This window comes from Aurantibacter sp., assembly GCF_039941195.1.
Lineage (GTDB): Bacteria > Bacteroidota > Bacteroidia > Flavobacteriales > Flavobacteriaceae > Aurantibacter_A.
Genome location: NZ_JBDVFA010000086.1, coordinates 57,672 through 114,486 on the forward strand (window position 1 = coordinate 57,672; position 56,815 = coordinate 114,486).

The 56,815-nt window shown below is 34.6% G+C and carries 34 protein-coding genes, 2 tRNA genes and 1 other RNA gene (1 of these 37 running past the window's edge); 19 read left to right on the top strand and 18 right to left on the bottom strand.

Annotated elements, in window-relative coordinates; translation table 11 throughout:
- Window positions 1-788 carry the final stretch of a polyphosphate kinase 1 gene (gene ppk1 / locus ABJF52_RS14730; protein ID WP_348151836.1) on the top strand. 1,288 nt of this gene lie to the left of the window's left edge, so the window shows 788 of its 2,076 coding nt (coding positions 1,289-2,076); its start codon lies beyond the left edge, outside the window; the stop codon is at window positions 786-788.
- Between the two features lie 23 nt (window positions 789-811).
- Here the strand turns inward: ppk1 and ABJF52_RS14735 are convergent, their stop codons facing one another.
- A complete protein-coding gene (locus tag ABJF52_RS14735; protein ID WP_348151838.1) occupies window positions 812-1,393 on the bottom strand; it encodes a tRNA-(ms[2]io[6]A)-hydroxylase in 582 nt (193 codons plus the stop codon).
- Between the two features lie 63 nt (window positions 1,394-1,456).
- Between ABJF52_RS14735 and ABJF52_RS14740 the strand changes: the two genes are divergently transcribed.
- Window positions 1,457-1,804 (top strand): transmembrane 220 family protein, encoded by a 348-nt coding sequence (locus ABJF52_RS14740; protein ID WP_348151841.1) that lies wholly within the window; start codon window positions 1,457-1,459, stop codon window positions 1,802-1,804.
- On the opposite strand, the gene ABJF52_RS14745 is transcribed toward ABJF52_RS14740, so the two are convergent.
- Window positions 1,799-3,607, bottom strand: coding sequence for a DNA polymerase III subunit gamma/tau (locus ABJF52_RS14745; RefSeq protein WP_348151844.1), 1,809 nt, complete (start codon window positions 3,605-3,607; stop codon window positions 1,799-1,801). The two genes, ABJF52_RS14740 and ABJF52_RS14745, sit on opposite strands and share 6 nt — an antisense overlap.
- 109 nt (window positions 3,608-3,716) lie before the next feature.
- On the opposite strand from ABJF52_RS14745, the gene rnpB reads away from it, so the two are divergent.
- Window positions 3,717-4,033: RNase P RNA component class A (gene rnpB / locus ABJF52_RS14750), an RNA gene on the top strand.
- 9 nt (window positions 4,034-4,042) lie between these two features.
- Here the strand turns inward: rnpB and ABJF52_RS14755 are convergent.
- From ABJF52_RS14755 to ABJF52_RS14770, 4 genes are read right to left on the bottom strand one after another with little or no spacing between them, the layout of a single operon-like run.
- Window positions 4,043-4,918 carry an RluA family pseudouridine synthase gene (locus tag ABJF52_RS14755; protein ID WP_348151845.1) on the bottom strand — a complete coding sequence of 292 codons (876 nt, stop codon included), beginning with the start codon at window positions 4,916-4,918 and terminating at the stop codon, window positions 4,043-4,045.
- Window positions 4,919-4,924: 6 nt separating this feature from the next.
- Entirely contained in the window at window positions 4,925-5,473 is a 549-nt protein-coding gene (rsmD, locus tag ABJF52_RS14760; RefSeq protein WP_348151848.1) for a 16S rRNA (guanine(966)-N(2))-methyltransferase RsmD, read from the bottom strand.
- Window positions 5,473-6,300 (bottom strand): DUF3822 family protein, encoded by an 828-nt coding sequence (locus tag ABJF52_RS14765; protein ID WP_348151851.1) that lies wholly within the window; start codon window positions 6,298-6,300, stop codon window positions 5,473-5,475. Before ABJF52_RS14765 ends, rsmD begins: the two co-directional genes overlap by 1 nt.
- A complete protein-coding gene (locus tag ABJF52_RS14770; protein ID WP_348151853.1) occupies window positions 6,278-6,928 on the bottom strand; it encodes a hypothetical protein in 651 nt (216 codons plus the stop codon). Before ABJF52_RS14770 ends, ABJF52_RS14765 begins: the two co-directional genes overlap by 23 nt.
- Before the next feature lie 192 nt (window positions 6,929-7,120).
- Here ABJF52_RS14770 and ABJF52_RS14775 point away from each other — a divergent pair, with 192 nt between their 5' ends.
- The 9 genes from ABJF52_RS14775 to ABJF52_RS14815 all read left to right on the top strand — a co-directional run bounded on the left by ABJF52_RS14775 (window position 7,121) and on the right by ABJF52_RS14815 (window position 32,220).
- On the top strand, window positions 7,121-8,560 hold the full coding sequence (locus ABJF52_RS14775) for an AAA family ATPase (RefSeq protein ID WP_348151855.1): 1,440 nt from the start codon (window positions 7,121-7,123) through the stop codon (window positions 8,558-8,560).
- Window positions 8,561-8,645: 85 nt separating this feature from the next.
- Window positions 8,646-9,212: a DUF4126 domain-containing protein gene (locus ABJF52_RS14780; protein WP_348151858.1), complete on the top strand. Its 567-nt coding sequence runs from the start codon at window positions 8,646-8,648 to the stop codon at window positions 9,210-9,212.
- A 40-nt stretch (window positions 9,213-9,252) separates the two neighbouring features.
- Window positions 9,253-9,966 (top strand): 3-deoxy-manno-octulosonate cytidylyltransferase, encoded by a 714-nt coding sequence (gene kdsB / locus ABJF52_RS14785; protein ID WP_348151926.1) that lies wholly within the window; start codon window positions 9,253-9,255, stop codon window positions 9,964-9,966.
- Entirely contained in the window at window positions 9,957-10,658 is a 702-nt protein-coding gene (locus tag ABJF52_RS14790; RefSeq protein ID WP_348151861.1) for an HAD family hydrolase, read from the top strand. The genes kdsB and ABJF52_RS14790 overlap by 10 nt, the downstream gene beginning before the upstream one ends.
- Window positions 10,659-10,662: 4 nt before the next feature.
- On the top strand, window positions 10,663-11,790 hold the full coding sequence (locus tag ABJF52_RS14795) for an iron-containing alcohol dehydrogenase family protein (protein ID WP_348151864.1): 1,128 nt from the start codon (window positions 10,663-10,665) through the stop codon (window positions 11,788-11,790).
- 57 nt (window positions 11,791-11,847) lie between these two features.
- The gene (locus tag ABJF52_RS14800) at window positions 11,848-12,399 is read left to right on the top strand and encodes a 1-acyl-sn-glycerol-3-phosphate acyltransferase (RefSeq protein ID WP_348151866.1); all 552 of its coding nucleotides are present in this window, start codon (window positions 11,848-11,850) and stop codon (window positions 12,397-12,399) included.
- A gap of 351 nt (window positions 12,400-12,750) precedes the next feature.
- Window positions 12,751-17,106 (top strand): HYR domain-containing protein, encoded by a 4,356-nt coding sequence (locus ABJF52_RS14805; protein ID WP_348151869.1) that lies wholly within the window; start codon window positions 12,751-12,753, stop codon window positions 17,104-17,106.
- A 243-nt stretch (window positions 17,107-17,349) separates the two neighbouring features.
- Window positions 17,350-22,587, top strand: coding sequence for a BspA family leucine-rich repeat surface protein (locus ABJF52_RS14810; protein ID WP_348151872.1), 5,238 nt, complete (start codon window positions 17,350-17,352; stop codon window positions 22,585-22,587).
- Between the two features lie 351 nt (window positions 22,588-22,938).
- Window positions 22,939-32,220: a BspA family leucine-rich repeat surface protein gene (locus ABJF52_RS14815; protein WP_348151875.1), complete on the top strand. Its 9,282-nt coding sequence runs from the start codon at window positions 22,939-22,941 to the stop codon at window positions 32,218-32,220.
- Between the two features lie 70 nt (window positions 32,221-32,290).
- Here ABJF52_RS14815 and ABJF52_RS14820 read toward each other — a convergent pair whose 3' ends face one another.
- The 5 genes from ABJF52_RS14820 to gcvT are packed head-to-tail and all read right to left on the bottom strand — an operon-like array spanning window position 32,291 to window position 36,177.
- Entirely contained in the window at window positions 32,291-33,001 is a 711-nt protein-coding gene (locus ABJF52_RS14820; RefSeq protein WP_348151878.1) for a YebC/PmpR family DNA-binding transcriptional regulator, read from the bottom strand.
- A gap of 36 nt (window positions 33,002-33,037) precedes the next feature.
- Entirely contained in the window at window positions 33,038-33,328 is a 291-nt protein-coding gene (locus ABJF52_RS14825) for a 4a-hydroxytetrahydrobiopterin dehydratase (protein WP_348151881.1), read from the bottom strand.
- A 24-nt stretch (window positions 33,329-33,352) separates the two neighbouring features.
- Entirely contained in the window at window positions 33,353-34,177 is an 825-nt protein-coding gene (locus ABJF52_RS14830; RefSeq protein ID WP_348151884.1) for a sugar nucleotide-binding protein, read from the bottom strand.
- Window positions 34,178-35,092, bottom strand: a complete 915-nt coding sequence (locus ABJF52_RS14835) for a glutaminase (protein ID WP_348151886.1) — start codon at window positions 35,090-35,092, stop codon at window positions 34,178-34,180. It abuts the gene before it with no gap.
- Window positions 35,092-36,177 carry a glycine cleavage system aminomethyltransferase GcvT gene (gene gcvT, locus ABJF52_RS14840; RefSeq protein ID WP_348151889.1) on the bottom strand — a complete coding sequence of 362 codons (1,086 nt, stop codon included), beginning with the start codon at window positions 36,175-36,177 and terminating at the stop codon, window positions 35,092-35,094. Before gcvT ends, ABJF52_RS14835 begins: the two co-directional genes overlap by 1 nt.
- A gap of 141 nt (window positions 36,178-36,318) precedes the next feature.
- Between gcvT and ABJF52_RS14845 the strand changes: the two genes are divergently transcribed.
- Window positions 36,319-37,932 (top strand): aminopeptidase P N-terminal domain-containing protein, encoded by a 1,614-nt coding sequence (locus ABJF52_RS14845; protein ID WP_348151892.1) that lies wholly within the window; start codon window positions 36,319-36,321, stop codon window positions 37,930-37,932.
- A 15-nt stretch (window positions 37,933-37,947) separates the two neighbouring features.
- Here the strand turns inward: ABJF52_RS14845 and thrC are convergent, their stop codons facing one another.
- From thrC to thrA, 3 genes are all read right to left on the bottom strand, one after another.
- Window positions 37,948-39,243, bottom strand: coding sequence for a threonine synthase (thrC, locus tag ABJF52_RS14850; RefSeq protein WP_348151895.1), 1,296 nt, complete (start codon window positions 39,241-39,243; stop codon window positions 37,948-37,950).
- A 71-nt stretch (window positions 39,244-39,314) separates the two neighbouring features.
- Window positions 39,315-40,238 carry a homoserine kinase gene (locus ABJF52_RS14855; protein WP_348151898.1) on the bottom strand — a complete coding sequence of 308 codons (924 nt, stop codon included), beginning with the start codon at window positions 40,236-40,238 and terminating at the stop codon, window positions 39,315-39,317.
- A 1-nt stretch (window position 40,239) separates the two neighbouring features.
- A complete protein-coding gene (gene thrA, locus ABJF52_RS14860) occupies window positions 40,240-42,684 on the bottom strand; it encodes a bifunctional aspartate kinase/homoserine dehydrogenase I (RefSeq protein WP_348151900.1) in 2,445 nt (814 codons plus the stop codon).
- 254 nt (window positions 42,685-42,938) lie between these two features.
- On the opposite strand from thrA, the gene ABJF52_RS14865 reads away from it, so the two are divergent.
- Window positions 42,939-44,498 carry an NAD(P)H-hydrate dehydratase gene (locus tag ABJF52_RS14865; protein WP_348151903.1) on the top strand — a complete coding sequence of 520 codons (1,560 nt, stop codon included), beginning with the start codon at window positions 42,939-42,941 and terminating at the stop codon, window positions 44,496-44,498.
- Between the two features lie 87 nt (window positions 44,499-44,585).
- Here the strand turns inward: ABJF52_RS14865 and ABJF52_RS14870 are convergent, their stop codons facing one another.
- Both ABJF52_RS14870 and ABJF52_RS14875 read right to left on the bottom strand, forming a co-directional pair.
- Window positions 44,586-44,987, bottom strand: coding sequence for an STAS/SEC14 domain-containing protein (locus ABJF52_RS14870; protein WP_348151906.1), 402 nt, complete (start codon window positions 44,985-44,987; stop codon window positions 44,586-44,588).
- Window positions 44,988-45,189: 202 nt separating this feature from the next.
- Window positions 45,190-47,748 carry an ATP-dependent Clp protease ATP-binding subunit gene (locus tag ABJF52_RS14875; RefSeq protein WP_348151907.1) on the bottom strand — a complete coding sequence of 853 codons (2,559 nt, stop codon included), beginning with the start codon at window positions 47,746-47,748 and terminating at the stop codon, window positions 45,190-45,192.
- A 261-nt stretch (window positions 47,749-48,009) separates the two neighbouring features.
- Between ABJF52_RS14875 and gyrA the strand changes: the two genes are divergently transcribed.
- Both gyrA and ABJF52_RS14885 read left to right on the top strand, forming a co-directional pair.
- Window positions 48,010-50,547 carry a DNA gyrase subunit A gene (gene gyrA, locus ABJF52_RS14880; protein WP_348151910.1) on the top strand — a complete coding sequence of 846 codons (2,538 nt, stop codon included), beginning with the start codon at window positions 48,010-48,012 and terminating at the stop codon, window positions 50,545-50,547.
- Window positions 50,548-50,582: 35 nt separating this feature from the next.
- The gene (locus ABJF52_RS14885) at window positions 50,583-51,836 is read left to right on the top strand and encodes a tetratricopeptide repeat protein (protein ID WP_348151913.1); all 1,254 of its coding nucleotides are present in this window, start codon (window positions 50,583-50,585) and stop codon (window positions 51,834-51,836) included.
- A 70-nt stretch (window positions 51,837-51,906) separates the two neighbouring features.
- On the opposite strand, the gene ABJF52_RS14890 is transcribed toward ABJF52_RS14885, so the two are convergent.
- Entirely contained in the window at window positions 51,907-52,665 is a 759-nt protein-coding gene (locus tag ABJF52_RS14890; protein WP_348151916.1) for an NlpC/P60 family protein, read from the bottom strand.
- A 17-nt stretch (window positions 52,666-52,682) separates the two neighbouring features.
- Complete coding sequence (locus tag ABJF52_RS14895; RefSeq protein ID WP_348151919.1) at window positions 52,683-53,858, bottom strand: acetyl-CoA C-acyltransferase; 1,176 nt, start codon at window positions 53,856-53,858, stop codon at window positions 52,683-52,685.
- 144 nt (window positions 53,859-54,002) lie between these two features.
- Here ABJF52_RS14895 and ABJF52_RS14900 point away from each other — a divergent pair, with 144 nt between their 5' ends.
- The 3 genes from ABJF52_RS14900 (at window position 54,003) to ABJF52_RS14910 (ending at window position 56,483) form a co-directional block, all read left to right on the top strand.
- Window positions 54,003-56,051, top strand: a complete 2,049-nt coding sequence (locus tag ABJF52_RS14900; RefSeq protein WP_348151921.1) for an HDIG domain-containing metalloprotein — start codon at window positions 54,003-54,005, stop codon at window positions 56,049-56,051.
- Between the two features lie 174 nt (window positions 56,052-56,225).
- Window positions 56,226-56,313, top strand: a tRNA-Ser gene (locus ABJF52_RS14905).
- A 95-nt stretch (window positions 56,314-56,408) separates the two neighbouring features.
- Window positions 56,409-56,483: transfer RNA gene (locus ABJF52_RS14910), tRNA-Pro, on the top strand.
- The last annotated feature ends 332 nt before the right edge of the window (window positions 56,484-56,815 follow it).

The following is a 56,815-nucleotide window of genomic DNA, read 5'->3' on the forward strand; positions in this document are numbered from 1 at the left end:
TAATCTTTGGTGTACCGGGCTTAAAAGTACACAGTAAAATATGTATTATAGAACGCGAGGAACCTGAAGGTTTAAAGCGATACGGATTTATAAGTACTGGTAACTTTAATGAATCTACTGCGAAAATTTATACGGATTATACTTTGTTTACAGCAAGTGCGCCAATATTAAAAGAACTGAATAAGGTATTTGACTTTTTTGAAACTACCTATAAAATTAAAAAATTTAAGCATTTAATTGTTTCTCCACATTATACCGAACGTAAGTTCAAAAAATTAATTAATCAAGAAATTGAAAATGCTAAGGCCGGAAAAGAGGCTTTCATTAAAATTAAGATGAATAGTTTTACGTCCTATAAAATGATTGATAAGCTTTACGAAGCTAGTCAGGCTGGGGTTAAAATCCAATTAATTATTAGAGGAATATGTTGTTTAATACCTGGTATAGAAGGTTTAAGTGAAAATATTGAAGCAATTAGTATTGTGGATAAATTTTTAGAACACCCAAGGTTATTTATTTTCTGTAATGGAGGCGATACGAAAATGTATATTTCATCGGCTGATTTTATGACTCGAAATATAGAAAATAGGGTAGAAGTCGGTTGTCCGATTTATGATGAAGATATTAAAAAGGAGCTTTTGGACACCTTTGAAATAGCATGGAGTGATAATTTGAAAGCTCGAGTTTTTAATGAAGCACAAGATAATGTATACCGTGAAATTAATGGGCCAGAGGTACGTTCTCAATTTGCAACCTATGATTATTATCTAGCTAAAACCAATAAATAAGTACTTTAGTTATAGCGTTAAGGTTAACCATGAATAGTTTCTGAAGTACCTAAGTTTTTCATGATTTCTGCTTCGTAATTTAATAGATCTTGCCACTTTTTATTAACCTCTTCGAGGTTGCCATACTGTCTGGCAAATTTCAAAAACATAGTATAGTGACTAGCTTCACTTACCATTAGTTTGTGATAAAAATCTGCCAGTTCTTTATCATCGAGTTGTTCGGATAATAAGCGGAATCTTTCACAACTTCGCGCTTCTATTAATCCCGCATATAATAGACGATGAACTAGTTGTGTAGTTCTACTGCCTCCTTTAGGGAAAAATTTAATCAATTGTATAACGTATTCATCCTTTCTATCTCTTCCTAGTTTTTCACCACGTGCTAATATGCGATCATGTACCATTTTAAAATGACCCATTTCCTCTCTCGAAAGGGCTATCATTTCTTCAATTAATTCGGAATATTCAGGGAAACTAACGATAAGCGAAATTGCAGTACTCGCAGCCTTTTGTTCGCAATAAGCATGGTCTGTAAGAATCTCATCTATATTTTTTTCTACAATATTTACCCATCTCGGGTCGGTAGGAAGTTTTAAACCAAGCATTGATTACAAATTTTATCAAAAGTACTAGTATTGAAAAATGTTTCAAAACTTTATATTTGTAACATGAAGTCATTTGCAAAAATTTTCGCATGGATATATGGAATTCTAAGTATTACCTCCGCTGTTTTGCAATACAATGATCCAGATCCACTTTTATGGATAGTTATTTATGCAATTGCTGCATTAGTTTCTTTTGGTGTGGCCCTGAATAGAGTGTCTTATTTGCTGCCACTAATTTTTGGTGTACTTGGTGTTTTAGGAGCTATTTATGTGTATCCTGAAACATTTGAAGGATTTGAAATTGGTAAGGGTGATATTAAAAATATTGAAGAGGGTAGGGAGGCGTTCGGATTAATAATTATGTCTGTTGCAATGTTCTTTTTTGCTTGGTACCGAAAAAGAAATTTATAAATCTAAATCAAACGTTTTACGAAGAAGGTCAATAGCTGGATTTTTTTCTCGTAGCTTTTCATATTTCTCCTCGGGTGTAAAAGCAAATTTTTTGGCAACAGCTTCATTAACTGTTATATTGAGTGAAATTTCGTAATTATTTAGCTTCTGTTTTAAATATTCCATTAACTCAAACTGCTCTCGTTCAATTTCAGTTTTCATAGTAGAATTAGGTAATTCTATCCATAGTTTATTGTTTTCTCTAAGCGACGGAATATCAGAATTAAGGTTTGAGGCTAATATTTTTTGACCTTTAGCTTCAATTTTATTTACAAAATCTGCCCAATGTTGGCGCATTTCTTCTTCTGTAAAAGGGTCTTTAGGAAGGTCAGCAGGGTTTATACGAACATCTTTTTTATTGAGCGCATGTTCTTTTTTCGCCTTTAAACTAGATATTGAAAGTCCTGAAACTTTCTTTGAGGGCATATTAATATTGATTTTTTTAACACTTGGTTTGGTTAAAATATCAGTAGTAATAATGGTTGTTGTTGGTTCAGTTTTATCTGAAATTAATTCTTCTTTCTCTGGTAAGTTTGTTGTGTTTTCTTTTGCTGGAGAAGTACTTGAATTAACAGCGTTAACTTTGGCTGTTGATTGCTCTTTTGGCGTATTTGCTACGAGATTTTTATTTTGATGAAAAAAGGAGGCTGGTACTAATTCAATAGTTTTACCTGCTAATGCGATTGATTCAGGATTTTTTTTTTCATCCATATATTTTATGGATGCTAATTTCATTAATGCTAGTTCAACTAACAGTCGTTGATTTTTGCTACTACGATATTTAAGGTCGCAATCGTTCGCAATATCAATTGCCTTAAGTAGAAATTGACTCGATGTTTTTTTCGATTGCTCTTTATATTGTGCTTTAGCAGTTTCACCTACTTCTAAAAGTTCGATAGTTTGTTGATGTTGACAAACCATTAGATCTCTAAAATGTGAGGCAAGACCAGAAATAAAATGATGACCATCAAAACCCAATGCTAGTGTTTTATTAAATAGAACCAATAAATCAGGAATTTTGGAGGCTAATATTAAATCTGTTGCTTCAAAATAGGTGTCGTAATCAAGAACATTTAAATTTTCTGTAACTGCTTTTCTCGTCAATTGTTTGCCAGAAAAACTAACTACACGATCAAATATTGAAAGTGCATCACGCATGGCGCCATCTGCTTTTTGAGCAATTATATGCAATGCGTCATCTTCTGCCTCAATACCTTGATTCTCTGCAATATATTTTAAGTATTCTGTAGCGTCTTTTACTGTAATTCGCTTAAAATCAAATATCTGACACCTAGATAATATTGTCGGTATGATCTTATGTTTTTCAGTAGTTGCTAAAATAAAAATAGCATGTTTAGGCGGTTCTTCTAATGTTTTTAAAAAAGCATTAAAAGCAGCTTGCGAAAGCATATGAACCTCATCAATTATATATACCTTGTATTTGCCAACTTGAGGTGGTATACGTACCTGATCGGTTAAATTACGTATATCGTCCACGGAGTTGTTCGATGCGGCATCTAATTCAAAAATGTTAAAAGCAAAATCTTCTTCTTCACTTACCTGACCATCTTGATTAATATTTTTCGCTAAAATTCTAGCACAAGAAGTTTTACCAACGCCTCTTGGCCCGGTAAATAGTAAAGCCTGTGCTAAATGGTTATTTTCAATGGCATTGGTAAGCGTATTGGTAATAGCCTTTTGACCCACAACATCTTTAAATGTTTGGGGACGGTATTTTCGAGCCGATACTACAAAAGGTTCCAAATCGTGACTTTAATTGATAAGTATACAAATATAAAAATCACATGGTTTTTAGCGTTTCTATTTACCGATATTCCATGTTTACTTATCAACAATTGCGCTACCTTTGCTCACAGCAGGCCACCTTATCGCTATTCGCCTTGAGCGAATAGAGGAAAGTCCGGACACCATAGTGCAGTATAGCGGGTAACTCCCGTCATTGCGTCTCTGACGCAAGAGGACTAGTGCAACAGAAAGCAAGTACAGTTAGGCTGTAGTGAAACCAGGTAAACTCTATACGGTGCAACGCCATGTAAATCAGTGTTTGAGGGCTGCACGCCCAAACTGAAGGGTAGGCGGATTGAATCTTAGAGTAATTTAAGACCGAGATAAATGATAAGGACAACACCTCGGTGTTGGACAGAATCCGGCTTATGGCCTGCTTTTTTTATAAATAATTTAAAACAACTTCATAAATTTATTGGGAAGTTCTTTTTCAAAGTACATTTTTTTATTGATTTTAGGATGTGTAAACTCTAATGAAAAGGCATGGAGGTACAATCCTTTTCCTTTCAAAATTTTACCTTCAAAACCATAGTCAGCATCCCCTAAAATTGGATTTCCAATGGATGCCAAGTGTTTTCGTAGTTGATGACGCCTTCCAGTTAGTGGTACAAGTTTTACTAAGTTTAAATACTCAAAATTTTCTGATGGAAGAGAGTCTAGTACCTCATAAGTAGAAATCGCATGTTTACCGTTTATGGCTGAAGTAATGGTATCTTTCTTAATATTCATTACGCCAATCGTAATCGCATAGTACGATTTGCTTATTTCCTTATGTTCAAAAAGTCTATTTAAAGCTAAGATTGAACTAGCTGTTTTGCCAACCAGTAAAAGTCCTGAAGTAGGAAAGTCTAAACGATGTGCTGGTTTTGGGGCAACAGCATCTTTTTGGGAGCTTTTAATTAAATTCTGTGGTAAGGCATTTGAAATTGTTTTAAAAGCATTACCACTGACTAAAACCCCCGGAGGCTTATTAATTAATGCAAGAAAATCATCCTCATAAATTACTTCTAATGGTAGTGAAAAAAACCTTCTATTTTGTTTTTCTGAAGGCTGGTGTAGGGTAATCGTTTCACCACCATTTAGTAATGTACCCGTAGTGGCTAAACTAGTATTTATGTAGATATATTTTTTTTTGATTGCTTTTTTTAAAGAAGATTTGGTGGGGAGTGCTTCAAAAATACCAACACCATATTCTTGTAAACGAATTGGTTGTGCTTGTTCCTTGACAATATGTGTTTCTCTAATAGTATCTTTATTAAATGAACACATGATTAATTATTCCTCACGCTTGTTTTCAAAAAAGCTAAAAACACTACCACCATATTTACGCGAATTACTAAATTGTTCTAATTCCGAAAGTTTGGTATGTGTAGAATGCTCAATAATTAGTAGCCCATTTTCATGTAATAATTCATTTTCAAAGACTAGTTTAACTAGTTGTTCAAATTCTTCTTGGATTATTGCGTATGGTGGGTCGGCAAATATTATATCAGCCTTAATCTTAACTCTTAATAAATATTTAAAAACATCACTTTTTATAGCATCAATTGAAAAATCTAGCTCCTGTGAGGTTTTCTCAATAAATTTCACACAACGAGCATTGGCCTCAACAGCTGTAATTTGTGTTGTACCACGCGATGCAAATTCGTAGCTAATATTTCCAGTGCCTGCAAATAAATCTAATACAGAACATTCATCAAAATAATAATGATTGTTTAGTATGTTAAATAGACCTTCTTTTGCCATATCAGTTGTAGGGCGTGTGGGTATTTTTTTTGGAGCAATTAAGCGTTTACCTTTAAATTTGCCTGAGATTATTCGCATTATAGGGAGCTTAGAACTGTAAAATCAATAGTTTCAATTTCTGAATCGTCCAATTCAAAGTTAAAAGTTGATTCTGATGGATTAAAGAGTGAAACGTCCTTTACATATTGAGTACATAAATTAAATAGGTCGTCATGTTTTTCAATGGCACCAAATAATTTGAGCACTATTTTTTCGGTATCCATTTTCAATTGTTCCAGGGTAAACAGCAAATAGTACATGAAATCTTCCTTGGTTACATAATCAAAACTATTATATAGAAGTAATTTTTTGTTCTCCATTATAGTTAGTTCCATCTGTGTTTCAGTAATATGGGCAAAACAAGTGGCATTTTTGTTTCCGGAATAATTATTCATTAGTGATTCGACCATTACGGTCGCACTATGCTTATAAATGAATGAGCCAAAAAGTTCAAAAATGTAATTGTTGATATTTACAAAAGGCACGTAAACATTGCACATTTCATAGTTTTCAAGCTCGTCATATGCAACATGATCGTTGGCTAATATTTTTGAATTAAATTTTAAATAGTTAGCAAGTTCATTTTCATCAAAAAGTGATTTTGGCACAAAACTAAAGAGGTTATTTCTGTGAATTACGATTATATCTGCAAATTTCTTATTTGCAATATCATATTTCTCACAAATTGCTTTTAGTTCTTTTTGAACAGCATAGGGGGTAAGTTCTTTTTGAAAAACAATATTTTCTGAGGAAATTATGCTGTTAGCAATACTGTCCCATATGCAAAAAGAAAGTCCATTCAAGCTAACTTGAATGGACAGTTTATTAAAATCTTCTATGGTATTATTGTTTTTTCTTGGTGTCATAAATTTGAGGCCAGTTACCACTGTTACTAACTTCATTTAATGATCCAACTTTTATTTCGCTACCATTTACTTCCTCAACACTCATTTCAGAATTTTCCTTAGCAATAAGTTCGCTAGGTTGGTCGGATAGTACTACACTTTTAGCAACTTTAGCTTCAAAAACGGGAGCTTTATACCCTCCTTTGTCAATAATTGCAGCTTTCATTTCAAATTTCTCTCCATTTGCAGCTCCTGGTACATTCATCATATTTTTGTAACGGTTGTCCGCTTTAAACAATGAATCTTTAACCGCTACTGTGCCTAAAGTGTCTATAATAATAGTATCAACAGGCATATCAATTTGAAATGCTTTGTTGTATCTTAAAAAAGATGAATCTCTTTGTTGTGTTATTGTATAGTTACCAGTGTCTACGAAGCTAATTAATGCTTTGAAATCTTTAGCATATTTCTTATTCACTGTTTTATAAGCCTCTTGTGCATCGCGAATATCTTTTAAACTCGATACTACCTTAGCAAAACGTTCTTGCTTTACTTTTTTAAACTGAATAGGTCCAGTAACTGAATTGTAAATCATGTAACCGAAAAAGATACAAGCAATCCAAAGTACAATCTGTATTATAGTCTTCATTTTCTATAAGTATTATTTCATTTAGTGGTTAACACAAATCTACAATTTTTTTGCAAACCGCCTAATTTTTTAGCATCGATTTTAAACTTGTTTTATAAGTCCAAAACCTATAGTTAGTAATGCTTTGGGATATAGGGCATTGAATATCATTAGATATTGAAATACGATTGAAATCAACTTATCTTTGACTTTATGCAACCTTTAACTGAGAGCTCTTTACAAAATTTAATGATTAAAAGTTTTCCGCATGAGCCAACACCTATGCAATTGTTGGCCTTGAAAGAACTTGCTTCATTCCTAATTTTAAAGGAGCGACGATGTGTTTTTTTATTAAAAGGCTTTGCTGGGACTGGGAAAACGACCATAATTAGCACTTTAGTAAAAAGTTTGTGGGCATGTAATTTGAAATCGGTTTTAATGGCGCCAACAGGCCGAGCTGCCAAAGTAATGTCTAATTATTCTAAAACACGAGCTTTTACCATACATAGAAAGATATATGTTCCTAAAAAAGACAAAGGGGGAAGTGTAAAGTTTGTTCTTGCCCCAAATAAACATAGGAATACGGTTTTTTTAGTAGACGAAGCCTCAATGATACCGGATAGGTCTACGGATACCAAATTTGGAGATAGTGCATCTTTATTAGATGATTTAATCCGATTTGTGCATGCTGGAGTTAATTGTAAATTAATATTAATTGGGGATACAGCACAATTACCACCTGTAAAATTGGAGCTGAGTCCGGCATTGGATGCCGATTTAATTTATAGAGAATATGATTTACAAGTGCTGGGGCTTGAATTGAATGAAGTGGTTCGACAGGCTGAAAATTCGGGTATTTTAGCTAATGCAACTCAAATTAGACAACAATTACAGGATGAATTTTACGTTTCTTTCCAGTTTAATTTGGCTGGTTTTAAAGATATAACTCGTTTGGTTGATGGTTATGATATTCAAGATGCTATAGAGCAGTCTTATCATCAGAATGGGAAAGAGGAAACCGCATTTATTGTTCGTTCTAACAAAAGAGCAAACTTATATAATGGCAATATTCGGAACCAAATTTTATTTTTAGATAGTGAATTAGCTACTGGTGATTATATCATGGTAGTTAAAAATAACTATTATTGGTTGGAGCCGAATACCGAAGCTGGCTTTATTGCTAATGGCGATATTCTTGAAATACTTGAGATTTTTGCAATCAAAGAATTATATGGATTTAAATTTGCTGAAGTAAAAGTACAATTGGTTGATTACCCAAACCAAGGTGCGTTTGAAACTGTTTTAATGCTAGATACCATACACTCAATAACGCCTTCATTATCTTATGAAGATGCAAATTTATTGTATCAAGAAGTTATGAAAGACTATGCAGATGAAACTTCGAATTACAAAAAATTTTTAAAGGTAAAAAACAACAAATACTTTAATGCTTTGCAGGTAAAGTTCTCATATGCAATTACTTGTCATAAATCTCAGGGTGGCCAATGGAATACGGTATTCGTTGAACAACCCTATTTGCCTGAAGGTGTTGGTAAAGAATATTTGCGTTGGTTGTATACTGCAGTAACACGGGCTAAAAAACAGTTATATCTTATTGGTTTTCAGAACGATTTTTTTGTTGAGAATGAATAGATTAAATTCGTAGAGGTTCTATTGTTACCATTTTTTGGAATGAAGTTTGCAATCTTATAGATAGAATTTGAACACTTAATTATTTATGACACCAGAAACTATAATAAGTATTTTCCTCGGAATTGGTTTAGCTGCTTCAGTAGGTTTTAGAGTATTTTTACCATTATTCGCTTTAAGTTTAGCCGCTTATTTTAACGTTTGGGAATTGAATGATAATTGGCAGTGGGTTGGTAGTTTGGCGGCAGTTATAACTTTAGGTGTCGCTACAATGTTTGAAATATTTGCTTATTTTATTCCTTGGGTTGATAATTTATTAGACAGTTTTTCGGTTCCATTGGCGGCAATTGCTGGCACTGCTGTTATGGTTTCAACAGTTGCAAATTTAGACCCTGTGGTAACTTGGGCATTAGCAATAATTGCCGGTGGAGGTACGGCAACCGCAATAAAAGGGGCTGGTGCAGCAACAAGGCTGACTTCTAGTGCTACAACAGGCGGACTTGGTAATCCTATTGTATCTACCGTAGAAACTGGCGCAGCGGCCGCTGTGACAGTTGCCTCAATCTTTGCACCTGTGGTGGCTATTGTATTGGTAATCATTATATTGTTTATTATTTTCAGTATATACCGTAAATTGCGCCCGAAAAAGGGTTAAACTCATCCAATCTAAATATAAAGTATTGAAAATTATTGCAATGATACCTGCCCGCTATGCGGCATCGAGATTTCCTGCTAAGTTAATGCAGGATCTTTCAGGAAAACCTGTTATCCAAAGAACTTACGAAGCAGCTGTACGTACAAATTTATTTGATGATGTATTTGTAGTTACCGATAGTGAAGCTATTTTTAAGGTTATTACTGATATTGGTGGTAAAGCACTAATGAGTATAAAAGAACACGAATGTGGAAGTGATAGAATTGCCGAAGCAGTTGAGCATATGGATGTTGATATTATTGTTAATGTTCAGGGTGATGAACCTTTTACAGATCGTAAAAGTCTAGAAAGCGTACTAGAGGTTTTTAAAGATGATCCAGAACTAGAAATTGATCTTGCCTCGTTAATGGTGAAAATTACAGACGAAGAAGAAATTAATAACCCAAATACGGTAAAAGTAATCGTAGATAATAGAAATTTTGCCCTATACTTTTCACGCTCTGTTATTCCTCATCCAAGAGCAGTTTCTGACAAAACAGTTTATTATAAGCATAAAGGAATTTATGCCTTTAGAAAGAATGCATTAATGGATTTTCAGCGCTTACCAATGTTATCATTAGAGGCAACGGAAAAAATTGAGGCAATTCGTTATCTGGAATATGGTAAAAAAATTAAAATGGTTAAAACCACAGCTAGTGGAATAGAAATTGATACTCCTGAAGATTTAAAAAAGGCAAAGGCAGCATGGAAGTAGATTATAGTAAAATCAAAACCATTGGTTTTGATGCTGATGATACCTTATGGGTAAATGAAACTTACTTTCGAGAAGCAGAAGAAAAGTTTGCAGATTTACTTTCTGGTTATGAAACCAAGAATAAAGTGGATCAAGAGCTTTTTAAAATGGAGATTCAAAATTTGAATCTCTACGGTTATGGTATAAAGGGATTTATGCTATCGATGGTAGAATCGGCACTCGATTTATCAAATAATCAAATTTCGCAAGCAACGATTCACGAAATTTTGAATCTTGGTAAAAAAATGATAAATCAGGAAGTTGAACTTTTAGATGGAGTAGAAAATGTATTATCACAACTGAAAGATAAATATCGACTTATTGTATTAACAAAAGGAGATTTACTAGATCAAGAACGTAAATTAGAACGATCAAACTTGTTACATTACTTTCATCATGTAGAGGTGCTAAGTGATAAAAAAGAAACTAATTATTCAAATCTTTTAGAACATTTAGAAATAGATGTAAATGAATTTTTAATGATTGGTAATTCATTAAAATCAGATGTTTTACCACTTATTAATATTGGCGCTCAAGCCGTACATGTACCTTTTCATACTACGTGGCAACATGAAGAAGTAAATGTAAATGAAAACGATTTTAAGTATCTGAAAATAAATAATTTAACAGATATTTTGAAATATTTGAACTAAATCTATGAAGGTCAAAAATGAGATTGATGAAAACGAAAGTGTTATTGTAAATACGGTAAAGCACAGAAATTTTCCCCAAGTACCTAAAGTGATATTCGGTAAGGGTAGTTTTAATCAGTTAGATGAGATTTTACTTCCAGAAAGAAAGCATATAGATGCTCCTTTTATTTTTTTAGTTGATGATGTATTTAAAAATACCTCATTAGCTCATAAGGTGCCTTTGCGTTTCAACGATGAATTAATATTTGTTTCATCTGAAGAAGAACCGAAAACTAAGCAAGTTGATAAATTGGTAAAATCAATTCTTGACAAGTATGATAGTTTACCTTCAGGAATTGTTGGAATTGGCGGCGGCACATTGCTAGATTTAGCTAAGGCGGTTTCATTATTACTCACGAATAAAGGAAGTGCTGCAGATTACCAAGGTTGGGATTTAATTCAGAAATCATCTATTTATCATGTCGGCGTACCTACCATAAGCGGTACAGGAGCCGAAGTCTCTAGAACAACAGTTTTATTAGGGCCAGATAAAAAACTGGGAATTAATTCAGATTACACTGTTTTCAATCAAGTTATCCTCGATCCAGATTTAAGTATTGGTGTACCAAAAAATCAATGGTTCTACACTGGAATGGATTGTTATATTCATTGTATAGAATCTTTAAATGGAACCTATTTAAATGCCTTTAGTAAAAGTTATGGCGAAATGGCTCTAGAACTTTGTAAAGAAGTTTATTTAGAAGAATTGGATGCGCAAGATTCACGAGAAAAGTTGATGATGGCCTCATGGCATGGTGGTATGAGTATTGCCTATTCTCAAGTAGGGGTGGCCCATGCAATGAGCTATGGATTGTCTTATTTATTAGGAATAAAACACGGTATCGGAAATTGTTTGGTATTTCAACATTTGGAAGAATTTTACGGTGAAGGTGTAATACTCTTCAATAAAATGAAAGAAAAACATCAAATAGATTTACCAAAAGGTATTTGTAAAGATCTTACGGAAGACGATTTTGATACACTCTGTAATGTTGCTTTAAAAATGGAACCTTTATGGGAAAATGCCCTAGGAAAAAACTGGAAAGATTTAATTACCCGTGAAAAGTTGAAATCAATCTATCGAAAAATTTAGTGTCTAATTTCTTGTAGCAATACTTTAAATTAGACAGTTCTTCTTCAATTAGTACCTATGCATCAATTGGCAAAGTTTATATATTACAAGCTTATGGGGTGGAACTTGGTAGGTACTTTCCCGAAAATTGATAAATGTATCGTAATTGTTGCGCCACATACCAGTAATCTGGATTTCTTCTTGGGCTTACTAATTCGTAGGGTTTTAAACGAAGAGTTTAATTTTGTGGGTAAAAGCAGCCTTTTTAAATGGCCCTATGGATGGTACTTTAGATGGATGGGAGGCATGCCAGTAGATAGAACTAAGAATAACAATTTTGTTTTAGCTTGCGCCGATTTAATTAAAAAAGTTGATAGAATACATTTAACCTTAGCTCCGGAAGGCACTAGAAAAAAAGTAAAGCAATGGAAAACTGGGTTCTATTACATTGCTAAAGAAGCTCAAGTCCCAATTGTTTTAGTGGCTTTTGACTATGGTAAAAAACAAATAAAAATATCAGATGCTTATTATACTTCCGAAAGTATAAATAGTGATTTTGAAACTTATAAAGCTTTTTATAAAAATACTATAGGCTTGCGAAAAGATAATTTTACGATTCCTTCACTGTAATTTTTTCAAATTTTAGTTCTTAACAATGAAAAATATTTATACAAACTTGATAATTAAGTGTTTGTGAAGTAAAATTTATTATTGTGTCATAAAATTCTTTCACAACACGTGGTTCTATTTCTCACAACAATATTAACCAGATTCACAACAATAATTTAGAATTCTCTTCAGTTGGCGTTAGATTGATTTAGCATTTTTTACGCTTGCTTTTCCAATCAGGAAAAAATATATCTTTCAAATATTCTGAATGTAAATCGCTTATTTTTAACTTTTTATACTTTTTTTATACCTAGAGGGCACTATTTAATTTTTTAAAATGGATTGACAGCGTTTAACTAAAACCTAACCATAATGAAGAATTTTACTTTATCAACAGTATTCTTTTTTTTATTTACTTTTTTGATCTCAGCTCAAGAGTCTTATTTAATAATCACTGAGGTAATGAATAATCCTCTCACAGAATCTAAAGGAGAATGGGTTGAAATTTATAATAAGGGTCTTCTTCCCATTGATTTAATGGGCTATGTAATCGATGATAATTCTGGTTCGGATATTAACTCTGCAAATATTCCTGGGTTTATTTTATTACCCAATACATCGGTTGTTTTATATGATATTGATATACTTGAAGGCCAATTTGAATTGGATTGGGGAACAGTTGATGCCATTGCAGTTGACAATTGGCCAAGTTTAAATAATTCAGGAGATTCAATTGGTATATGGAGCAGTTATGCGGACTATGTTGGTGATAATGAAAATCAGCTTAACGTAATTTCTCAACTCATTTATGAATCTGGTAGTGGTTGGCCAAGTACATCTAACGGTAAATCTATTTATTTAAATGACCTTCTGGCAGATAGTACAATGGGCGTAAATTGGTCTTTGAGTAGTACCAATGTAGGTGAAGATGAAACACCTTTATTTAATAGTTATGAGAGTCTACAAGGAGATATTGGTTCACCAGGTAGTCCTAATTCGGATGATGATTCTGAGGCACCAGAAATTGTTTGCCCTGATGATGTAACAGTAACTACAGAAGAAAATAGCTGCAGTGCACTTTTTCCGATTGTTAATCCTACTGCCACTGATTTAATTACAGCTAATGAAGATATCGTTTATCATGCAGTCCGAAGTGACGGATTAGATATGCTAGATTCTTTTAATTCGGGAGTAACTACAATTACTTGGACAGCAGAAGATTTAGCAGGAAATATTTCTGAGCCTTGTGAACAAATAATTACGGTAAATGATGAAGAAGCACCAGAAATTAATTGTGCTGCAGATGTGGTAGTAACAGCTACAGAATCTATTACTATCACAATAACACTGCCTGATGTAACGGATAATTGTTCTGCTCCAGTAACTTTAACTTCAGAACGCTCAGATGATAATTCCTTAATACTAGAAGACGAATTTCCAGTGGGTAGTACAACAATTACATGGACAGCCTTAGATGCCAGTAATAATAGTAGTACTTGTACTCAAATAGTAACAATTAGTACGCCCACTTCTGATGCTAATGATATAACTGCTGTATCCCTTCTTAACCAAATAGGTGATGCAGAAATATATGCGGAAGAGAAATCAATTGAAATAACAATGCCTTATGGAACCGATTTAACCTTGTTGTCACCGGAGTTTACAATTTCAGATGGAGCATCGGTATCTCCAGAAAGTGGTAGTGTACAAGATTTCTCGGATGCGGTAACTTATAAAGTTATCGCAGCAAATGAATCTGAACAAGAATGGATAATATCCGTAATAGTTTTAGATGATATAGAATTGCCAACAATTGAATGCCCAGAAAATATTATAGTTGCTAATGATGTGGGAGAATGTGGTGCTGTAGTAGAATTTGAAGTTTCCGCGACGGATAATAGTGGGGCCGTCACGGTAACTTCAGATTATGATTCTGAATCTGTTTTTCCAATAGGTGAAACCATAGTTACTGCCACCGCAACTGATGAAGCAGGTAATGAAGCTACATGTAGTTTTACCGTAACCGTAGAAGATAATGAAGAACCAATACTGGTTTGTGCTGCTAATATTGAAGAAACTGCTAATGAGGGTGAATCTATTTCACTTATAATTGAAGCTCCAGAGTATACAGATAATTGTGGTTTACAACCTAATTTAATGGGTGTTCGAGATGATAATCTCGAAATGAGTGACCCATTCAGCATCGGTACAACAATTATAACATGGTCTATTAGTGATTTGACAGGGAATGTTGGTACTTGCTCACAGACAGTCACAGTTAATTCTGAAGTTTTAACAGATTTGTCTATTACTAGTTTCACACTAGTTAATGCAGATACGAACGAGGACCTTTATGAATTAGCCGATGGTATGCAAATCGATTATTCTAAACTACCAACGCTAAACCTAGATATTAGGGCGAATACTTCGGAGGCCGTTGAAAGTGTATTTTTAGAAATTAACTCTTCGGGTAACGTTCAAGAATTGGAGAATAGTCGCACAGAAAGTTTAATGCCTTTTGCTTTTTTTCAAGATCTTCCGATTGGGGATTACAAAGGCGCAACTTTTTTCGATGGATTTTTCACCATCTCAGCAATACCGTATAGTTTAGATAATAGAAAAGGAGAGGAAGGAATCAGTTCATCCTTAACATTCGACATTGCTGGTTATTGCCAAGAAGCAACGGATAGGTCTTATGTTGATACTTTTCCTGCCGATTGTGATGGAATAGGAGGTAGAGCAGTACTTGGTACAACACTTAAGATTAGTGATGCAGATGCACCTTTTTGGGAAATTGACCCTGAACATGGCGATTATGTTAGAAGTCATGAGCCAGGAAGCTATACGGTAACTGTAGGAGAAGAACCTGGTTGTACAACAACTATAGCCTATACGATTGAGGGTTGTCCAGCAGAAGCATTATCGGTAACAAGTTTCACACTTATTGATGCTGATAATGATGTTCCGATTTTTGATTTAACTGAAGGTCAACAAATAAATATCAATTCCCTGCCCACCACACATTTAGATATTCGTGCAAATACTACTGATGATGTTGAAAGTGTTCGTTTTTCTATTACAGGAGCTTTGGAGAATGAACGTACCGAGAGTTTATTGCCATATGCTTTATTTCAAGATTTACCAATCGGAGATTATATTGGCGCAGATTTTGTCGTTGGAATGTATACTCTGCAAGCTAAGCCTTATTCGGGTAATTCTTTAAAAGGAAATTTAGGCCAGGAATTGACACTAAATTTTGAATTGGTTGATGGAGACCCTGCATGTAGTAGTCTCATGGCTGATGTTGTAGTTGAGAATCCGACTATTTGTGGAGCTGGTGGTAATATCACTATTACTCCTTCGGGAGGAACTGCACCTTATGAAGTTGGCTGGAATTCCGTTTCTTATGTTGGTGAAACTATTACGGGACTTTCTGCAGGAACTTATTCAGCAAGTGTAACTGATGCTAATGGTTGTTCTATTCGGGTTGTAGCTGAAATTGAGGATCCTGCACTACCTGAAGTCACTTTGGATCCATTTTCAAATGTTTTTGTTTCTGATGTAGCATTTGCACTTTCCGGTGCAATGCCGACAGGTGGAATTTATAGTGGGGATGGGGTTACTGGCGGAATGTTTGATCCAGCAATAGGTGAAGGTACTTATGAGATTACATACACCTATGTTGATGAGGTAACCGAATGTAGTAATTCAGCAGTTCAAGAAATTACTGTTATGATGGAAACTGCCAATAACATTATTCAATATTGGTTGGTAAATGCAGATAACGAAATGGATTTATTTCCAATTACGGAGGGTATGCAAATTGATATTTCAACTTTACCAACTCAAAATCTTGATATAAAAGCTGAAACCGGAACAGCTACCGAAAGTGTTGGTTTTGAATTATCAGGAACGCAAAGTATTATGAGAGGCGAAAGTGTTCCTCCTTATGCCTTGTTTCAAGATTTACCCATAGGTGATTATATTGGACACAACTTTGAATTGGGAGCATATACTTTAGATGGAATCCCATATGCACAAAATAATTTAACAGGTGATGCTGGCGAAAATTTAACTATCAATTTCGAATTTATTGATACAACACCAATGTTAGCCGTAACTGGATTTACTTTAATTGATGCTGCAGATGAAAGTGAACATTTCGAGTTAATTGATGGTATGGAAATCACACTGAGTCAGATTGAATCTCTATTTCTAGATATACGTGCAAATACAACTGATGATGTAGAAAGTGTACGTTTGGAATTATCAGGGGAGCAGCGTACAGCTCGAACAGAAAGCCTTGAGCCTTATGCTTTATTTCAAGATTTACCGATAGGAGATTATAAAGGGAATAATTTTGAATTTGGTGAATACACGGTAACAGCAACACCTTATTCAGGCAATAATTTATCAGGTGAAATGGGAACACCATTAGCAATATCCTTTAGTATTGTTGAAGATATAGTAGCTGCCAGTTTAAAAATAAACCCTAATAATGTTGCAACCTTGGCGACAGCTAGTTTTAGCACACCAATAGAGATCGAGCAAATTCTAATTTTCGATATGTCTGGTAGACTTATAGAATCTTATAATCCGGATTATATTAAAAGTGGTGATGATTATATTTTGGATGTTAATTACTATCAACAAGGAACTTACATTGTAAAGGCAGTAGATAAAAGGGGCGTGCCCTATCAAAAGCAAATGGTGGTAAAACGCGAATAATTACAAATACATAATCAACCAAAAAGTGAGAGGCCCGATTTATCGGGTCTCTTTTTTTATTCCTACTGCTAAGTTTATCATTATTAAATAAATACTGATTATGACACTCGTTATTAATCGACTGAAATAGCTTTTAATCCAATTTATAAATGAAATATGAGGACTACTATAAGGATTTCGTAAATTAGAATAACAATCAACTTTTTAGCGATTTATTCACCCCATCAACTAAACTAGATCATAATGAAAAGAAAACTACTTTTTTTAGCGGCCTGCTTTTGCGGTGTTACTTTTAATCCAATTTTTGCTCAATCCGATTTTGCACTACGAATCAACACTGGTGGTTCGTCAATCACGTATGATGGTGAAACTTTTGATGCTGATGCCTATGCCAATACGGGTAACCAATTAGATCGACCGCAAACTGGTTTGCCAGAACCATATCAAACATTTAGGTATAGTCCTTCACAACAAATGAGTTACGCAATACCTGTTGTAGATGGTACGTATACCGTTAATTTATATTTTGCTGAGTTATGGTTTGGAGCTACCGGTGGTGGTTCTGGTGGTGTCGGTAGTCGTGTTTTTGATGTCACTATGGAAGGGCAACTTGCTGAAGATAATTTAGATGTTTTTGCCGTAGTTGGTGCTGATGCTATGCTGATGAAATCGCATATGGTTACCGTATCAGGTGGTGTTCTAAATATCGATTTTGATTCTCGAGATGCAGTTGGTGGTGAACGTCACCCAATAATTAATGCTATTGAAATTTTGGGTGAACCAAAACCTCAAAATGTAACTATTGAAGGTATTGAATTATATACAGCATATGTTAGTGGTGATTCAGGAGTTGTGCCAACAGGTCGATTTATAAATGACGGTGATCAAATTAGAAACTGGGAAAACAATAATTCTTTCGAAGGGGTCGGAGTTGAATTTGCAAGTGGAGTTAAAAGTGTACTCTATCAATTTACAAGTCCGGAAGGTAGCGGTTCAGCAGTGCATGATATCAGTAATAGTGGATATATTTCACCCATTTATTTCTATCAATCTAAAGTTGGTCAATACGATATTACCGCCACTCCATATTCGGAAGCTAATCAAGGTGGTGTAGTGGGTACGCCCTTTTCTATTTCTTTTGAAATAATTGATAGTTGTGAAGAGGTATCCTTTGAAGTTGTAAATGCAACAACCTGCAATACAAATGGAGGTTACGCTATTTTAAAGGATGAAGCGAATAACTACGAAACTTGGAATGATTACACAGGTTTAAGGGGAATTTGGGAGCTGGATGAAGACTTAGGTGCCTATGTGGCAAGAAACCTATCTGCGGGTACATATACGATGGATTATTATACAGACTACGGATGTACAACGAAAACTTTTATAATTGGGACAGACAATTGTGAGGAAACAAAGGACTTCTCTCTACGTATAAATGCTGGTGGTACAGAAACAACATACAACGACGAAATCTTTATAGCCGATGCTTATTCCAATATTGGCAATCAATTAGATCGTCCACAAACTGGTTTAATAGAACCTTATCAAAGTTTTCGATATAGTCCGTCGCAACAAATGAGTTATGATATTCCGTTAGTAGATGGGGAGTATACGGTTAATCTATACTTCGCTGAGTTATGGTTTGGAGCCACCGGTGGGGGTTCTGGTGGTGTCGGTAGTCGTGTTTTTGATGTGACCATGGAAGGGCAACTTGCCGAAGATAATTTAGATGTTTTTGCCGTAGTTGGTGCTGATGCTATGCTGATGAAATCGCATACGGTTAACGTATTGGGTGGAATTTTAAATATTGATTTTGATTCGCGTGATGCAGTAGGGGGCGAGCGTCACCCTATAATTAATGCTATTGAGATATTGGGAGAGGTAATTGAAGAACCAGTACAAAGACCTTTTACATTTTCAGCAAATTTAATAGACACTTATTATAACGGAGATTGGGTGAAGGTAATTTCCATTCCTGTTGATGCTCAATACCAGTATAATTATACTGTAGATTGGGGTGATGGAACTATTGATGAAAATGTAACCGAAGCATTAACCCATACATATGAAACTTACGGCCCTCATATCGTAAAAATATCAGGTGATTTTCCTAGACCAATGTTTAATTTTAGATCTAATTCTTGTGATAGTTCTACTTATGAAATTATTCAATGGGGCGATCAAAAATGGCAAAATCTAGAAAGTGCTTTTGAAAACACCACTTTAAGGCTCGTTGCAACTGATATTCCAGATTTAAGTGAATGTACAAGTATTCGAAATATGTTTAAAAATTCGGGAATGTCAGGAAGGGGTATGGCATTGATTCCGCACTGGGATATTAGTGGTTTTACAAGTTTATCAGGACTTTTTAATGGTACTGCTTTCAATGAGGATATCTCGGGTTGGGATGTTTCTCATGTTTCGGATATGTCTTTTCTATTTTCTTCCGGTACACTGGGTTGTGGAGACGGTCCACTTTCGTTAGGAGGTTCATTTAATCAAGATTTATCCTCATGGAACGTGTCTAATGTAATGAACATGGAGGGTATGTTTAGTGGGTCTTATTTTAATCAAGATATATCCTCTTGGGATGTAAGTAAGGTTACTAATATGGCTGGTATGTTCGCTGGCTCCAAGTTTAATCGAGACATATCAAATTGGGATGTTTCTCAGGTTACCACTATGGCATCTATGTTCTCAGGTTATACTTATAATGAAATTGATTCTTTTAATGGAGACTTTGATTTTAATCAGCCATTAAATGATTGGGATGTATCGAGCGTTACCGATATGAGTTACATGTTTTACAATGCCAATAACTTTAATCAATATATTGGAGATTGGGATGTTTCTAATGTGGCAAAAATGGCAAGTATATTCAGCAGAGCTTCTTCATTCAACCAAAACATTGGTACTTGGAATGTTTCTAAGCTTTCAAGCACTGCAAGAATGTTCAAAGATGCAGAAGTATTTAATCAAGATATTGGTAATTGGAATGTTTCAAATGTCACCTATATGGTTGCAATGTTCAACGGTGCTCGCGAATTTAATCAGGATATCAGTGATTGGGATGTGTCTAGCGTAAGAAATATGAATGAAATGTTTAAGGGAACAACAAATTTTAACCAAGATATAGGTGATTGGAATGTTGTGAATGTTACTGATATGGGCAGTATGTTTAGTCAAGCAGAGAGTTTTAATCAATCTTTGAATGATTGGAATGTGCAAAATGTGTCAGTTATGAACGGGTTGTTTGAAAATTCTGGCTTATCTAATAGCAATTACGATAGTACCTTAATAGGTTGGAGCCAATTACCCTCCTTGCAAAATGGCGTTACTTTAGACGCACCACAAAATCAATATTGTGAAAGCAAAGAAGCTAGGCAGAGTATTGTTGAGGCATATAATTGGATGATAAATGATAATGGTAGCCCAGAAGAATGTAGTTCTACTTCTCTGCAGCGGCCCTTTATTACTACCTGGAAAACTGATAATGATGGGTCAACATCAACCCAAATTACAATTCCAACGCATATAGATGAATCTTATAATTATACTGTGAATTGGGGTGATGGTTCTGTATCGGAAAATGCAACGGGAAATATTACGCACACTTATGAAGAGCAGGGTACTTATATAGTTTCTATAGAAGGAGATTTTCCAAGAGTGTATTTCAATGATTTTTATGGTTATGATCAAGCGCAAAAATTAATATCAGTTGATCAATGGGGCGATATTAAATGGAGCAATATGGAGGCTGCCTTTCAAGGATGTAGAAATATGGATGTTGTAGCAATAGATACTCCAGATTTAACTTTAGTAAATTCAATGGAAACCATGTTTAACGGTTGCAAAAATTTAATTGGTAACAACACCTTTGGCGAATGGGATGTTTCCAATATTACTAATATGGAAAGTATGTTCAATGGTGCTGAAAAATTTAATCAAGACATTAGTGATTGGGTCGTTTCTAGTGTAACTGATATGAATTTTATGTTTTCAGGGGCGTTTATATTTAATCAAGATATTGGAAATTGGGACGTATCAATGGTTACCGATATGCACGCCATGTTTCAGTCTGCCAATATGTTCAATCAGGAAATACAAGATTGGGATGTTTCAAAAGTAACCGATATGAAATTAATGTTTTTCTTAGCAGATACTTTTGATCAAGATATAGGAGATTGGGATGTTTCAAGTGTTATAAGTTTAGAAGATATGTTTCACTACTCTGGGCTATCTAACACTAATTACGATAAAATTTTAATGGGATGGAGTCAATTGCCTTCTCTACAAAATGAGGTTCTTTTAGATGCACCTGATAACCAGTACTGCATTTCAGAATTCGCAAGGCAACGGATTATCGACACTTACGGGTGGACAATTACTGATGGTGGTAAGGTCGAAGAATGTGTAAATTCATGCGACGAAAACTTAGAAAGTGCGTTTACTATTGAAACTACAGCTTGGTGCGATTCGGGCGGTGGAAGTATTGAATTTACCCCTGTTAGAGAAGGCTTAAGCGTAGTATGGCCAAATGGGACTGAGCTTGAGACAGAATATAGAGTGGAAAATGGAGGATTGCCTACGTATTATTCATTATATATGTCTTATGATAGTTATGATGTTGTGCTAATTGATACCGAAAATGGTTGTAGTTCTAACTACCAGTTTAATATTGACGTAGGTATCGGATGTGGAGAACCAGATGATTCTTTATATATTAATGCAGGTGGTGGTGAAGTTGTTTACAATGGAGCGACTGTTGGGGCCGATAATTATTATGATACAGGATCAGAATTAGATCGACCACAAACAGGATTGTCAGAACCATTTCAAACCTTTAGATATAGTAAAACACAAGAAATGAGTTATAATATTCCGCTTAAAGACGGACAATATTATGTTAACTTATATTTTGCTGAACTTTGGTTTGGTGCTACCGATGGTGGTGCTGGTGGTGTTGGTAAACGTGTATTTGATATCAACATGGAAAGTGCACTGGTAGAAGACAATTTAGATGTATATTCAGAGGTAGGAGCGGAAACATTATTGATAAAGTGGTATACTGTAAATGTTACCGATGGGGTATTAAATATAGATTTTGATTCCCGAGATGCAGTAGGGGGCAAACGTCACCCGATTATTAATGCGATAGAGATTTTGCCACCTTCAAGTGCATCTACAACAGCACTTAAAAATAGTGGTGCATCAGATAATCTTATAAACGATATGCGTATTTATCCGAATCAAGTTTCCGATGTTGCAACATTAAGCTTGGAAGAACCGGTTGAAATACAACAAGTATTGGTTTTTGACATGATTGGTAGATTAATACAATCTTACAATCCTAATTCAATTAAATCTAGTGGAGATTATATGTTGGATGTAAACGAACTGCAACAAGGTAATTATATTGTTAAAATGGTAGATAACCAAGGTGTTAGTTTTCAAAAACAAATGGTTGTGAAACGATAGTAAATAGGAGATTAGTAATTTATAAAAAGCGACCTGAGATTCAGGTCGCTTTTTTATTTGGCAAAGTGATAAATAATTTTAATATACTATTGTTTAGGTGTTTATGATGTTTTTAACTTTCGATGGAACAAAATTTTATAGATGATTGTAGTATACCCAAACTAATCTAAATGTCATTAAGTACTAAAAATTAACAAGGAAACTATCATTTTACTACAACGTTTGAAATTTTTAGTGTAAAAAGTGTTTTTAGTCGAATGAATCTCTGATATAACGAATATACTTTAACTACCTATTTACTAAACTTAGCTTAGTAGTCCAAAATAAACTTAACCTCTTACAAATTTACTTATGCGAAAAGTTCTACTTTCTACACTTTTTCTGTTATTTTCAATTTTTGGATTTTCGCAATGGACTCAAACCCATGGCCCTGAAGGCGGAAATTTAAATGAAATTGTTAAAGTCGGTGATGATTTAGTATTGAATGCAAATTCAGGAGGAATTTATCGATCTACTGATAATGGAAATTCTTGGACGGTAAGCAATTCAGGTATACCGGTTGGTGCATCAATTTATAAATTAATTGAAGATAGTGGTGTTTTATATATATCAGTAGCACAAAAGGGTATTTATAAATCTACAGATGCTGGTGTAAATTGGATTGCAATAAACTCAGGAATTGAATATCAATCATTTTATTCGTTACATGCAAATGGATCTACGATTTACGCGGGTAACGCAAATGGAGGTATTTCGTATTCGAACAATGGTGGTCAAAGTTGGATTTTTGTGGGGGACAATGTATCGGGGATACAATTTCAAGATTTTGAAGTTTTTAATTCAAAAATTTATGCAACTGGGCGAAAATTATTTGAATCATCTGATCAAGGGCTAACTTGGCAAGAAAGAGTTATTGAAGGAGTAGGCTCAAATGGTTTTAGAACCTTATTAGCGGCAAATGGTGTTTTTTATGCTGGGGGACAAGGTGAATTATTTATTTCGTATGATAATCTTAATACTTGGGTGAAAGCACCGTTAAATACATATGCCACCATAATAAGTATTCAGAATTTCGATAATACAATATATGTTAACGGAGGCAACGGGTCATATTATTTTTCTGAAGACCAAGGATTGAATTGGACGGCGGTAAAAATTCATAATACAGATAATTTCATTAATAGTGTCTTTATCGAAGAAAGCATGGCAATAGCGACTACTTCGAAAGGACTATTCCAAACTTCAGATTATGGAAATTCGTGGGTGTTAAATAATAATGGTATAAATGCTGTTAGCATTAAATCATTATTCGCAAATGACAGTAATATTTTTGTTGGTAGTCAAAATCAGGGTCTGTATATATCTCATGATAATGGTGGAAGTTACCAATCGATAAATAATGGATTAGAGAGTCCGAATTCTAATAACCCAAAGAAAATTATTGAGGTTAACAATGTATTATATATAAATTCCTATAATGGAATATATGCTTCAAATAATAATGGTCAATCTTGGCAAAGAAAGTTAGACCCTGGACCATATAAATATACAGAAGTCTTCGCGCATGATAATGGTACTTTCGTTTCTGCTTACAACAAAGGTTTGTTTCTTTCAGATGATAATGCTGAGAATTGGACAGAATTATCAATTGATTTAATTAGTGAAACAACAGGTCTTACTAGTATTGCTATACAAGAAAATCTAATAGTCATTAGTACTGGTGATGGTGAACTAGTACTGTCAGAGAATTTGGGGAATAGCTGGAGTAAAGTTTCAGTTTCTGATAACTATCTTTTTATTAATCATCTTGAAATTGAAGGTTCTAAAATATACGCTGCAACAAATCAAGGTCTCTTTATTTCTCAAAATTTAGGAGTTAATTGGAACAAAGTCAATGACGAGTATATTAATATAGTGGACTTCGTATTAGAATCTAACTTAATTTATGCTGCTACAGAAAAGGGTTTTAAATATACCACAGAACAACACAATCAATGGTTTTCTATTAATGAAGGCTTAGGTGAACAATATTTAACTAAGTTAATTATTAATAATGAAACAATTTTCGCTGGCACATATGGTTCAAGTGTTTGGAAACTACCAAAAGAACAGGCAAATTTACCAGATTATAGTAATGGTTTTGTAACCAAATGGAAGACTGATAATTCAGGGTTGTCTAATGACAATCAAATTACGATTCCTACTTACCCAGGAGAAAGCTACAATTACACTGTTGACTGGGGTGATGGATCTACAGATTCTAATCTTTCAGGAAATAGCACACACACTTATGATGAGCCAGGTATATATACTGTGCGTATTACTGGAGATTTTCCCAGAATATATTTTAATAAAATTTCATATGGCTCAAATTTAGGAGACGAAGAAAAATTAATCTCAATTGAACATTGGGGCGAAAATCAATGGACTTCAATGGATTATGCCTTTTCAGGATGTATTAATTTAAAACTTAATGCAATTGATAGCCCTAACTTATCAACTGTATTTTCTGCCAACTATATGTTTTATCGCTGTTATAGTTTTAATGGGGCTCCAAGTGATAGTAATTGGGACGTGAGTAAAATTACAAGTATGTATTTTATGTTTGCCGATTCAAATTTTAATCAAGATATATCTACTTGGAATGTTAGCAATGTAACCAATATGGCATCGATGTTTCAAGGCACAAATTTCAAGTATGATATCAATAATTGGGATGTAAGTAATGTTAGGTCAATGGCTAGTATGTTTAGTAATAGTCAATTTAATGAAGATATATCAAGCTGGGATGTAAGTAGGGTGCAGGATATGAATTATATGTTTTTTAATACATATTTTAATCATGATATTTCGGGTTGGGATGTTAGTGATGTGCGTAATATGACGTACATGTTTAATAACAGTCAATTCGACCAAAATATAGGTAATTGGGATGTGCAGAATGTTACAAGAATGAATGAGATGTTTGATAATTCTGATCTAACCAAAGAGAATTACGATAAAATATTAAATGGATGGAGTCAATTACCTAATCTTCAAAATGGAATTTCGTTGGGCGCAAATGATACCCAGTATTGTGAAGGTGAAGCCGGAAGACAAAAACTAATTAATGAATTTGGATGGAATATTACAGATTTTGGTGAAGATTGTGATGAGCAAATACCATTTGTTACTACATGGAAAACAGATAATTATGGTTCGTCAAATAACAATCAAATTACAATTCCTACCAACTCAAATGAGTCTTATAATTATACAGTAGATTGGGGTGATGGTACTTTAGATTCTGGAATAACGGGGGATATTACACATACTTATGCCAGTATAGGCACTTATAGCATTTCAATTTCAGGTAAATTTCCAGGAATATATTTCAATGCAGGATATTATAATAATAATGACCACGACAAGATTATTTCTATAGATTCATGGGGTAACAACAGATGGGTGTTTATGAACAATGCATTTTCGGGTTGTAGAAATCTGGATATGAAAGCAACCGATATTCCTGATTTTTCTCGTGGGTTGTACTTATATGGTATGTTTACAGGATGTACTTCTTTAATAGGTAATGATTCGATTAACCTATGGGATATGAGTGATGTACGAGATACTGGATATATGTTTTCTGGGGCTACATTATTTAATCAACCATTAAATAATTGGAATGTTAGTAAAGTTTATGGCATGTACGAAATGTTTAAAGGTGCCACTAGTTTTGATCAAGACCTAAGTAATTGGAATATTGTTAATATTCAATCAATGAACAAAATGTTCGAAGAAGCTGGTTTGTCTTATGAAAATTACGACAATACTCTTATGGCATGGAGTAAGCTACAATTAAAAAGCGATGTAAATTTTAATGCTGGTAATAGTCAATATTGCGAAAGTGAAGTTGCAAGACAAAAAATAATAGATGATTTTGGTTGGACGATTATAGATGCTGGAAAAAGTACATTATGCCCACTAGTCGTTGATTTTGCCTTGCGCATTAATGCAGGTGGTTCTGAAATTGAATATAATGGTGATTCGTATGTAACTGATTCATTTTTTAATACGGGGAGTACTTTGGTACGACCACAAACAGGTTTGCCTGAACCACATCAGAGTTTTAGATTTAGTCGCTCTCAAGAAATGAGTTATGATATTCCATTAGAAGATGGTGAATATACCGTTAACCTTTATTTTGCAGAGCTATGGTTCGGAGCCACAGGTGGTGGTGCTGGTGGGGTTGGTAGTCGTGTTTTTGATGTAAGTATTGAAGGTGAATTAGCCCATGATAATTTAGATGTTTTTGCGGAAGTTGGAGCTGATGTCATGTTGATGAAATCATATACTGCAACTATAATTGATGGAATATTAGATATTGATTTTAATTCTACTGACGAAGTTGGAGGCGAACGTCATCCGATAATAAATGCTATTGAAATATTGGGTCAAACTTCAGCGCCTTCCCAACGTCCGTTTGTAACCACTTGGAAAACAGATAATCAAGGTGTTTCTAACGACAATCAGATTACAATTCCGACGTACCCAAGCGAATCTTATAATTACAATGTAGATTGGGGAGATGGTACTTCTGATTCGGGTGTAACAGGAGATATTACCCATTCTTATAGTAATCCAGGAATATACGAAGTATCTATTTTTGGTGATTTTCCTAGAATATATTTTAACAACATGTATAATTATAAGGACGGAGATGAAGAAAAGATTATTTCAATAAATCAATGGGGTGAGAATGAGTGGAGTAGTATGAATAGTGCATTTGCTGGTTGTTCAAATGTGACACTCAGTGCTATTGATGTTCCAAACTTTGATAACCTGACAGAGGTAGAAATGATGTTTGCTGGTTGTTATGATTTCACAGGGAATGACTCCATGTCAGAGTGGGATTTTTCAAGAGTATCCAATATGTCCGGTATGTTCATAGCGAATCATAAATTTAATACGAATATAGGAAATTGGGATACTTCAAATGTTATTGATATGAGTTCAATGTTTTTGAATGCAAAAATTTTCAATCAGGATATTTCTAACTGGAAAACAGATAAGGTAGTAAGGTTAGATTTCATTTTTTCGGGTGCTGAAAAGTTTAACCAAAATATAGGTCAATGGAATGTTTCAAATGTTACTAGACTAGATGGTACTTTTACAAATGCCAAAGAATTCAATCAAGATATTGGAAACTGGGATGTTTCAAAGGTTGAAGTTATGTTTGAAACCTTTGCGAATGCCGATGCGTTTGATCAAGATTTAAGTAGATGGAATGTAGAACAATTGAAAGAAGCCCCATCAATTTTTTATAACTCAGGACTATCAAACATTAATTATGATAAACTTTTAATTGGTTGGAGTCAACTTCCATTGTTACAAGAAAATGTCGAATTTCATGCAGATCAAAATACCTATTGTTCGTCTGAAGAGGCTAGACAACTAATTATAGACACCTATGGTTGGGCTATTATCGATGCTGGTAAAAGTATTGATTGCCTCAATAGTAATCCTTTTATTACAACTTGGAAAACCGATAACCCTGGTGCATCTAACGATAATCAAATAACCATTCCAACGTTTTCAGGAGAAGCTTATAATTATTTTGTAGACTGGGGTGATGGTAATACTGATTCGGGAGTTACAGGTGATATTACTCATACTTATAGTAGTCCAGGAATATACGAAGTATCAATTTTTGGCGATTTTCCTAGAATATATTTTGTTAAAGGAAATGCTGAGAAAGACAATAAAAAATTATTGGAGATTAATCAATGGGGAGAGATTTCTTGGCTATCCATGCAATATGCATTTCAAGACTGTACTAATCTAGATTTAATAGCGTCAGATATACCTGATTTATCTAATGTAACCAGTTTGGTTTCAATGTTTGGAGGGTGTACTAATTTTAGTGCAAATACGAGTGTAACAAATTGGGATACATCAACTATTCTTGAGATGAGTGGTGTTTTTCAAGGAACCATGTTCAATCAAAATATTGGGAGTTGGAATACTTCTAATGTAGAAAGTATGGATTTAATGTTTGATGATGCTAAACTCTTTAATCAAGATATTGGTTCGTGGGATGTTTCTAATGTTAAAGGAATGGTTGAAATGTTTTATAATGCTGATTCTTTTAATCAGGATATTAGTAACTGGGATGTTTCTAGTGCAGTTAATATGTGGAGTATGTTTGTTGGAGCGGAAATGTTCAATCAAAATCTAGCAGATTGGGATGTTTCTAATGTTGAAAATTTTAGTGGATTTCTCGATTCTTCTGGGCTTTCAGATGAAAATTATAATAAGATGTTAGTTGGTTGGAGTCAATTACCTTCACTCCAAAACGGGGTTCAATTCGGTGCTTCACAGAATCAATATTGTTCGTCTAAAGAGGCTAGACAATTAATTATAGACACCTATGGTTGGGCTATTAACGATGCTGGTAAAGCATCAGATTGTCTAGAGTCAAATGACTTTGCTTTTCGAATCAATGCTGGTGGATCAGATTTCGAATTTGAAGATAAAACCTATATTTCAGATAATTACTTTAATACAGGCAGTACATTAGACCGCCCACAAACAGGTCTTCCAGAACCATATCAAAGTATGCGCTTCAGCCGCTCACAAGAAATGAGTTATGATATTCCTTTAGAAAATGGAGAATATACTGTTAATTTATACTTCGCAGAATTGTGGTTTGGTGCTACAGGCGGTGGAGCAGGTGGAGTAGGAAGCCGTGTTTTTGATGTTACTATTGAGGGTCAAACGGCAGAAGATAATTTAGATGTCTTTGCACAAGCTGGTGCAGATGCAATGTTAAAGAAAACACATACTGTAACTGTAATAGATGGAATTTTAAATATTAATTTCGACTCTAGAGATGCCGTTGGAGGTGAACGACATCCAATAATTAATGCAATCGAAATTTTAGGTGAAGTTTCAGAACATGCCCAAAGTCCGTTTGTAACCACATGGAAAACAGATAACCCAGGTACTTCTAACGATAATCAGATAACAATTCCAACTTACCCAGGAGAAACGTACAATTATTCTGTAGACTGGGGTGATGGCAAAATCACAACAGGCGAAATAGGTGACGCTACGCATACCTATTCAGTACCTGGCACTTATCAAGTTTCTATTTCAGGAGATTTTCCAAGAATTTATTTTAATAGTGAGGGTGATAAGGATAAAATAGTATCGATTAATCAATGGGGTCAAATCAAGTGGAAATCAATGCAAAGAGCATTTTCCGGATGTGAAAATATGAATATGCTGTCTATTGATATACCAGACTTAGCAAATGTAACAAGTATCGATGGTATGTTTACAAGATGTACCAATTTTATTGCCAATGAAAGTATAGCTGAATGGGATACTTCGACAATTACACTTATGGGAAGTGTATTTAATAGTACAATGTTCAATCAAGATATTGGAAATTGGGATACCTCTAAGGTTACATCAATGGATTTAATGTTTTACCATAACAGATTTTTCAATCAAGATATTGGTGATTGGGATGTATCCAGTCTTATATCAATGGTGCAAATGTTTGAAGATGCTGAATCTTTTAATCAAGATATTAGCAACTGGGATGTCTCAAATGTTGTTTATATGTGGGATACTTTTTATGGTGCTACATTGTTTGATCAAAATTTAGCATCTTGGAATGTTTCCAAAGTTGAAGTTTTCGTTGCTTTTTTGGATTACTCTGGCCTTTCCAACGAAAATTATAATAATATTTTAATTGGTTGGAGCCAACTTCCAACTTTAAAAAATGATATAACATTATTTGTTACTCAAAACCAGTTTTGTGAAGCTAAGGATGCCCGCCAAAAATTAATGGATGATTTCGGTTGGAGATTTAATGACGGTGGTATGGCAGCAGATTGCTCCGATACCACATCTTTTATCACAACTTGGAAAACCGATAACCCCGGGACATCCAATGATAATCAAATAACAATTCCAACGTATCCTGGAGAAATGTATAATTATTCTGTAAACTGGGGAGATGGTACTACAGATTCAGGTGTTACAGGAGATATAACACATACGTATAGTAGTCCAGGTATATACGAAGTTTCGATTTCAGGGGATTTTGCTGGAATTCAATTCGATACTCCACAGTCAGATAAATCAAAAATTGTAAACATTACACAATGGGGTGAGATAGTCTGGAAACAAATGAATGGCTCTTATTGGGGATGTTCTAATCTAGATGTAGTGGCAATTGATACTCCCGATTTATCGAATGTAGAAACGCTTAACGGAACTTTCGTTAATTGCTATTCATTAATTGGAAATAGTTCTTTTAATGATTGGGAAACGGAAAGTATATTGGAAATAGAAAATTTGTTTGCAGGTGCTATGCAATTTAATCAACCATTGAATCAATGGAATGTGAGTAATGTAATTGATATGACCGGTACATTTAGTAATGCTAAAACTTTTAATCAACCACTAAGTAATTGGGATGTAGGTAACGTAGAAGAAATGTGGGATATGTTTGGTAATGCCAGTTCATTTAATCAAGATATAAGCGATTGGAACGTTTCTAATGTAGTAGATTTTACGGGGATGTTTGCTTTTGCAGAATCTTTCAATCAAGATTTAGGGAATTGGCAGGTAAATAATGCTACTGACATGAGCTATATGTTTAATGGTAGTGCAATAGAATCTGATAATTATGATGCTATTTTAATTGGTTGGAGTCAAAATTCTGTGTTACAACAATATGTACATTTAGATGTAGAAGGTGTTCTGTTTTGCGAGGGAAAAGAAGCGCGCCAAAAATTAATTGATGATTTCGGTTGGTCAATATCTGATGCCGGAATAAACATAGATTGTGAAGCGTCAAGTGATTTTGCATTACGTATTAACGCAGGAGGTGAAGAGGCGTTGTACAATGGAGAAACTTTTATGGCTGATGCCCATTCTAATACTGGTAGCGCTTTATACAGACCCCAAACTGGTTTGGATGAACCATTTAATACTTTTAGATATAGTCGTTCACAAGAAATGAGTTATGCTATTCCATTGGAAGATGGAGACTATAGGGTAAACTTGTATTTTGCTGAACTTTGGTTTGGAGCCAGAGGTGGTGGTGCTGGCGGCGTAGGTAGTCGTGTCTTTGATGTTAGTATTGAAGATATTTTAGTTGCTGACAATTTAGATGTGTTTGCCGAAGTAGGAGCCGAAACCATGTTAAATATGGCGTATTCTGTTACGGTAACGGGTGGAGTTTTAAATATTGATTTCGATTCAAGAGATGAAGTAGGGGGCGAACGTCACCCAATTATCAATGCAATTGAGATTGTTTCTGGTAGTAGTTCAAATTCAGGAAAGGTTGCTGTTTCGAAGCAACATTTTGTTATAGAAAACGATATGCGTATTTATCCAAATCAAGTATCAGACTTTGCCACCTTGAGCCTAGAAGAACCTGTAGAAATTCAACAAGTTTTGGTTTTTGATATGATTGGTAGACTAATAAAATCTTACAATCCTAATTCAATTAAATCTAGTGAAGATTATATTTTAGATGTGAACGAATTGCAACAAGGAACTTATATTGTAAAGTTGATAGATAACCAAGGTGTCAGTTTTCAAAAACAAATGGTGGTAAAACGGCAATAGTTTAAATTAAAAAACCAAACAAAAGAAAGAGGCCCGATTTATCGGGCCTCTTTTGTAATTATATTTTTTTTTACTCTTGCATGGTATGATATACGTTTTGAACATCATCATCTTCTTCAATTTTTTCAAGTAGCTTTTCTACGTCGGCTACTTCTTCTTCAGTAAGTTGTTTTGTTACTTGCGGAATTCTTTCAAAACCAGATGATAATATTTCTATTTCTCGGTTTTCCAATTCCTTCTGAATATCACCAAAACTTCCGAAAGGAGCATAGATTAATATTCCATCTTCATCTACAAAAACTTCTTCTGCACCAAAATCTATTAATTCTAATTCTAATTCTTCGGCGTCAATTCCTTCTGCAGGAATTCTAAAATTACAGGTATGATCGAACATGAATTCTACGGAACCTGATGTGCCTAAACTGCCATCACATTTGTTAAAGTAGCTTCGAACATTAGCTACCGTTCTGGTATTATTATCAGTAGCGGTCTCGACCAAAATTGCTATGCCATGTGGTGCATAGCCTTCAAAAAGAACTTCTTTATAGTCACCTTGGTTTTTATCCGTAGCCCTTTTTATGGCTCTTTCAATATTGTCCTTAGGCATATTTACTGCCTTGGCATTCTGAATTACTGCTCGTAAGCGTGAATTTGAATCGGGATCTGGACCGCCTTCCTTAACGGCCATTACAATATCTTTACCAATTCTAGTAAACGCTTTAGACATTGCTGCCCAACGTTTCATTTTTCTTGCTTTTCTAAATTCAAAAGCTCTTCCCATTTTTATACTATTTGTTTCAAAGCAAATTTAAGAAATTCACTTGCAATCGTCAACCAACTTCTCAATGGCCTTTGCTAAATCAAAATCTTTCTCAGTAACACCACCTACATCATGTGTATTTAATTTTATGTGTACTGTTTTATATACATTATTCCAATCTGGATGGTGACCTTGTGCTTCACACTCAAATGCAATTCTTGTCATCATTGCAAAAGCTTCTTTAAAGTTTTTAAATTCAAAGGTTTTTTCTATGGACTCTTTTGAATACTTCCAACCTTGTATGTTTGTCAATTGTTGTTGTATCTCTATCACTGTAAGTTTAACCATTGTAATTAGTTTTAATTGAAATTGTCAACCTGTAATATGGTGGTCTATTATTTCTTGACTTGTAATTTTTAAGTTTTTAGGCAATTTGTTATCCTTTGGTAATACCGCTAAATAACGGTCTTCATTAGTCGTAAAAACTCTTTTGTAAATGGGATTAAAATTACCAATGCGATCTAAAATTTCCTTTATAAAATCCTCGTGGTGAACCAAATCACTTGTGCCTAAATGAAAAACCCCTCTTTTATTCCTATTGATAAGATAATGAATTTGTTGTGTTAATTTATTATCATTGGTAACATTCATTATCAAGTTGGGGAAAACTTCAATAGGTTCATTTTCTAAGATAAACTTCTTCATTTCACGTACCCTTGGTGAGCCATTACCAAAAACCATAGGCACTCGTAGAATTGCCATTTTGTTCTTAGGTAAACGCAAAAGCATATTTTCAATTTTAATTTTCAACCTTCCATAGACACTTTCAGAAAGTGTTTTGTCATATTCATAAGAAGGGTATTTGCTATACGCATCAAAGACATTTGCTGATGAAATAAAAAATAAGTCACAATCATTATTGGAAATGTATTCAACTATATGTTGATGGGCTTGAATTTGAGCTGCAAAATTTCCGCGGATAGCAGAAATAATTATTTGGGGTCGAATTTTTTCTAACAATTGAACAACATCATCTTCTTGCAAATCATATCGAGAAAATTGTTTATTTCCTTCAAATGTTTTCTTGGCTGTAAAGTAAGTGCCATAGGTGTCAAAATAATTACATAGCTCCTTATAAATAGCATGTCCAATAAAACCACTACCACCTAAAACGAGAATTTTTTTTGACTGTAACATCTAGAAAATCGATTGTTCTGTAGCAGTTGTTAGTTTTTCCAGTGCTTCCATTCCTAATTTAGAATTTCCTTTAGGGTTTAACCCGGGTGACCACGTTGCTACACAATATTTCCCGGGTAATAAAGCAACAATTCCACCACCAACTCCACTTTTGCCCGGCAACCCAACTTCAAAGGCGAATTCACCTGCTTCGTCATAAAATCCACAGGTAAGCATTAATGCATTTATACGCTTTTCTTGTTGAATCGTCAAATGCGTTTTACCTTGTTGGCAAACACCTTTATTCATAAAAATGTAAAATGCTTTGGTTAATTGAGCACATGACATTGCAAGGGAGCATTGATGAAAATAAAAGTCTAAAACTGTTTCAACATCATTATTTAAATTGCCATAGGACTTCAATAAATTAGCCGCAGCATAATTTCTAAACCCCGTTTCTTTTTCTGATTTGGCAACATCTAAATCGTAAACTATACTACTATCATTAGTGAGCATGTGCACATAATTTAGAAAATCAGTTTTTGGATTTTCTAAATTGGAAACAAGAATATCTGAAATAACAATTGCACCAGCATTTATTAGCGGATTTCTTGGAATACCATTTTCAAACTCTAATAGGGATAGATGATTAAAAGGATCACCAGAGGGTTCTACATCAACTCTTTTCCATATTTCTTCACCAACTAAACTCATCGCATGTGCCAATGAAAGAACTTTAGAAATACTTTGAATAGAAAAATGTTCATCAGCATCACCAGCGCTAAAATTATTCATTGCGCTATCTACCAAATGTATTCCAAATTTTGAACTTTCCACTTTAGCCAACTCCGGAATATAGTTTGCAATCTTTCCTTTTTCTTTAGAAGTGGAACAACTTAAAGCAATGGTATCTAATATATTTTGGTAGTCAATCATTAATTCGAATAAAATGGGAGTTTTACGACGGTTGCTGGTATTGCCTTTTTACGGATTTGTATATGAATACTGCTACCAATTTTTGAAAATACTTGAGGTACGTAACCTAATCCAATTCCTTTTCCTAAAGATGGAGACATAGTACCCGACGTTACAATACCTATCTTTTTACCGGAACTATCTACTATGTCATAATCATGGCGAGGAATGCCTCTTTCGTTCAATTCAAAAGCAATTAATTTACGTTCTGCACCATGAGCTTTTTCTTTTGCTAACGCTTCAGAATTAACGAAATCTTTAGTGAATTTGGTAATCCAACCCAACCCTGCTTCTAACGGAGAAGTGCTGTCATTGATATCGTTTCCGTATAAACAATAACCCATTTCTAATCGTAAAGTATCTCGAGCAGCTAATCCAATTGGCTTTATACCAAAATCGGCACCTGCTTCAAAAACTTTGTCCCATACCTGTTTGACTTCTTCATTTTTACAATATATTTCAAACCCACCTGAACCTGTATATCCTGTTGCAGAAATGATAACATGCTCAATTCCTGCAAAATCACCTACTACAAAATTGTAAAATTTAATAGCAGATAAATCAACTGAAGTTAACGATTGCATTGCCTCAACTGCCTTTGGACCTTGTATCGCTAACAAGGAATAGTTTTCTGAGAGGTCTCGCATTTCTGCATTGAAATCTTGGTTATATTTTGAAATATGTGCCCAATCTTTTTCAATATTAGAAGCATTAACAACTAATAAGTATTGTTCTTCTTTAATACGATACACTATTAAATCATCAACAATACCACCTGTTTCATTCGGAAGACAACTGTATTGTGCTTTTCCAATGGTTAATTTAGACGCATCGTTTGATGTTACTTTTTGAATAAGATTTAAAGCATTTTCACCTGAAATTAAAAATTCCCCCATATGTGAAACATCAAAAACGCCAACACCATTTCTTACGGTTTCATGTTCGGCATTTACCCCTTCATAAGAAACTGGCATATTGAATCCTGCAAATGGCACTAATTTAGCTCCTAACGCTTCGTGAGTTTTGGTTAAAGCAGTATCTTTCATTGTTCTTCCGTATTTAGGTTTACAAAGCTATTGAAATATTTAACTATAGTATAATTGTGGTTTATTATGTTTTCCTTAACCTTTGTAAATTATTCTAGCAAAAATATACAAGCCAAAAGATAACGCTCAAAAACAAAAGTAATGTCAAGACTGTTCCTATTAATCTCAATTTTATTTATATCTCCTATTACCATTTTCGCTCAAGATATTCCTACTGATTTTCTTTCTGCAGATTTTCATAAAAGTAGAAGGGATGCTGTGCGAAAAATGATGCCGGAAAATAGTGTTGCAGTGTTATTTGCAAATGCAGTACGAAACCGAGCTAATGATGTTGATTATGTATATCATCAAGATCCAGATTTTTATTATTTAACAGGATATAATGAACCAAATGCGGTGCTTTTGTTATTTTCTGAAGAACAAAATACCGAAAGTGATAAAGCTTATAATGAAATAATTTTTGTTCAAGAACGTGACCAAAAAGCCGAACAATGGAACGGGAAGCGACTTGGAATTGAAGGTGCCAAAAGTAAATTGGGTTTTGATGTTGCTTATAATGGGAGTGAATTTTATAAACTAGATATTAACTTACTGTCGTTTAACAAAATATTATTTTTTGATTTTGAAAATGACTTTAGAGATACTCGAGATACCGCTGACTTATATGATTTGATAATGAACTTTAAAGATAAAGTAGATTACCCTTCAGATTATAATGCAGAAAAGCAAGAGCTTTATACCATGATAAAATCTACTGATATCGCCAATAGTGCCAATGTCGCGCAGCGTTTGGGGAGGTATTTAAAGAATGATGAGCGTCTAAAAGAGGATGTCTTGTTAACAGGTTATGTTAATGCTAACGATGATGATCTTCGAAAAGAGTTTAAAGGAAAAATTGAATTAGAACTTGATGCTAGCAATCTTAATTCAGTAATTATTTCTGAAATAATGAGAACGTTAAGAGAAACAAAGACTGAAGAAGAAATGGTTCTTTTAAAAAAAGCTGTTGAAATTTCTTGTGTAGGACAGATAGAAGTTATGAAAGCAATGCATCCAAACATGTCTGAAACTGAAATTCAAGGGGTTCATGAATATGTTTATAAAAAGTATGGTGCAGAATATGAAGGTTATCCTTCTATTGTGGGTGGTGGCAATAATGGTTGTATTCTACATTATATCGAAAATAATAAAACTAAAGTCGGGGACGATTTAGTATTAATGGATTTGGGTGCTGAATACCATGGGTATACTGCTGATGTTACCCGAACTATACCGGCCAATGGTAAATTTTCACCGGAACAAAAACAGATTTATGACATCGTTTATAAAGCACAGGAAGCTGGTATAAAAGCAAGTGTCATCGGTGCCCCATTTCAGGCTCCCGGTAAAGCAGCTTCTGCGATTGTAACACAAGGTCTAATGGGTCTTGGAATTATTTCTAAAGCGGAAGAGGCGCGTACTTATTTTCCGCATGGAACTTCGCACTATTTAGGTCTGGATGTTCATGATAAAGGTACTTATGGTCCATTTAAGGCGAATACAGTTGTAACTGTAGAACCAGGAATTTATATTCCAGAAGGAAGTGATTGTGATAAAAAATGGTGGGGTATTGCAGTACGAATCGAGGACGATATTTTGATTACCGAAAAAGGTCCAGTCAATTTGTCTGCTATGGCACCAAGAACTACACAAGCTATAGAAGCAATGATGAAAAAAACAAGTCCTTTAGATAATTTTGAACTTCCTAAATTGTAAAATGAAGTCCTAATTTTAGGCCTTTAATAAAAAATCTTTTAGTTCATCATAAACCGAAATAACATGCGATTTCTTTTCTCTATCCATTACACTTTTTAGTTGTGAAGGGATATCTAATTGCTCATCAATTGTTTCTTCTACTACATCTAAAAATTTCACAGGATGCGCAGTTTCTAAAAAGATACCATAAGTATTGGCATTAGTTTCTTGATATTTTTTTAGTCCCAAATAACCAACAGCTCCGTGAGGGTCAGCGATGTATTTTGAATTTACAAAAATAGATTTCAGCGCTTTTTTTGTTTCAACATCATCAAAAGAGTAGGAAGATAAATTTTTCTTCAGCGCTTCAAAATTATCATCAAATAAATGTCTTATCCGGATAAAATTACTAGGATCTCCAACATCCATGGCATTAGAAATAGTAGCCGTTGAAGGTTTAGGGTCATAACTATTGGTGCGCATAAATTCAGGCACCGTATCATTTACATTTGTTGCAGCAACAAAATGTTTTACTGGCATGCCTAAGCGTTGGGCAACCAAGCCAGCACAGATATTACCAAAATTTCCGGAAGGCACCGAAAACACAATTTCTTTTCCTTGTGACTTAGCTTGTTTGTAGGCAAATAAAAAATAGAATAATTGCGGTAACCATCGCGCTACATTAATTGAGTTCGCGGAAGTAAGCTTCATATTCGATAGTAAGGCTTCATCTAAAAAAGCTGTTTTTACCATTTTTTGGCAATCGTCAAAAGTGCCATTAACTTCTAAAGCTGTAATGTTTTGACCGAGTGTTGTTAACTGGCGTTCTTGAATATCACTCACTTTTCCACTAGGGTAGAGGATTATTACTTTTACACCTTCTACACCTAAAAAACCATTAGCTACGGCACCACCAGTATCCCCAGAAGTGGCTACCAATACAGTGACTTCATTAGTTGAGTCTTCAGAAAAATAACCCAAACAATTGGCCATAAATCGCGCACCTACATCTTTAAATGCCATGGTTGGACCATGAAAAAGTTCTAAGGTTGCTACATTGTCTTCTATGGGTACTACCGGAAAATCAAAGTCTAAAACCTTTGCAAGAATTTCTTTGAGCTTATCATTTGGAATATCGGCAGATACAAATTGATGAATGGCGTTAAATGCAATTTCATGGTTCGATAACTCTTCAATACGCTCAAAAAAACTATCGGGTAAAGGCTCAATACTTTCTGGAAAATACAAACCTTTATCGGGTGCTATTCCTGCAATCACTGCTTCTTTAAAAGTTACTTCTGGTGCTTGTTTATTTAGACTGTAAAATTTCATTGATTTTTATTATTGACTGATGAGCGCTTATAACTAGCTCCTAGTTTCCTATTATCTAAATCCTAACTTCTTTATATTTCCTTAATTCCTGCTGTATTTATCTTTGATACATGAACATCATAATCGATACCGATATTCTGATATACTTCCTTCATACGCTGTGCCACCTTATTAGCTGTAGCTTCTCCTTTACTAAATGCAAATATAGAAGGACCTGATCCTGAAATACCACAACCTAATGCCCCAGATTTTAAGGCTTCAGTTTTAACATTCTCAAATCCCGGAATTAATATAGATCGAATAGGTTCAACAATAAAGTCTTCTAACGAACGACCTATTAAATCGTAATCACTAGTAAAAAGTCCGGCGACCAATCCGCCAACATTTCCCCATTGTTTTATACCTTGGGCTAGTGTAATATTGGTTTTCAAAACACTTCGCGAATCTGACGTTTTTACTTCTATCTGCGGATGAATAACCGTTGCGTATAATGCATCGGGACTTGGTATTGGAATTACATCTAGTGGTTCGTAACTGCGCACCAAAGTAAACCCGCCAAATAGTGCAGGAGCTACATTATCTGCATGAGCAACACCGCTTGCAAGACGTTCACCTTCCATAGCAAATTTCACTAAGTCTATTGTAGAAAAAGGTTCGCCAAGCAATTTGTTCATTGCCCAAACAGCACCAGTAGAACTAGCAGCGCTACTGCCGATTCCACTTCCAGCTTTAATATTTTTATAGATTTCTATCTCAAAACCACCTTCATAATCTCCAGCCTCTAATAAAGCCAAACCAGCTACACCAGCTACATTTTTTTTCGTTTCTAAGGGCAAATCTTGTCCGGTTAGTTTTGTTATTTTAATACCTTTTTCAGAAATTTTCCGAATTACCATTTCATCACCAACAGCATCTAATGCTACCCCAAGCACATCAAACCCACAGGAAATATTTGCAATAGTTGCCGGACAAAAAACTTTAATTTCGTTAGCCATGTTAAAAGTTTCCAATTCTAATAATATCTGCAAATATACCCGATGCTGTCACATCTGCACCGGCACCGGCTCCTTTTATAATCATAGGTTGATTTGGATATCGTTCTGTATAAAACAATACAATGTTATCACTACCTTCTAAATTATAAAAATCGTGTCCTTTTTCAATTTCTTGCAATCCAACGCTTGCTACACCATTCTCATATTGTGCAACATATTTGAGCTTACTGTCTTTCTCACTTGCAGCCTTATACATCTGCTGAAAATCGGCTTCATATTTTACAAGTGATGCAAAAAAGTCTTCGTTGTTTGTAGTCGCTAAACTTTCTTCTGGTAAGAACGATTTATTCTGAATATCTTCTATTTCTAATTGATTTCCACTTTCACGTGCCAAAATAAGAATCTTACGCATTACATCTATTCCGCTCAAGTCAATTTTAGGGTCAGGCTCTGTATAGCCCTCTTCTTGCGCTTCTTTAACTACATCATGAAAAGTAGTTTTGTCATTAAAATTATTGAAGACAAAATTTAAACTACCTGATAATACGGCCTGTATCTTTAGAACTTTATCACCTGAAGCAATCAAATGTTTTAATGTGTCTATAATTGGTAAACCGGCACCAACATTGGTTTCAAACAAAAATGGAGCATTATATATTCTTGCTAAATCTTTAAGATTACGATAGTTTTCATATGTTGATGAGCATGCTATTTTGTTGCAGGTTACTACCGATATACTATTGCCTAAATAAGAGCCATAAGTAGAGGCAACTTCAGCACTCGCCGTATTATCCACCAATATACTGTTTCGATAATTTAGTTTTTGAACTGTTTCGTAAAAATTAGCTTTGTCTGCTTTTTGACCAGCAGCTAATATTGCCTCCCAATTTTTTAAGTGAATTCCTCCTTCTTCAAATACCATTGTTCTTGAATTTGAAATTCCAATTACACGGATATTAAGTTTTAGGTTTTCTTTTAAATATTTGCGCTGTTGTTTTACTTGATCTAAGAATTTAGAGCCAACATTACCAACACCCATTACAAATAAGTTTAATTGTTTCACATTCTCTTCAAAAAATTCTTCATGTAAAGCGTTTAATGCTTTTTTTACATCTTCAGATTTAATAACAGCAGAAATATTGCGCTCAGAAGCACCTTGTGCAATAGCTCTAATATTCACATTGTTTTTACCTAGCGTACTAAACATTTTACCACTTAAACCTTGGTGACTTTTCATTTGATCACCAATAAGCGCAATGATTGCCAAACCAGTTTCAGCTTTAACCGGATTTATTTTTCCTTGTGTTATTTCGAAAGCAAAGGCAGTATTTATTTTTTGCACCGCTTTAGCAACATCTTTTTCTGAAACACCAATACAAATAGAATGCTCAGAAGAAGCTTGAGTAATTAGTATTACATTTACTTCTGCTCTAGAAAGTTCATCGAAAAAACGCGCAGAAATACCTGGTATGCCAACCATACCGGGGCCTTCTAAAGATAAAAGACCAACATTTACAACGGAGCTTATGCCGCTAACTACTTTTTTATTCTCAGATTTTCCTTTGTTAATTAATGTGCCAGGAGTTTCGGGCTCGAAAGTGTTCTTTATTAAAATGGGAACGTTTCTAGATAATACAGGTTGAATTGTTGGCGGATATAAAACCGATGCCCCAAAATGTGAAAGTTCCATCGCTTCTTCATATGAGAGTTCAGGAATTGCTTTTGCTTGTTTTACTATACTGGGGTTAGCCGTATACATACCACTAACATCTGTCCATATTTCTAAAATTTCAGCATTGGTTGCAGCCGCAATAATTGCAGCTGAAAAATCAGAACCACCTCGACCTAATGTTGTGGTATCACCATTTTCAGATGATGCTATAAAACCGCCAAAAACAGTAATTTGATTTGTTGCTGCTTTAAAAAAGTCGTAACAATTTTTATAGGTTGTATCAAAATCTACAACGGCACCACCAAATTGTTCATTCGTTTTAATTAGTTCCCTGGTATCTTTAAATGCAACATCTAATCCTTCTGTAGAAAAATATTGAGCAATAATATAAGAGGATAAAAGTTCACCATGACTTACAATTTTATCTGAAAGTTTAGGTGTTAATTCGCCAATAGAAAATGCGCCCTCTAAAAGGCTTTCTAAATTGTTTATATCGGATTTAACTTTACTAAGTACCGCACTTTGAGCATGTATAGGTAGTAACTCTTTGATTCCGTTTAAATGACGGGTCTCAATTTCTTTAACCAAACTCGTATATGTGGAATCTTGTAACGAAGCTTTTTCAGCAGCTTGCAATAAAAGGTCGGTTACCCCACCAAATGCTGATAATACAACTGCTATTTTATCGCTATCATTTTTAGAAACGATTTGTTTTACCTGTGCTATGTTTTTTGCGTTAGCTACTGATGAGCCTCCGAATTTGAGAACTTTCATGCTATAAAAGTTAAAATGAAAAAATGTATGAATAAATATGTACGGACGAGAAAATATTGCAGTTTACCCCAAAGGGGTGATAGTAGATGTGCACGTGCCACCATTTGTTAGTTGGAAAAAAAGAGTTCCTATGTTAGACTTGTTGCGTTCCATACTTCTGATAATGTATCAAAAGTAGTACATTTAACATCCCTAACAAACGATGCTTGTATTTTTTTACAGAATCCGCAAAAATTGATAAATACTTTTAAAGAATGAGGATTTTCTCTGCAGATCAGATATATAAGGCTGATAAATTCACAATTGAAAAACACGGAATTAAGAGCGATGACCTTATGGAAAGGGCAGCGATGCAAATTTTTAACTGGTTTCATATGCGTATGCAAGGGGCTCCAGTTAAGATTCACTTGTTTTGTGGCATAGGAAATAACGGTGGCGATGGTATTGCATTAGCAAGGCATTTGCTAGATCACGGCTACAATATTGAAGTAAATGTTGTTAATTATAGTGATAAACGCTCTAAAGATTTCCTTATCAATTTAGAACGGTTAAAAGAACGAAAATTATGGCCTAATTTTTTAGATGGTAATACGCCATTTCCAAAAATAGGGGTAGATGATATTATAGTTGATGCAATTTTCGGAATAGGTTTAAACAGAGAGCCAGACCGTTGGGTTAAGAATTTAATTGAATACCTCAATCATTCTGAAGCTTTTATTGTTGCTGTAGATTTGCCTTCGGGTCTTTTTATGAATAGCATAGCCGAAAGCGGTGAAGGAATAATCCGTTCCAATTTTGTTTTGAGTTTTCAAGCTCCTAAGCTTATTTTCTTTTTACCAGAAAACGCACCATATGTGGAAAATTGGCAAGTTTTAGATATAGGTCTAGATCAAGAATTTTTGACCACTACAGAAACCGATTACGAATTAATTACCAAGCACGAACTTTTGGCTTGGTATATTCCTAGAAAAAAATATTCCCATAAAGGTTCATACGGACATTCATTACTAATAGGAGGTACCCATGGTAAAATTGGCGCCATGATTTTAACTGCAAATGCATGTTTGCAGTCAGGAACAGGTTTGTTAACTGCTATGGTTCCCAATTGTGGCTATATTCCTATGCAGACTGCCGTTCCTGAAGCAATGGTGTTGACTGATACTGAAGAAAAAGTTATTTCGAAGATTGATTACGATATTACCCCCACAGTAATTGGTATTGGCACGGGAATGGGACAAGACCCAAAAACCAAAAAGGCTTTTACTGATTTATTAAAGGATAATACTATTTCATTGGTTATAGATGCAGATGCCATAAATCTTTTATCAACGAATAAAGCATTATTGAAAAAATTACCTCCGCAATCTATTTTAACTCCGCATGATAAAGAATTAGAGCGACTTATAGGTGCTTGGGAAGATGATTTTGATAAACTAGCGAAAGCTAAAGAGTTTTCAAAAAAATACGATTGTATTTTGGTACTAAAGGGTGCGCATACAATTACTATATATAAAGAAAAAGGGTATATAAATACTACAGGCAACCCTGGAATGGCCACTGCAGGTAGTGGTGATGTTTTAACCGGAGTAATTACTGCATTTGTTGCTCAAGGTTATGCACCATTAAGAGCAGCTGTTTTTGGCGTCTTTTTACATGGAAGTGCTGGAGATATCGGTGCTGAAGATAGAGGGTATTTGGCATTAACTGCTGGAAAAATAGTTGAGTATTTAGGTGATGCTTTATTAGACATGTTTAAAATGCCTGAACAACCCCACATTAATCAGCCTGTAGAAGGTGATGAGGATGAAGGTTAGGTTGATTGATTTATACTATTAAATTAAAAAGCCCTTTTGTTTCAAAACAAAAGGGCTTGTCATAATTCGCCATTCACAACTTAAATATTATTTAAGCCTTACGCGTTGTTTTACCCAAGCTAAGGCATTGTCGTATTCAATGAAAAATTTCATTGGTTTTTTATAAAACATCTTTTCAATTTTGAAGTTGTGCATATCAATTTCTTTAATTGATACTATGGCGAAAGCCTTCAAATTTTCAAGTTGTCTTAAATAGCTGTACACGGTTGGGTCCACGGCAAACGGATTTCTTCGTAAACTTATATACCCGAAATTCCTATCTCTAAAATGTATTTCTGAAATACCAATTATTTGATAGGCTCTTTCTAAGGTTAAAGTAGCTCCCTCATCAAAGGTGACTACCATGTAATTTTCAAATACTTGTACCAAGGCCGTGTCGAGACGATACTCTTGTACAATTACGGTTTTTTTAGGTCGATCCAAATTCATTATTTCATTTTCTGTAGTGTCCTGAGACGAAAGTAGACCTATGGGGAAGTAATTAGAAAATTTTTAGATAAAAGGCGAAAATATCGTTTATCCTGTCTTTTATTAATGTTTTCACTCCATGCTATTCTTACGTTTTAATTTTTACGCATAAAAAAAGAGGGTTGTTTTACAACCCTCTTATAATTAATTTCCTACGTTAAGATTACTCTTTCTCAGTCTCCGAAGACTTTCTAGCTTTCTTTATTTTTATCGTAAGTTCTTCTTTCTTCTTATCAAGATCCATAAAAATGCTATCGCCTTCTTCTAATTTAGAATTAACAATTTCTTCCGCCAATGCATCTTCAATATACTTTTGAATAGCTCTTTTAAGTGGTCGAGCACCATATTGTTTATCAAAACCTTTATCGGCGATATAATCTTTAGCTTCATCAGTTAAGTTTAAATCATAACCGATGTCTTTAATTCTAGCAAATAATTTACGTAATTCAATATCAATAATCTTATGAATATCTTCACGTTCTAAGGCATTGAATACAATTACATCGTCAATTCTATTTAAGAATTCAGGAGCGAAGGCTTTTTTTAGTGCATTTTCAATAACACTTTTCTGATGTGATTCTTCTTGTGATTTTTTGGCGGCAGTACCGAAACCAACTCCTTGTCCGAAATCCTTCAATTGGCGTGCGCCAATATTAGAGGTCATGATAATAATAGAATTTCTAAAATCTATTTTTCTTCCAAGACTATCTGTAAGGTACCCATCGTCTAATACTTGTAATAACATATTAAACACATCTGGATGCGCTTTTTCAACTTCATCTAATAAGATTACTGAATATGGTTTTCTACGAACTTTCTCTGTAAGTTGACCACCTTCTTCATAACCAACGTATCCTGGAGGTGCACCCACTAATCTTGAAATAGCGAATTTTTCCATGTATTCACTCATATCAATTCGGATAAGAGCATCTTCAGAATCAAACATTTCTTTAGCCAATACTTTAGCCAATTGTGTTTTACCAACACCTGTTTGTCCTAAAAAGATAAACGAACCAATAGGCTTGTTTGGATCTTTAAGTCCAGCTCTATTTCGCTGTATAGCTTTAGCAACTTTAGCAACGGCCTCATCTTGTCCAATAACATTAGATTTAATAAGTTCAGGCAATTCGGCTAATTTATTGCTTTCTGTTTGTGCAATTCTATTAACAGGAATACCGCTCATCATTGAAACTACATCGGCAACATTGTCTTCTGAAACCGTTTCTTTATGCAATTTGCTATCTTCTTCCCATTGTGCTTGCGCAGCGGCCAAATCTTTTTCTATTCTTTTTTCGTCATCACGTAGTTTAGCAGCTTCTTCATATTTCTGCTTTTTTACTACGCTATTTTTAAGCTCACGAACATCTTCTAATTGTTTTTCAAAATCTAGAATTTGTTTTGGAACATCCATATTAACAATATGTACACGAGAACCCGCTTCATCCAAAGCATCAATAGCCTTGTCTGGTAAAAACCGGTCGGTCATATATCTATTTGTCAACTTTACGCAAGCAACAATAGCCTCATCTGTATAAGATACATTGTGGTGTTCTTCGTATTTGCCTTTTATGTTTTGAAGTATTTCTATAGTCTCATCTACAGAAGTAGGTTCAACGATTACCTTTTGAAAACGACGTTCTAATGCACCATCTTTTTCGATATACTGACGGTATTCGTCTAATGTAGTAGCACCAATACATTGAATTTCGCCTCTAGCTAAAGCAGGCTTAAACATATTGGAAGCATCTAAACTCCCAGTCGCGCCACCAGCACCTACAATAGTATGAATTTCATCAATGAATAAAATGACATCGTCATTCTTTTCAAGTTCATTCATAACCGCTTTCATTCTTTCTTCAAATTGGCCACGATATTTTGTGCCAGCAACTAATGATGCTAAATCTAAAGTAACAACTCTTTTGTTGTAAAGAATTCGCGAAACTTTTTTATTGATAATTCGCAAAGCTAATCCTTCTGCGATGGCACTTTTACCAACACCAGGTTCACCTATTAAAAGCGGATTGTTCTTTTTTCTTCTACTTAATATTTGAGATACACGCTCAATTTCTTTTTCTCTACCTACAACTGGATCTAGTTTGTTTTCATCGGCCATACGTGTAAGGTCTCTACCGAAGTTATCTAGTACAGGAGTTTTCGATTTTTTATTTCCTTTCGGACTTGATGACGAACCAAAAGAACCTTCTTTGCTCTCATTGGGCTCATCATTCTCACTAGGGAATGATTCTGCAGTAGGTGCATCTACAATATCATCGTCACTTGTAATCATAAATTTAAATTGTTCTTTTACACCGTCGTAATCAACTTTCAGCTTGTGTAATAATTTTGTTGTTGGATCATTTTCATTCCTAAGAATACATAATAAAAGATGTGCTGTATTTATTGAAGAGCTTTGAAAAAGTTTTGCTTCTAAAAAAGTCGTTTTTAATGCACGTTCTGCCTGCCTTGTTAAGTGCAGATTCTTTTTATCTTTTTGTGTATTACTAGGGTTTGGATTTGATGGACTCAATATTTCAACTTTTCTACGCAAGTGGTCAAGGTCAACCTCAAGAGCATCAAGAATACTAATTGCTTTTCCATTGCCATCACGCAAAAGTCCTAACATTAAATGTTCGGTTCCTATAAAATCATGTCCTAGCCTTAGAGCCTCTTCTTTACTATATGCTATTACATCTTTAACCCGGGGTGAGAAATTATCGTCCATACGCTATACCTTATTCATCGATAAAATTAGTAAAACTATGTTTATCTAACGCAAATACTGTACCTATATTCCAAAAAGTATGGCGAAAACATCAAAAAAAGGAACGTTTAACAAAATTACTAGAGAAAATAGAGCGAATTTGAGCCTTAATTGAGTGTTAATAAATTGTTGAATAAAGTAATCATAAAATGCGCTGAAGGGTCTTATTTTATGTAAATTGGCATGCTATTTTTAACACTAACAAAAATATAGGAATTACGCATGGCGGAAGGTGAAAAATTAATCTCGATCAATATTGAGGATGAAATGAAATCTGCTTACATCGATTATTCGATGTCAGTCATTGTGTCACGTGCGCTGCCAGATGTGCGTGATGGTTTAAAACCTGTGCATCGCAGGGTACTTTATGGCATGCATGAACTAGGAGTTCGTTCGAATAGTTCGCACAAAAAATCGGCACGTATTGTAGGTGAGGTTTTAGGTAAGTATCACCCACATGGTGATACATCGGTTTATGATTCAATGGTACGTATGGCTCAAGAATGGAGTTTACGTTATATGTTGGTAGATGGACAGGGTAACTTTGGGTCTGTAGATGGTGATAGCCCTGCAGCAATGCGTTATACCGAAGCGAAAATGAGAAAGATTGCTGACGATATGTTAGCAGATATAGATAAGGATACTGTAGATCATCAATTAAATTTTGATGATTCGCTTCAAGAACCTGTCGTATTACCAACTCGAGTTCCAAACCTATTGGTTAATGGTGCATCCGGTATTGCAGTTGGTATGGCAACGAATATGCCACCGCATAACCTAACAGAAGTTGTTGACGGCACGGTTGCTTATATCGATAATAATGACATTGAGATAGATGAAATTATTACCCATATTAAAGCTCCAGATTTTCCAACAGGAGGAACTATATACGGATACGATGGTGTAAAAGAAGCTTTCCATACGGGTAGAGGACGCGTAAAAATTCGTGCCAAAGCAGAAATTGAAGAAGTACAAGGGCGAGAGTGTATTGTAGTTACTGAAATTCCGTATCAAGTGAATAAGGCCGACATGATTAAAAAGACGGCCGACCTAATTAACGAAAAGAAAATTGATGGGATTTCAACGATACGCGATGAGTCCGATAGAAACGGAATGCGTATCGTTTATATTCTAAAACGGGATGCAATTCCAAATATCGTTTTAAATACCCTTTTTAAATATACTGCATTACAATCTTCTTTTAGTGTCAATAATATAGCGTTGGTTAATGGTAGACCAAGATTATTGAACGTAAAAGAAATGATACACTACTTTGTTGAACACAGACACGAAGTAGTTGTACGTCGTACAACCTACGAATTAAAGAAAGCTGAAGATCGTGCACATATCTTAGAAGGTTTAATTATTGCTTCTGATAATATTGATGAGGTAATAAAAATTATACGTGCATCTTCAAATGCAGATGAAGCGCGAGCGAATTTGATGGAACGCTTTAAGTTGAGCGAAATTCAAGCTAAGGCTATTGTTGAAATGCGTTTGCGTCAACTTACAGGTTTAGAGCAAGATAAGTTACGTGCTGAATACGAAGATATTTTGAAAACTATTGCGGACCTTAAAGATATTTTAGATCGTAAAGAACGCAGAATGCAAATCATTAAAGATGAATTGCTAGAGGTTAAAGATAAGTATGGTGATGCAAGACGTTCAGAAATTAATTTTGCGGGTGGCGATTTAAGTATCGAAGATATGATACCAGATGAGCAAGTTGTTATAACTATTTCTCATGCTGGTTATATTAAGCGTACTCCAGTTTCTGAATATAAAACTCAGAATAGAGGGGGAGTAGGGCAAAAAGCTTCATCAACAAGAAATGAAGATTTCTTAGAACATTTATTCGTGGGTACTAACCACCAATACATGTTGTTCTTTACCCAAAAAGGAAAATGTTTCTGGATGCGTGTTTATGAAATTCCAGAAGGAAGTAAAACTTCAAAAGGTAGAGCTATCCAGAATCTGATAAATATTGAGCAAGATGATATGGTTAAAGCCTTTATCTGTACTCAAGATTTAAAAGATGAAGAATACGTAAATAGTCACTATGTAATAATGGCGACTAAACAGGGTACGGTTAAGAAAACTTCTTTAGAGCAATATTCAAGACCACGACAAAATGGTATTAATGCTATTGGTGTTCGTGATGGTGATGAATTATTAGAAGCTAAACTTACAACAGGTACTAGTGAAATTTTCTTAGGATTAAAATCTGGTAAAGCAATTCGCTTTGAAGAAAGTAAGACTAGACCAATGGGGAGGAATGCTTCTGGTGTTAGAGGTATTCGATTAGCAGATGAAAATGATGAAGTAATTGGAATGGTTTCTGTTCATGATTTTGATGATGAAATATTAGTTGTTTCAGAAAATGGCTATGGAAAAAGATCTAGCATTGATGATTATCGCGTAACTAATCGTGGTGGAAAAGGAGTTAAGACTATTTCCATAACAGAAAAAACAGGCGGTCTTGTTGCGATTAAAAATGTATGTGACTCCGATGACTTAATGATTATAAATAAATCAGGAATTGCAATACGTATGAGTGTTGAAGATTTACGTGTAATGGGTAGAGCAACACAAGGAGTAAAACTAATTAATATAAAAGGGAACGATTCAATTGCTGCTGTAGCTAAAGTGATGAAGGACGAAGATAATATCGAAGAAGTAGCCGATATTATGGATATAGAGGTTCAAACTGAAGATGGCACGGCTATTGATAATACCCCAACAGACGATTCGGAAGAATAATTTTAAACACTAAATAACTATTTAATATAACGATGATGAAAACAAAAATTTTAATACTTGCGGCTATGTCTTTTACAATGGTCGGTTTGGCTCAAAAATCTGAGTTAAAGGCTGCTGATAAAGCTTTAAAAGGCGGTGATTCTCAAGCAGCAAAATCTGCATTGGAGAGTATAGCAGGTTCTATCTCTGGAGCTGATGAAAAGTATCAAGCGCAATATCAATTCTTAACTGGTAAAACTTATGCCGACCTAGCTAAGAAAGGTGATGCTACTGCTTTTCAAAAAGCAATTGATGCTTTTAAAGCGGTAAAAGAAATGCCAGCAGGAAAAAAATATGTTGGTGAAACTGATCAGTATATGTCTTCTATTACAGCTGATTTAGTAAACTCTGCTGTTGAAGATAACGGTAATAAGAAATTTAAAGAAGCTGCTGAAAAGTTGTACATGAGCTATACGCTTAGCCCAAGAGATACTTCATATCTTTATTTTGCAGCGGGTAGTGCTGTAAACGGACAAGAATATGAGCAGGCGCTTAAATACTACAATGAGTTACAAGATTTGGGTTATGATGGAGGTGGATTAGTTTATAAGGCTACTAATATTGCTTCAGGACAGGTTGAAGAAATGGATAAAACTCAAAGAGATTTGATGGTTAAATCTGGTACTTACAAAGATCCGATTGATGAAAAATTACCTTCTAAATCTGCTGAAATTGTTAAAAATACTGCATTAATTTATACGCAACTTGGTCAAGATGAAAAAGCAATTGAAGCTTATAAAGCGGCAAGAGCAAATGACCCAAAAGATGTAAACCTTATTTTAAATGAAGCTAACCTTTATTATAAAATGGGTGATAAAGATAGGTTTAAAGAACTTATGGCTGAAGCTGCATCTGTAGCTCCTGAAAATGCTGACTTACAATATAATATAGGTGTTATTAATATGGAGCAAGGTAATATTGAAGATGCTCGTACTGCTTATAGAAAAGCTTTAGAAATTAATCCTGATTATACAAATGCTCAATTAAACTTATCTACTACTTATGTTAATGAAGGTAATGGTTTAATTGATGAAATGAATTCTTTAGGAAACTCTAGAAGTGATATCGCGAGATACGATGAATTAAAAGCTCAAAAAGATGAGCTTTTTGGTGAAGGAGCCAAAGTTCTTGAAGATGCTTTAAAAAGCAGTCCTGATAATCAAGGATTGTTAGAGCAGTTGAAAAATATCTACGGTGCAATGGGTGACAATGAAAACTTTATGCGCATTAAAAAATTATTAGGGGAGTAATTTTCGAACCTAATTAATTTTACAAAAAACCTCCTGTGTTCGCAGGAGGTTTTTTTATGCCTATTTTTTATTATTGAATTTTTTTTATGACCCTTAACTTGTGAGTGTAATTCCGAATTTCATTATCAAAGATTCCGGTGTGGTCAATACGGTCAACTTTAACTTTGCCATTAACATGTATAACATAATTGTCGCGCATTATAATGCCAACATGATTTATTTTACCATCCGAATCATCAAAAAATGCCAAATCACCTGGTTCACTTTCCTCAATAAAACTTAGTGAATCGCCCTGTAGTGCTTGTTGATCAGCAGTTCGTTTTAGTGCAATTCCATTCATTTTATATACTATTTGAGAGAAGCCTGCATTGTCTATTCCAAAAGGTGTTCTTCCTCCGGATAGTGAGGGGCTATTCAAATAGTAAAGTGCTGTATTAACGAGATTACTTTTACCACGGCTTTCTTCAGTAGTAATTATTTCACCTTCTAATGAATGCCCTAATACATCTATTTTGGGAATAGTAGACCCTAACAGAATTGGTGTGAATTGGTTGTTTTTTCCTTCCAAGTAAGAAACCAATTGCGAGGCGTGTGATGGGTTTTTATCGGTATCTAATAAGTCGTAGGATTCTTTCTCAATCTCTTTAATTTGAATGTTTGCAACCCAACCTTCAGTGCGGTCAAATGCCAAACGAACTTTGCTCCAATGTTTTCGTTGTTCTAATATTTTATAATGTTCGCCATAAATTAATTGGGTAATCATTTCCGAGGCTTCATTGGTAGCCAAGCGAACAGGAATAATAGAGAGATGACAAATGCCGTATTGCATGCGTTACTTAGAGTAGATTAATTTCTTTCTATTATTATGGCAGAAGCACCGCCGCCGCCATTGCAAATTGCTGCAGCTCCTAGATTGGCATTTTTCTGTTCTAAAACATTGATTAGGGTAACGAGTATTCGTGCACCTGAACATCCTAATGGGTGTCCCAAAGAAACTGCACCGCCGTTTACATTAACATTGGTGTCACTTAATCCTAATATTTTCATATTTGCTAAACCTACAACAGAAAAAGCTTCATTAAATTCAAAATAATCTACATCCTCGATTTGTTTTCCAGCTTTGGCTAAGGCCTTTGGTAATGCTTTTGCTGGAGCTGTTGTAAACCATTCTGGTTCATGTGCAGCATCGGCATATCCTTTTATAGTAGCTATTGGTTTTAAATTTAATTCTTTTGCTTTATCAGCACTCATTAATACTAATGCTGCGGCACCGTCATTAATTGTTGATGCATTAGCAGCAGTAACAGTACCGTCTTTAGTAAAGGCCGCACGTAAATTTGGAATTTTCTCCAATTTTACATTTTTAAATTCTTCGTCTTCAGATACAAGTAGAGGTTCACCTCTTCGCTGTGGAACTTCTACTGGAACAACTTCATTCTTAAAATTACCAGCTTCCCAAGCTTTGGCAGATCTGGTATAAGATTGTACAGCAAAAGCATCTTGATCAGCACGACTAAACTCGTATTTTTCAGCACATGCATCTGCACAAACACCCATCGCGTGTTCGTCATAGGCATCGACCAGCCCATCACGTTGCATACCATCAATTAAAGTGGAAGGGCCAAACTTTTGACCTGTGCGTAGCTGTGCATAATGTGGAATTAAACTCATGTTCTCCATTCCGCCAGCAACGACTATTGATGTATCTCCTAAAGCGATTGATTGGGCAGCCTGCATTACAGCCTTCATTCCCGATGCACAAACTTTGTTAATAGTAGTCGCCGGAACCGTATTTGGTAACCCAGCAAAAATTGCAGCCTGTCGGGCAGGAGCTTGGCCCGTTCCTGCTTGAACTACATTTCCCATAAGTACTTCTTCAACTAAATTTGCATCTAAATTTATGCGCTCTAAAGCCCCTTTAATTGCAATAGCTCCTAACTTGGGAGCAGGGATAGTTGAGAGTTGCCCCATAAAGCTACCTATTGGAGTTCGTACTGCGGATACTATAACTACTTCATTCATTTTATTACATCTAAATGAACTGCGAAAATAAGAAATAATAGACCAATCTTGTCGTTTACATTCATGGAAATAGATGGTAAAACAGGTGGATTATAGAATTGTTAAGCTATTTATTTTCTATTTTTGATAGAAGATACCTTCCTCATGCGAAATTTTTTGGACAAGATTTTTAAAAATCAATCCCATATTTATAAAACCATATTGTATATAGTTACGGTATGCTTCATAGTTTTCTTTTTTCCGAAAGGGGGACAGTTTAAATATGAATTTCAAAAAGGGAAAACTTGGCAATATGAAAACTTATATGCGCCTTTTGATTTCTCTATAAATAAAAGTGAGTCGGACGTATTAAACGAGAAAAATCAAATTCAAGACGAAAAACTTGATTATTATAAATGCGACTTACAAGTTTTTGATGATGTTAGTGCAACATTCGATAAACGTTTTCCAATCATTTTTTCTTCAGAAAAATATAATTCGCGTCAACTAGTAACATTAAAAGAAGCTGCTAACGATATACTTAATAACTTATATGAATTTGGTGTAGTTCGTACTAAAGCTAAGGGTAGTGTTTTTAAAGATATTTATCTTGTTAAGAATCAAGAGGCAACAAGGATAGAGTATAATAAGCTAAGAAGTATAGGTTATTTAGATAGTTCAATAGATGCGTTTTTAAAAGGTAGAGGGTTAAGTTCGTTTTCTTCGAGCTATAAAGAGTTATTTTCAGGCTTGGTTAAACCTAATGTTTCTTTTGATAAAGACTTAACACAAAAAGCATTAGAGAGTGAATTGTCTAAAATTTCTCATACCAGAGGTACAGTTTCTGAAGGCGATTTAATAATAGCTAGAGGCGAAGTAGTTGAGGCCGAAAATTTAAATGTTTTAAATTCTTTAAAAGGGGAATTTGCTTCAGAACTTTGGGCAAATAATAATTTTTATTACATCATTAGTGGTTATACCGTATTAGTAGCTTTAGTATTGATGATGCTTTTTCTTTTTCTAAAAAAGTACCGTATTGAAATTTTTGAGAACAATACTAAAGTAACATTCATCTTCTTTAATATGGCCTTAATGGTATTCATTACTACGTTAGTGGTGAAGTATAATGAAGCTTATATTTTTGTAGTACCACTTTGCATTTTACCTTTAATTATTAAAACATTTTTTGATGCGCGATTAGCACTTTTTGTTCATGTGTTGGCTGTATTAATTTTGGGTTTTGTGGTGCCTAATAGTTATGAATATATCTTCTTGCAGATTATAGCAGGTATTATTACCATACTAACCGTATCTCAATTATATAAGCGAGCGAATTTGTTTATTTCAGTAGGACAAATAACCTTAATTTATATGGTGGGTTATTTGGCATTCCATACCATACACGAGGGTAATCTTAAAAATATAGAATGGTTTGCTTTGGGCTTATTTCTATTAAACGGGATGATAACATTATTTGTGCAACCATTGATTTACATATATGAGAAAATCTTTGGTTTAGTATCTGATGTTTCCCTTTTAGAGCTCTCCGATACTAATTCTTCACTTTTAAAAGAATTGTCAAATAAAGCGCCCGGCACGTTCCATCATTCTATGCAAGTATCAAATTTGGCGGAGGCCGCTGCTAATGAAATTGGTGCCAATGCAATGTTAGTTAGGGTAGGGGCTTTGTATCATGATATCGGTAAAATGGAAAATCCTACTTTCTTTACTGAAAATCAGATTACAAATGTAAATCCACACGATGAGGTTTCATCCAAAGAAAGTGCAAAAATAATAATTGATCATGTTATTAATGGAATAGAAATAGCGCGAAAAAATAACTTACCAGATCGTGTTATTGATTTTATTCGTTCGCACCATGGTTCCACTACGGTATATTATTTTTATAAAAAGCAGCAAGCAGTTGAGGAAAATGTAAATATTGAAGACTTTAGTTATCCTGGGCCGTTGCCCTTTTCGAAAGAAACAGCCATATTGATGATGGCCGACTCTGTAGAAGCTGCTTCTAAAAGCCTTAAAAATCCTACTTTTTTAATAATAGACCAGTTTGTGGATAAGATTATTGATGGCCAAATGGCGGCGGGGCAGTTCGTTAATGCGAATATTACGTTTAGAGAGATTGCTAGTGTGAAAAAAGTAATGAAACAAAAGCTAACTAATATTTATCATTTACGCGTAGAATATCCAGAATAGGTAAAAATATAGCAGATTATTTTGGCACATAATAGTTGGGATTCTCTGGTGTGCAGCTAATTATGAAAATAGTAAAAAAAATACATTAATTATTGTGTTTTAATAATTGAAAAAATGTACATTTGCAACCGCATTTTCCCGATAGGGAATTGCTTAAGTTCTTTAAAAGAAATAGGAGAGGTGCCTGAGTGGCCGAAAGGAGCGGTTTGCTAAATCGTCGTACCCCAAAAGGGTACCCAGGGTTCGAATCCCTGTCTCTCCGCAATTATCTGCGAGAGTAGGCAGTTGAAATAATAACAATGAATATTAATACCGGTTTATTCATTGTATGCTATTAAAATAGCAAACACTCATTTTCGGGGTGTAGCGTAGCCCGGTTATCGCGCCGCGTTTGGGACGCGGAGGTCGCAGGTTCGAATCCTGCCACCCCGACAAAAGCCAGTTCAGAAATGAACTGGTTTTTTTTATGGTAATAATTGGAGCAGGTTCTCCCGAAGCTTCGGGACTGCCACCTCGACAAAAGCCTGTTCAGCAATGAGCTGGCTTTTTTTATGGTAATAATTGGAGCCGGTTCTTCAATATTTTTGGGTAAATCTTAGTTTTTGTTTCGTTACTAAAACTGTACTTTTAGGTTCCAAATAAGTTTTCTTAAATGAAGACAATTAAAGAATTGATAGCGTTGATAACGCTAAATAGAATAGATGATACCATATTTGAAGGTGAAAATTATCAAGCACCTTGGGGAAGAGTTTTTGGTGGACAAG

Coding starts and splice junctions, on each gene's coding strand:
- ABJF52_RS14735 (WP_348151838.1), bottom strand. CDS start 1,393: ATGCTTGGTTTAAAACTTCCTACCGACCCGAGATGGGTAAATATTGTA.
- ABJF52_RS14740 (WP_348151841.1), top strand. CDS start 1,457: ATGAAGTCATTTGCAAAAATTTTCGCATGGATATATGGAATTCTAAGT.
- ABJF52_RS14755 (WP_348151845.1), bottom strand. CDS start 4,918: ATGTGTTCATTTAATAAAGATACTATTAGAGAAACACATATTGTCAAG.
- rsmD (WP_348151848.1), bottom strand. CDS start 5,473: ATGCGAATAATCTCAGGCAAATTTAAAGGTAAACGCTTAATTGCTCCA.
- ABJF52_RS14765 (WP_348151851.1), bottom strand. CDS start 6,300: ATGACACCAAGAAAAAACAATAATACCATAGAAGATTTTAATAAACTG.
- ABJF52_RS14770 (WP_348151853.1), bottom strand. CDS start 6,928: ATGAAGACTATAATACAGATTGTACTTTGGATTGCTTGTATCTTTTTC.
- ABJF52_RS14775 (WP_348151855.1), top strand. CDS start 7,121: ATGCAACCTTTAACTGAGAGCTCTTTACAAAATTTAATGATTAAAAGT.
- ABJF52_RS14780 (WP_348151858.1), top strand. CDS start 8,646: ATGACACCAGAAACTATAATAAGTATTTTCCTCGGAATTGGTTTAGCT.
- kdsB (WP_348151926.1), top strand. CDS start 9,253: ATGATACCTGCCCGCTATGCGGCATCGAGATTTCCTGCTAAGTTAATG.
- ABJF52_RS14790 (WP_348151861.1), top strand. CDS start 9,957: ATGGAAGTAGATTATAGTAAAATCAAAACCATTGGTTTTGATGCTGAT.
- ABJF52_RS14795 (WP_348151864.1), top strand. CDS start 10,663: ATGAAGGTCAAAAATGAGATTGATGAAAACGAAAGTGTTATTGTAAAT.
- ABJF52_RS14800 (WP_348151866.1), top strand. CDS start 11,848: ATGCATCAATTGGCAAAGTTTATATATTACAAGCTTATGGGGTGGAAC.
- ABJF52_RS14805 (WP_348151869.1), top strand. CDS start 12,751: ATGAAGAATTTTACTTTATCAACAGTATTCTTTTTTTTATTTACTTTT.
- ABJF52_RS14810 (WP_348151872.1), top strand. CDS start 17,350: ATGAAAAGAAAACTACTTTTTTTAGCGGCCTGCTTTTGCGGTGTTACT.
- ABJF52_RS14815 (WP_348151875.1), top strand. CDS start 22,939: ATGCGAAAAGTTCTACTTTCTACACTTTTTCTGTTATTTTCAATTTTT.
- ABJF52_RS14820 (WP_348151878.1), bottom strand. CDS start 33,001: ATGGGAAGAGCTTTTGAATTTAGAAAAGCAAGAAAAATGAAACGTTGG.
- ABJF52_RS14825 (WP_348151881.1), bottom strand. CDS start 33,328: ATGGTTAAACTTACAGTGATAGAGATACAACAACAATTGACAAACATA.
- ABJF52_RS14830 (WP_348151884.1), bottom strand. CDS start 34,177: ATGTTACAGTCAAAAAAAATTCTCGTTTTAGGTGGTAGTGGTTTTATT.
- ABJF52_RS14835 (WP_348151886.1), bottom strand. CDS start 35,092: ATGATTGACTACCAAAATATATTAGATACCATTGCTTTAAGTTGTTCC.
- gcvT (WP_348151889.1), bottom strand. CDS start 36,177: ATGAAAGATACTGCTTTAACCAAAACTCACGAAGCGTTAGGAGCTAAA.
- ABJF52_RS14845 (WP_348151892.1), top strand. CDS start 36,319: ATGTCAAGACTGTTCCTATTAATCTCAATTTTATTTATATCTCCTATT.
- thrC (WP_348151895.1), bottom strand. CDS start 39,243: ATGAAATTTTACAGTCTAAATAAACAAGCACCAGAAGTAACTTTTAAA.
- ABJF52_RS14855 (WP_348151898.1), bottom strand. CDS start 40,238: ATGGCTAACGAAATTAAAGTTTTTTGTCCGGCAACTATTGCAAATATT.
- thrA (WP_348151900.1), bottom strand. CDS start 42,684: ATGAAAGTTCTCAAATTCGGAGGCTCATCAGTAGCTAACGCAAAAAAC.
- ABJF52_RS14865 (WP_348151903.1), top strand. CDS start 42,939: ATGAGGATTTTCTCTGCAGATCAGATATATAAGGCTGATAAATTCACA.
- ABJF52_RS14870 (WP_348151906.1), bottom strand. CDS start 44,987: ATGAATTTGGATCGACCTAAAAAAACCGTAATTGTACAAGAGTATCGT.
- ABJF52_RS14875 (WP_348151907.1), bottom strand. CDS start 47,748: ATGGACGATAATTTCTCACCCCGGGTTAAAGATGTAATAGCATATAGT.
- gyrA (WP_348151910.1), top strand. CDS start 48,010: ATGGCGGAAGGTGAAAAATTAATCTCGATCAATATTGAGGATGAAATG.
- ABJF52_RS14885 (WP_348151913.1), top strand. CDS start 50,583: ATGAAAACAAAAATTTTAATACTTGCGGCTATGTCTTTTACAATGGTC.
- ABJF52_RS14890 (WP_348151916.1), bottom strand. CDS start 52,665: ATGCAATACGGCATTTGTCATCTCTCTATTATTCCTGTTCGCTTGGCT.
- ABJF52_RS14895 (WP_348151919.1), bottom strand. CDS start 53,858: ATGAATGAAGTAGTTATAGTATCCGCAGTACGAACTCCAATAGGTAGC.
- ABJF52_RS14900 (WP_348151921.1), top strand. CDS start 54,003: ATGCGAAATTTTTTGGACAAGATTTTTAAAAATCAATCCCATATTTAT.